The sequence below is a fragment of the Sphingobium sp. KCTC 72723 genome, assembly GCF_014280435.1.
In the GTDB taxonomy this organism is placed as follows: domain Bacteria; phylum Pseudomonadota; class Alphaproteobacteria; order Sphingomonadales; family Sphingomonadaceae; genus Sphingobium.
In genome coordinates, this window is record NZ_CP060388.1 from 1,635,228 (window position 1) to 1,692,898 (window position 57,671).

Genomic DNA, 57,671 nt, shown 5'->3' on the forward strand with positions numbered 1-57,671 from the left:
CTTGCGCTAAAGGAACCGCCCGCCACGCTCGATAGGGCGTTTGACGTAGGGTTGCCCGCCGCCCCGCTGCTATCGTCAATTCAGGGATCGTTCGCAGGATTCCCTATGTCGTCGCAGGTAAAGATAAACGGCCTTCCCATGGCACCTGCGAAAGGCCCGGATTCTCGACGCAGGATCCGGGCCTTTTGATGGCAGGCTACGTCAATCGCCCCATTTGCCACGCGGGTCCGCCTGGCCTAGCCTGCCACGCATGGGAACGGGCTTTCGGGGGAACGGCATTGAGCATCAAACGCATGGCGCTGGGCGCGCTGCTGGCCGCGACGGTCATATCCTCCGCCGCCGTGATCGCGCAGGGCGACAAGCCGACGATTCCCGCCGCGCTGGAAGCCAAGATCAAATCCCTGCCCAAGGCGAAGCGCGACTTTCTCACTTCCGACCCGGCCGAAATGTTCGCCGGTTCCTTCGACAAGCTGTTCGAACGGTTGGCGACCAAATCGCCGCAGGAAATCGACGCCTATATCGAAGCGATGATGGATGCGGTCGAAGCGTCCAAATATAACGCGAAAACAGACATGGCGGCGATCCCGCTCGACACCGGGAACGAAAATTTCAACGGCTGGAAACTGCGCCGCCCCGACGGGCTGGACCCCAAGCGCGAACCCGGTCCCTTTTCGCTCAGCTATTACGCCCATGCCACCGCAGGCGGCGGCGTCTATGGCGGTGGCATCGCGACTTTCGCCGGTGCGCCCGTCGCGGTTTTCCCCGAAGATCTGGTCGCAGGCAAGGTGGATGTGGCCATCGTCGGCGCGCCGCTCGACATGGGGTCGGGCTATCGCGGGGCAAAGGGCGGCCCGTCGGCCATGCGCACCCAATATGGCGCGGGCGGCATCGACATGTATACGATGGTCGACCCGTCGAAGGAACTCAAGATCGTCGATTATGGCGACATCGCCGTCGACAATATGTCCACCGAACGCACCGTCGCCCATGTGCGCGAACGGGTCGCCGAAATCGCCCGCACCGGGGCCATCCCCTTCATCGTCGGCGGCGACCACAGCCTGGAATATAGCGACGTCGCCGGGATTGCCGATGTCCATGGCAAGGGCAGCTTTGGCGTCGTCCATTTCGATTCCCACTATGACGCGGGCAAGGGCGGCGTCCATTTCATCACCCATGGCGCGCCGGTCTATCGCGCGGTGAAGGAAGGCCATGTGCTGGGGAAAAACTACATCCAGGTCGGCCTGCGCGGACCATGGCCGGAAAAGGAAGGCTTTGAATGGATGCGCGACAATGGCGTGCGCTATCATGCCATGCCGGAGATCGAGAAAAGCGGCTGGGCCGCAACGATGGAACGGGCGCTAAAGGAAGCGCGCGAAAGCGGCAAGAAACTCTATGTCTCCTTCGATGTCGACGTTCTGGACCCCGCCTTCATCCCTGGCACCGGCACCCCCGTTCCCGGCGGCCTGACCATGCGCGAAGCCATCCCCATCGTGCGCCGTCTATGCGCGGAAAATGAGCTGGTCGGCTTCGAAATCGTCGAACTCGCCCCCGTGCTGGACCCGACCTACCGCAGCGCATTGAACGCCAACTTCATCATGCACGCCTGCCTGACCGGCGTCGCCATGCGCAAGAAGGGGATCAAACAAGCGGGCTTCCTCTCCGACCTCACCACCGAACATGGCCAGCCCTTTTACGGCGAAAAGGCAGCGAAGGACGGCAAGGCGGAAAAGGTCGATCCCGGCTTTGCACGCGGCGGGAACAGTCGGGGCAGCGGCCGCCCGGCGACCTGATCGTCAATCCATCCGCACCTTGCCGCGTCCCTGCTTCACCGTGGCGCGCTTGACCTTGCCTTCGACTCTACGCTTTTGCGACGCTTTGGTCGGCTTGGTCGGGCGGCGTTTCTTGGGAACGATCGTGGCTTCGCGGATCAGCGCCAGCAGGCGTTCGCGCACTTCCTGCCGGTTCAGCAATTGCGACCGCGCGCCTTCGCTGCGCAAAATCAGCACGCCGTCGCGCGTCAGCCTGGACCCGGCCAGTTCCGCCAGCCGATATTTCACGGCTTCGGGCAAGCCAGGCGAATTGGCCACGTCGAAACGCAACAGCACCGCGCTGTCCGTCGTGTTGACATGCTGCCCGCCCGGTCCCGACGCGCGCGTATAGCTTTCGACGATTTCGTCGCTGTCTATCGCAATGGACCGGGTGATGGGGATAGCAGTCATGGCGCGCTGATAACCTACCCCCCCTGCCCGATCAAAGGCCGGCGTCGGCCAGTATCTCTTCGCCAAAACCGGCAGCGGCAAAGGTCGCGGGCAACGGCGCCGTCGCCTCTGCGGCGGGCTTGTCCCCGCGCGCGATGCTCAGGAAACGACTGTGCAACAGCATCTTGCCTTCCCCATCGCCATAGACCGGATCGCCCACGATGCCAAAGCCCAGCCCATGCAGCGCATGGACGCGAATCTGGTGGGTGCGCCCGGTCTGCGGCGTGAAGAAGATCAGTGAACGCCCGTCCTTTTCCGCCAGCTTGCGCCAATGCGTCACCGCGACCTTCCCCGCCTTGGCCGGGATCATGCGCCAGCCTTCGCTCGCGCTGCTGATCTTTTTCAGCGACAATTCGATGATGCCCTCATCATCGGCCGGCACGCCTTCCACCACCGCGACATAGCGCTTGGCCACCGTCCCGGCCTCGAACGCGGCGGCAAAGCGCTTGTGCGCCTTGGGATTGCGGGCCAGCAGCAGGCAACCGCTGGTGTCGCGGTCCAGCCGATGGACCGGCAAAGGCCAGCGCGCAAAGCCGAAGGTCAGCGATTGCAGATGATTTTCCAGCGCGATCGACCCGTCGCGCGGAGCATCGACCGGCAGGCCAGCAGGCTTGTCGAGGATAATGGCCTCGCCATCGATGAAAAGAACAAGGTCGGTAAGCAGGGCCAAGGGATAGGGTCCGATCGGGAAACAGGGAAATGGGCGACGATTGACGCGCGCGCGCCTTCCTATAGGGCGTGGCGGCGATGGGGAACAGGGGGCAAACCGAAACAGGCGCAGACGCGCGACTAAACTGGGTCGATGTCGCGCGCGGCATCGGCATCCTCGCCGTCGTCATCGGCCATGTGTGGACGCGCGGTCCCTTGCGCGACGCCATGTATAGTTTCCACATGCCGCTATTCTTCCTGCTGTCGGGCCTGCTCTCCCGCCCGCAGCCGGTGGCCCGCTTCACCGCCCGCCAGATCGCCGGGCAGATGCGCCCCTATGCCGCCTTCCTGCTGCTGCTGATCCTGGCCGACCAGATCATCGAACCGTTAAAGGGCGGCCGGCCGATCTTTCATGTCTGGCCCGATGATCTGCTGCCGATACTATTGGGCGGTTACTGGCTGCGCGGTCCCTATACTATTTTCTGGTTCGTGCCGTGCCTCATGCTCGCCCGGATCGCCTTCAACGCCCTGCTGGTGCGCTGGCCCGATCCGTTCGACCGGCGCTGGTTCATGCTGGTGCCGCCAGTGCTGGCGCTGGCCTATGCGGCGGGATGGGCAACGCCCGCATCGCCGCTGGGGCTGGTCGCCGTGCCGATGGCGTTCCTGTTGCTATGGGCGGGATCCGCATGGGCGCGCGTCCGCTGGCGCAACGGCATGGCCGTGCCGCTGGCCCTGTTCTCGATCGCCGGGCTGGCGGGCCTGCTGCCCACGCTCAACATGAAAGTCGGCGATTATGGCTGGCCGATAGTGTCGATCGTATCGGCTGTCGCATCGTCCCTGCTCATCATGCGCCTGTCCGCCCGCATTACGCCCTTCGCAACCCCGCTCGCCGCTCTGGGCCGGGCGTCACTGGTCATCATGTATCTGCATGTCGCCATGATCCACTATCTCTCGCCCTATCTGGGCAAGCCATGGCTGCTGGCCATCGCCCTGACCGCGCCCTTCGCAATCGACCGACTGATCCGCCGCTCCCGCCGCGCCAGCGCGCTGTTGCTCTAGAGTTGAAGCGACCAGCTTTGCACAGTTACTGATCCTCCCCTTAAAGGGGAGGAACCGTCGATCATGCGCAGTCTTGATCGGCTTTGACTCTAACCGTCAAATATCCTGTGCGATCCGCCCGTAAAGATCAGGCCGCCGGTCGCGGAAGAAGCCCATGCCCGCGCGGTGCGTCCGCGCCTGCGCCAGGTCGAGCGTGGCGACCAGCGCGCCATGGTCCCTGGCGTCCGCTTCGGCGGCGAAATCGCCCCATTGATCGGTGATGAAGCTGTGGCCGTAGAATAGCTGCCCGTCTTCATCGCCGATGCGGTTGGCGGCGATCACCGGCATACAATTGCTGACCGCATGGCCGATCATCGCGCGCCGCCACATCCGGCTGGTGTCGAGTTCCGCATCATAGGGTTCGGAACCGATGGCGGTGGGATAGAACAGCATTTCCGCCCCCATCAACGCCATGCAGCGCGCGGTTTCAGGATACCATTGGTCCCAGCAGATACCGACGCCAATGGTGCCATATTTCGTCGGCCACACCTTGAAACCCGTATTGCCGGGGCGGAAATAATATTTCTCCTCATATCCCGGCCCGTCGGGGATATGGCTCTTGCGATACACGCCCATCACCTCGCCCTGATCGTCGATCATGGCCAGCGAGTTATAATGATGCTGCCCGTCCCGCTCGAAGAAACTGGTGGGGATATAGACGCCCAGATCCTTGGCCAGCTTGCGCATTTCCTGCACGGCGGGATGCACATCGACCGGCTGTGCCTGCGCGAACAGCGCCTCATCCTCCACGCGGCAGAAATATGGCCCCTCGAACAATTCGGGCGGCAGGATGATCTTGGCCCCGCGCATGGCGGCCTTGGTCACATGGGTTGCGACCTTGGCGATATTCTCGGCCATGTCGTCGGTAAAGCTCAGCTGCAATGCGGCAACGGTAACCTTGGTCATTCCTCACTCCACGCGCGCTTGTCTGCCGCGTCCTATAGCGATGTCCGACCCGCTTGCCACCGGGCTGGCAACCAAAATCTGCTGCGCCCAAGAGTCTGTCTCGAAATGCGCCTTTGACGCATCCGCACCGGCCCACACCCCCACCCGACCGCCCATTCAGGATACACTCTGTGGGCGGTCGGGTGGGGGTGCGGGCCGGTGCGGAACGCTTACAACAACGTCGTCGCGTGGCGCAGCACCATGTCGCACAGCCTGGTCTTGACCTTGCCCTTCAGGCTGGCGATCGGCAACGCACCCTGATCGCTTTTCAGCGTGCCGGTCTGGCCCAGTTGAAACCCGGTCGAATCCTTGACGCCCGGCTTTCCGGTCAGCTTGCCCAGCACCGACGACGCGCTGGTCGCGTTGACCAGCTTGTTCTTGACGCAATAGCTCAGCACGCCCGCCGCATTGCCCGCACCCGCCGACGCCATATTGGGCAGCGCGCCGCCCAACATCCCGCCAATGTCGCCTAGTTGTGCGACTGAAGCCGTGGAACTCAACAGCGCCATCGTGGCGATCATGATGCGGATCATGGACATTCTCCTGACTTGGCTACCGACTCCGGCGCGCCTTGGGCGACAGACTGGCCGCTTCCCGCGCCCCTTGCAACGTTACAGCGAGGGCATCTGCTGGCTGCAACAATGGAAACTGCCCCCGCCCGACAATATCGCGTCGCTGCGCAGCCCCACTATCTCCCGCCCCGGAAAGAAGGGCGCGAACGCATCCAGCGCCGCCTGATCATTGGGCTGGCCATAGATCGGCACGATGACGGCAGCATTGCCGACATAGAAATTCATGTAGCTGGCCGGAATCGCTTCGCCGTCCACCATCACCAGACCGGGCGATGGAATGTCCGTCACCGCCACCCCCTGCGCCGTCGCCCGCGCCCGCGCATCGGCATAGATCGCCGCGTTGGGATCGTCCGGCGTCGTCGCGATCGGCAAAGCCAGCAGGCCCGGCGCGACGAACCGCGCCAGATTGTCGACATGCCCATCGGTATGATCGTTCAACAACCCGTCGCCCAGCCACAGCATGTCGGACAGGCCCAGGCTCCCGGCCAGCAACGTCTCTATCTTGCCCCGGTCCAGGTCCGGGTTGCGATTGGGGTTGAGCAGGCATTGTTCGGTCGTCACGAACAGGCCAGTGCCGTCCGTATCAATCGCGCCCCCTTCAAACACCCAGTTCTGCGTCGATACCAGCATCCCCGTGGTCGCGGCCAGCCGCGCGCCAATATCCTCGTCGCCCGGCATCTGATATTTACCGCCCCAGCCATTGAAGCCGAAATCGACCAGCGCCCGTCCATATTCTTTGGCGCCCGCACCGTTCAGCACCGCAATCGGCGCCGTGTCGCGCAACCATATGTCGCCAAGCCGCTGCACGATGATAGACACGCCCGGATCGACCAGCCCGCGCGCCACCTGCGCGTCCGCCTCCGTCGCAACGACCAGCCTGACCTCCTCGCCACGCCCGCCCGCATGGAGCGCACTGGCAAAGGCGGCGATCTGCGCCCGCGCATCGTCGAACGCGCCGGGCCATTCGGCAGGGTTGGTCGGAAAGCCGATCCAAGTCCAGTCGTGCGGCGCCCATTCGGCAGGCATATGATATGTCATGATGTCGTCCTTGCTCGGCGGCGATGGTCGGCATCGGGGCCGATCCATGATAAGGCTTGGGTCGGCCCGCTCCATAGCGGCACGCGCCCGGTCTGGACAGGGGGAGAGTGGCATGATGCGCAGGATTTTCACCAGCCTGGCGATGGCGCTGGCGGTTCCATTGACGGCGCAGGCCGGCGAACTGCCCGGCTGGATCGCGGGCGCATGGGTCGAACGTAATGGCGACAGCTGGTCGGAGGAATATTGGTCCGGTCCACGCGGCGGCATCCTGCTCGGCGCGGCGCGCACGGGCAAAGGCAGCACGCTGGAATTTTGGGAACAGACCCGGATACAGATCGACCCGGACGGCAGCATCGCTTTCTATGCCTCGCCCAAGGGCGCACCCGCATCGCGTTTCCCCATGGTTTCGCAAAGCGCGACCGAAATCGTCTTTGCCAATGCCGCCCATGATTATCCCCAGCATATCCGCTACTGGCGCGACGGCAAATTCCTCCGCGCGGCAATAGCGAAGATCGACGGCAGCGCCGCGCGTGGCTGGACCTATGCGCCGATGGGGCAATAGGGAAGGGATCGGGATAGCCCCGCTTCCGCCCCATACGTCATATACCCCATATCCCGACCCGCATCGCAACCGCACATGTCGATCATGACCGCGCACGGCGCCATACCCCTCCCTCCCCGCTCCCGGCATCAGCGCGTCGATGGCCGCGCCATGGTCGCCTTCGGCCCGCGCGGCATCCGCGACATGATGCAGGTCGCGCCTGCGCGCCTGCTGTTCCCCGACGGGCGCGAAGGCGACTTTCCCCTGTGCGTCACGGTGACGACCAGCGGCGGGCTGACCGGGGGGGACCGGCTGGCGCTCGACATCATCGTCGATCCCGGCGTCGCCGCGACCATCGTGCCGCAGGCCGCCGAAAAACTCTATCGCGCGCTGGATGAGGACGAACCCACCCGCATCGACACCCGCATCGCCATCGGCGCGGGCGCGACCTGCGAATGGCTGGCGCAGGAAGCCATCCTGTTCGACCGCAGCAAAATGCGCCGCACGCTGGAGGCGGACATGGCCCCCGACGCGCGGATGCTGGCAATGGAAATGCTGGTGTTGGGGCGCAGCGCGATGGGCGAAACCTATCAGAGCGGCCTCATCCACGACAGTTGGCGCATCCGCCGGGGCGGGCGGCTGGTCTGGGCCGATGCGCTGCATGTCGAAGGCGACTTTGCGACGCAGGGCCGCGCCCCCTTCGGCTTCGGCGATGCGAGCGCCATCGCCACCCTCGTCTATGCCGGGCCGGACGCTGCCGACTATCTCGACCTTGCCCGCACGCTGGTAGACGCGCCCACCGGCGGCGCGACCAGCTTCGATGGCCTCCTCATCCTGCGCCTGACTCGCAACGACGCGCAGGCGCTGCGCAAGGATGTGATGCGCGCGGCGGGCGTTTTGCGTGCCGCGATATTCGGACTGTCGCCCTCCATGCCTACAATCTGCTACTGCTGATTCCATGAACCTGACGGGACGCGAAAAAGACAAATTGCTGGTGGCGATGGCCGCCATGGTCGCGCGGCAAAGGCTGGCGCGCGGGGTCAAACTCAACCATCCCGAAGCGATCGCGCTGATCACCGACCATGTCGTCGAAGGCGCGCGCGACGGCCAGTCGGTCGCCACCCTGATGGCCAGCGGCGGCCACGTCCTGACCCGCGATCAGGTGATGGACGGCATCGCCGACATGATCCACGACATTCAGGTCGAAGCCACCTTCCCCGACGGCACCAAACTCGTCACCGTGCATCGGCCGATCCGGTGAGGGGCTTGGCGACTCATACCTCCGTATTCCCGCGCAGGCGGGAACCCAGCCCCACCCTCTCGACTGGATTCCCGCCTGCGCGGGAACACGGCGTGTCGGGGACAGCCCCATGATCCCCGGCGAAATCATCCCCGCCCCCGGCGACATCATCCTGAACGCAGGGCGTGCGCCCATCACGCTCACTATCGCCAACAGCGGCGACCGCCCGATTCAGGTCGGCAGCCATTATCATTTCGCCGAAACCAACCCCGCTTTGATCTTCGACCGAAAAGCCGCGCGCGGCCATCGCCTCGACATCCCGTCCGGCACCGCCGTCCGCTTCGAACCGGGCCAGACGCGCGACGTGCAACTCATCCCCTATGCCGGGGACCGTATCGTCATCGGCTTTCGCGGCGATGTGATGGGAACGCTATGACATGCCCATAACCATCCCCCGTCGCGCCTATGCCAGCATGTTCGGTCCCACCACCGGCGACCGCGTGCGGCTGGGCGACAGTTCGCTCCTCATCCGGGTCGAGGATGACCTGACGGTCTATGGCGAGGAAGTGAAATTCGGCGGGGGCAAAGTGATCCGCGACGGCATGGGGCAAAGCCAGATGTCCCGCGCGGACGGCGCGCCCGACACCGTCATCACCAATGCGCTCATTCTCGATCATTGGGGCATCATCAAGGCGGACGTGTCGATCCGCGACGGCCATATCGCCGCCATCGGCAAGGCAGGCAACCCGGACGTCCAGCCCGGCGTCACTATCCCCATCGGCCCCGGCACCGAAATCATCGCAGGCGAAGGCCGCATCCTGACCGCAGGCGGCATCGACGCACATATCCATTTCATCTGCCCGCAGCAGGTGGAGGAAGCCTTGAACGCGGGCATCACCACCATGCTGGGCGGCGGCACCGGCCCCGCGCACGGCACGCTGGCCACGACCTGCACGCCCGGCGCATGGCATATCGGGCGCATGTTGCAGGCGCTGGAAACCATGCCAATGAACTTCGGCCTGATGGGCAAGGGCAATGCCAGCCAGCCCGCCGCTCTCATTGAAATGATTCGCGCGGGTGCCTGCGGCCTCAAACTCCACGAAGATTGGGGGACCACGCCTGCCGCCATCGACTGCTGCCTGTCGGTCGCCGACGAATATGATATTCAGGTCGCGATCCACACCGATACGCTCAACGAAGCGGGCTTCGTCGAAAGCACGATCGGCGCGTTCAGGGACCGCACCATCCACGCCTTCCATACCGAGGGCGCAGGCGGCGGCCATGCGCCCGACATCATCAAGCTGGCGGGCCTGCCCAACGTCCTGCCCTCCTCCACCAACCCGACCCGGCCCTACACCGTCAACACGATCGAGGAACATCTCGACATGCTGATGGTGTGCCACCATCTCGACCCCCGCATTGCCGAGGATGTCGCCTTCGCCGACAGCCGCATCCGCAAGGAAACCATCGCGGCGGAGGATATTCTCCACGACATCGGCGCTTTCTCGATGATGTCGTCGGACAGTCAGGCGATGGGGCGCGTGGGGGAAACCATCATCCGCTGCTGGCAGAGTGCCGACAAGATGAAGCAGCAGCGCGGCAGCCTTGGCACCGACGATGCCGACAGCGACAATTTCCGCGCCAAACGCTATATCGCCAAATATACGATCAACCCGGCGATCGCCCATGGTATCAGCCATATCGTCGGCTCCATCGCGGTGGGCAAACTGGCCGATCTGGTGCTGTGGTCCCCCGCTTTTTTCGCGGCAAAGCCCGACATGGTGATCAAGGGCGGCAGCATCGCCGTTGCCCCCATGGGCGACCCGAACGCCAGCATCCCTACGCCCCAGCCGGTCCATTACCGCCCGATGTTCGGCGGCATCGGCCGCGCGGGCGCGCTGTCGTCACTCCATTTCGTATCGGCGGCCAGCATCGCGGACGGCATCGCCGAACGGCTCCACCTCGCCCGCCCGCTCGAAGCCGTGCGCAACACGCGCGGCGGCATCGGCAAGGCGTCGATGATCCTGAACGACGCGATGCCCGACATTCAGGTCGACCCCGAAACCTACGAAGTCCGCGCCGACGGCGAACTCCTCACGTGCGAACCGGCCAGCGTGCTGCCGTTTGCGCAGCGCTATTTCCTGTTCTGATGGGTGCCGCGCCAACCCGATACAGCAACGTGCTCCCGCGCAGGCGGGAGCCCAGCTCAACCGTCCCGACTGGGCTCCCGCCTGCGCGGGAGCACTTTATAGTCAATTTCGGAGCATCTCCATGCTGACCGCCCACACCGTCCTCCCCCACGGCCACTGGTCCGGCCCCGCCGCCGACCATATCATGCTGGATCATGACGCGCGCCACCGCCGCCGCTGGGTCTATACCGCCGATCATGGCACGCTGTTCCTGCTCGATCTGGCGCGCGCCACGGTGCTGAACCATGGCGACGCGGTGCAACTGTCCGACGGTCGCCTCATTGAAATCCTCGCCGCGCCCGAAGCGCTGGTCGAAGTGACCGCCACGGACCCATCCGCGATGATCCGCCTCGCCTGGCATATCGGCAACCGGCATCTGCCCGCCGAACTGCACCCCCACGCCATCCGCCTGCGCGACGATCATGTCATCAACGCCATGCTGTTGGGGCTGGGCGCGACCGTCACCAAAATCCACGCCCCGTTCACGCCCGAAGGCGGTGCCTATTCCGGCGGCGGCCACGATCATGGCCATCATCATCACGGCCACGACCATAACCACGATCACCACCATCACGACCATGCTGGCTGACGCCGCGCTCCACCGCCTGCTGGCCTGGACCTCCCCTTCCTATCCGGTGGGCAGCTTCACCTACAGCCACGGCCTGGAAACAGCGGTCGAGGATGGCCGCATCACTACGGCCGCCCATGTCACTGCCTATGTCGAAGCCGTGCTGGCGCGCGGTGGCGGCTGGATCGACGCTGTGCTGTTCGTCCACGCCCACCGCGCCGCGCAGGACGATGCCGCCTTCGACGCCCTCTCCGAACTCGCCGCCGCCTTCCGGGGCAGCAGCGAAACCGCGCTCGAAAGTCGGCAGCAGGGCGGCTCCTTCCTCTCGGTCACGCGCAAAGCCTGGCCCCACCCCGCGCTGGACGCTTTCGCCGCGCGCAATGGCGATCACCCGATCGCCCACGCCACCGTCATGGCGCTCGCCTGCGCCGTCCACGCCATCCCGCTCGAACCCGCGCTGCACGGCTGGCTTCACGCCACTGCCGCCAATCTCGTCTCGGCGGGCGTGCGGCTTGTGCCACTGGGCCAGACCGATGGCCAGTTGGCGCTGGCCGCGCTATCCCACGCCATTCCCGCCATTGCCGCAAAAGCGCTCGCCACCCCGCTCGACGACCTCGGCACCGCCGCCCCGGACCTCGAACTTGCCAGCCTGTCCCACGAAACACTCTATACAAGGTTGTTCCGCTCATGAATCCGGTTCTTTCTGGCAACAACGGTCCCCTTCGCGTCGGCATCGGCGGCCCGGTCGGCTCCGGCAAGACCGCGCTGACCGACCGCCTGTGCAAGGCGATGCGCGACCATTATAACATCGCCGCCATCACCAACGACATCTACACCCGCGAAGATGCCGAATTTCTCACCCGCTCCGGCGCGCTGGTGCCTGAACGGATCATGGGCGTGGAAACCGGCGGCTGCCCGCACACCGCGATCCGTGAGGATGCCAGCATCAACCTGGCCGCCGTGGATACGATGAGCCGCAAATTCCCCGGCCTCGAACTCATCTTCATCGAAAGCGGCGGCGACAATCTGGCCGCCACCTTCTCGCCCGAACTGGCCGACATCACCATCTACGTCATCGACGTATCGGCGGGCGACAAGATCCCGCGCAAAGGCGGCCCCGGCATCACCCGCTCCGACCTGCTCCTCATCAACAAGATCGATCTCGCCCCCTTCGTCGGCGCGGACCTCAATGTCATGGACCGGGACGCAAAGAAGATGCGCGGGCAGCGCCCCTTCCTCTTCACCAACCTGAAAGACAATATCGGGCTACCCGCCGTCATCGACTTCATCGTTGCGACCGGCGGCCTGCGCCCCTTCCCCGCCGCGATCTGATGGACCGCGCCGCCTATGTCCTGCGCGAAAAGCGGCTCTACAATAAGTGGGTCGCCAGCCAGACATTGGAGGATTATGCCCTGCGCTACACTGCCGACAGCGCCCGGCGCTGGTCGGCGGGGCAGGTCGCCAATACCGCGATCGGCGCGACCGCCTTCCTCGCCTGCGAAGCGATCGGCGCGTCGATCACCCTGACCTACGGCTTTGCCAACAGCGTCGCGGCCATCGCCGCCGCCGTCGCCCTGATGTTCGTCATCGGGCTGCCCATCGCCTATCACGCCGCCAAACATGGGCTGGACATCGACCTGCTCACTCGTGGCGCAGGGTTCGGCTATCTTGGCTCCACCCTCACTTCGCTCATCTACGCCAGCTTCACCTTCCTGCTCTTTTCGGTCGAAGCGACCATCATGGCCGTCGCGCTCACCGCGATGACCGGGATGCCCATGAGCATCGCCTATCTGGTCAGCGCGCTGGTCGTCATCCCCATCGCCCTGTACGGCATGAGCGCCATCACCCGGTTTCAGAATGCGACGCAAGGGCTATGGATCGCGCTGCAAATCGCCCCCATCGCCTATATACTCTGGTCCGGTCCGGCCGCCCTTTCCCAATGGTCGCGCTTCACTGGCCAGCTTGGCGCACCCGACGGCAGCGTCAGCCTGCTCTATTTCGGCTTCGCCCTCTCCACGCTCCTCTCCCTTTTGCCGCAAATCGGCGAGCAGGCGGATTATCTCCGCTTCCTGCCCAGCGCGCAAAAGATCGGTAAAGGCAAATGGTGGGCCGCCATGCTCGCTGGCGGCCCCGGCTGGACGCTCATCGGGGGGCTAAAGCTGCTGCTTGGCTCCTGGCTCGCCCATTATCTGATCGGCAGCGCCGCATCGGCCAGCGATGCCGCCAGCCCGACCGTCATGTTCCAGACCATCTTTACCGCCATGTCGGGCCATGCCGGGCTGTCGCTGGTGCTGACTGGCCTGTTCGTCATCATCTGCCAGCTCAAGATTAACGTCACCAACGCCTATGCAGGCTCCATCGCCTGGTCCAATTTCTTCGCCCGCCTGACCCACAGCCACCCCGGCCGCGTCGTGTGGCTGCTGTTCAACGTCCTCCTCGCGCTGCTGCTGATGGAAGTCGGCATTTTCGACGCGATCGAAGCGATCCTGATCCTCTACGCCACGGTGGCTGCGGGCTGGATCGGCGCGCTCGCGGCCGACCTCATGATCTCCAAGCCGCTGCGCCTCTCGCCCGCCGGAATCGAATTCAAACGCGCCCATCTCTACGACATAAACCCCGTCGGCATCGGCGCGATGCTCCTGTCCATCCTGATGTCGGGCAGCGCGCATCTGGGCCTGCTTGGGCAACTGGCGCAGGCATTCGCCCCGGTGATCGGCATGGCGGTCGCGTTCACCGCCGCGCCGGTGATCGCGCTCATCACCCATGGCCGCTACTATATCGCCCGCCGCTCCCACTGGGCCGACGGCGCGGAAACCAAGACCTGCATCATCTGCGAAAACGCCTTTCAGCCTGTCGATATGGCGCATTGCCCGATGTATGCCGCGCCGATCTGCTCGCTCTGCTGCACGCTGGAGGCGCGCTGCCACGACCGCTGCAAATCCGACAGCCGCGCCACGCAACAAGCGGCGCGCTGGCTCGAACGCCTCCTGCCCGGCGGCATAGCGCGCCACGTCCATACGCCCGTGGGCCATTTCATTGCGGTCATGACGCTCATCACGCTCGCCAATGCCGGGATCATGAGCGGCGTCGCCTGGCAATTCGCCCGCCGCGCACCTGCCGCCGCGACTCAGATCAACAGCCTGATGCTCGGCCTGTTCCTCCTCTTCTCGCTCATCGGCGGCGTGATCGCCTGGATGATCGTGCTGGCGCATCAAAGCCGCCGCACCGCGATGCAGGAAAGCGAACATCATGTGCAAAAGCTGATGGAGGAGGTGATCGCCCACGACATCACCGGCGCGGAACTGCAAAAGGCAAAGGAAGCCGCCGAATCCGCCAACGCCGCCAAAAGCCGCTATCTGGTCAGCGTCAGCCACGAAATCCGCTCGCCGCTCAACTCCATATACGGCTATGCGCAACTGATGGAGCGCGGCCACGACATCGCGCCCGTGGAAGCCGCCAAGATCATTCGCCGCAGCGCCGAACATCTGACCAATCTGGTCGAAGGACTGCTGGACATATCGCAGGTCGAAAGCGGCGTGTTGCGCATCAGCAGCGAAACCGTGCGCCTTGCCCCTTTCGTCGATCAGATCGCCAACATGTTCCGCCCGCAGGCGCAGGCAAAGGGCATCGACTTTCTGTTCGAACGCCCCGACCAACTGCCCGATTTCGTCCGCACCGACCAGAAACGCCTGCGCCAGATCCTCATCAACCTGCTGTCCAACGCGATCAAGTTCACCCGCTCCGGCGCAGTCACCTTTCGCGTCGCCTATCGCAGCCAGATGGCGACGTTCGACATCATCGACACCGGCCTTGGCATCGCCCCCGATGACCTGAAGCGCGTGTTCGACCCCTTCGAACGCGGCAGCAACCCCGACGCGCAACGGCAAAAGGGCATCGGCCTTGGCCTGTCGATCACCCAGGCGCTGGTCCAGATATTGGGCGGCGACCTGTCCGTCGTCAGCGAAGCGGGGCGCGGAACCCAATTCACCGTCCGCCTGATGCTCGGCCATGTCGCCAACCCGGTGGAGGATGCGCCGCCGGTGGACCGGATATCCGGCTATGTCGGCGACCGCCGCAAAGTGCTGCTGATCGACGATGATCCCGCCCAGGTCGCGGTGCTGCGCGGCCTGCTCGAACCGCTCGACTTCACCGTGATGGAGGCATTGAGCGGGCGTGCGGGGCTGGAAATAGCCGCGCACGAAGCGCCCGACATCGTCCTGCTCGACATTTCCATGCCCGGCGAATCCGGCTGGGACATCAGCCGGGCATTGCGCGAAACATTGGGCGGCGCGGTGCGCATCATCATGGTGTCGGCCAATGCGCATGAATATCATCGCGGCGGCGACGGGCAGGCGGCACATGACATGTTCCTGATGAAGCCGGTCGATCTCGACGCGCTGCTGGACGCGATCGCCGATCAGCTTCATATCCGCTGGACCGGCGACGCGCCGCTGCCACCCGTCCCTGCGCCGGACGACCTGACCCTGCCCGACCTGCCGGAGGACGCGCTGCCGATTCTGGCCGACATCGAACATAAAGCCATCATCGGTCATGTGCGCGGCATCGAATCGAGCATCCGCGCGCTGGAGGAAGCCGTGCCGCACGCCCGGCCGCTCGCCGCCCGGATGCTCGCCCATCTCGACCGTTTCGACCTCAAGGGGCTGATAAAAATCATAAGGGCCGTAAAATGACCACCCCTACCCCTCACAGCGATACCGTTCTCGTCGTGGACGACACGCCCGAATCGCTGCGCTTTCTGACCGACACGCTGGAGGCGGCGAACATCTCCGTCCTCATCGCTACCAGCGGCGAAGCCGCGCTCGAACTGCTCGCCCATGTGACTCCCGACCTCATCCTCATGGATGCGGTCATGCCCGGCCTCGACGGCTTCGAAACCACCCGCGCTATCAAACAGACGCCACGCGGCGCCCCGGTGCCGATCATCTTCATGACCGGCCTGACCGAAAGCGAACATGTCGTCCATGCGCTGGAGGCTGGCGGCGTCGATTATGTGCGCAAACCCATCGTGGTCGAGGAACTGCTCGCCCGCGTCCGCGTCCATATGGCCAATGCGCGCCAGACGCAGGGCGGCCATTATGCGCTGGACGCCACTGGCCGCAACCTGATCGCCGTTGGTGCGGATGGCGTGCTGTCCTGGCGCACGCCGGGCGCGGACCGGTTGATGGAAGCGCTTGAACCCGGCTGGTCACGCACCGACGCCACACTCCCCACCATGTTGCGCGCACCCGTCGCCCGCCTCCTGCCGCAGGATCTGCCCGCCGGCACCACGATCAAGACCGAAAGCCCCGGCGGCGACACCGTCGAACTCATCATCGTCGGCCGCCCCCGCCGCGACGAAACCCTCGTCCGCCTCAACCATCTCGACCCGCAAGCCGACATCGCCCGCTTGCAAAGCCATTTCGGCCTGACCCAGCGCGAAGCCGAAGTGCTGCTCTGGATCAGCTACGGCAAGCCCAACCGCGTCATCAGCGAAATCCTGGTCATCAGCCCGCGCACCGTGAACAAGCATCTGGAACAGATTTTCGAAAAACTGGGCGTGGAAACACGGGCAGCGGCGGCAGCCTTCGCTGTAAGAGTGATCGCGCATTAAGGGAGCGATGGGCAGCGCGGAATAACCCTCACTACGGCGGCGACGGCGGCTGCACGCAAAAACTGACGATCAACTCGCTCATCGTCGCGATCGTCGTCGGCAATGCTTCGATGATCGCGCGCCGCCCATCCTGTTCATGGCCGCGCCGCCTGACCAGTCCACTGGTTTCCAGCCTGTTCAAATGCCGCAACGCCGTCGTCATTGGCGCTCCGCTGGCATAGCATAGTGACGTCACGCTCGAAGGCCGTGCTTCGCTCGTATCAGCGATCAGCGCGAGCAGCATGTTCCAGCCGGGATCGGCAACTGGCTGCCCTATCACTTCGCCGCGCCGCAGGGATGATCGGTGAAATTGTTTGGCAATCGCGCCGACATCGGCAATCGCGACGGGAATATCTGCCTGTTGCTCGAAATCGGGATCGACCTGCGCATTGGCCCGGATGAGTTCGATCAGAGCATCAAGCACGACAGGCCCAATTCCCAATTTCACCATATGATGCCTGATTTCGCGCAGCCGGTTTGGCATCGCATTCCCTCTTTCCCATATAGACAGGCGCAACCTGTCTTTAGGGGAATGATGCTGAACCTACTTTCGTTACGCAAATGAAATTTCACGCAATTACAAACTATTATCAAAACATATGTTAAACAAAGCCGCTGATCGACATGGGTTCAGGGTGACGATACCCTATCGTCTGAAACCAGAATTTCGCGCGACGCAGGAGGTTAATTCCCCTCCAACCCCGCCAGCATCTCGCTGCTCACCGGCACCCCCTCACGCATCGCCCTTTCGCGCGCGGCAAAGCGCCGGTCGCCCGGCATCCGCGCCTGCCCCGCCTCGCCCAGCGCCTCGACCAACTGCTCCACCCGCGCCGCAAAGCCCGCGCCGGAACCCCCGCGCGCCGGGTCGATCAGGATCACGCATTCCCCGGTGCAGGGCGTCTGCGCGCCGGGATGCGCCGACCAGTCGACCTCATGCGAAAACAGCCCGCCGGTCAGCGCAGCGGCCATGATCTCGATCATCATTGCGATCGACGCACCCTTATGCCCACCAAAGGCCAGCAACGCCCCGCCGTTCAACACCGCGTGCGGATCGGTCGTCGCCACGCCTGCCGCATCCACGCCAACACCGGGCGGCAGCGCCCGCCCCTCCCGCGCCGCAATCTGCACATCGCCATGCGCCATCACGCTGACGGCCTGATCGAACACCACGATCTTGCCGTCCCCACGCGGCGCAGCGAAAGCCAGCGGGTTAGTGCCATAGACGGGTCGCTGCGCCCCTTCCGGCACGACCACTGCCATACTGTCCACCATCGCCAGCGCCACCAGACCAGCCTCCGCAAACGGCTCCACATCGGGCCATAGCGCGCCGAAATGATGCGACCGCCGGATCGCGATCACGCACGCCCCGGTTTCTCGCGCCCGCTCCATCGCCAGCGGGGCCGCCGCCGCCAGTGCAGGCTGGGCAAAGCCATTGGCCGCATCGACCCGCAGGAAGGACGCGCCTGCATCCTCCACCACCGGCACCGCCGCGCCATCCACCCACCCGCTGCGCAGCGTCGCTACATAGCCTGCCATGCGAAACAGCCCATGGCTCGCCGCCCCGTCCCGCTCCGCCCCGGCACAGTTGCGCGCCAATATCGCCGCATTGGCCCGCGACACGCCATGCGCCACGAACACCCGCTCCAGCAGCGCGACCAGCGCCTCGAAATCCATATGCGTCATGCCGTCATCCCCGCCCCGTTCACCCACGCCCGCCATACGCCATTTGCCCTATTGCACCGCCCTTCTCGCCGCCCAGACTGCCGCCCATGGCCAACGACCCTCTCGATCTCGACGCCCTGCGCCGCCTCTATGCCGGCACCGGCGGCGCGGACATTCACGATCCCCATTTCCGCGACGTCGCCGGGCTGCAATTCAAAAATGGTGACAAGCGCCGCTGGCCCTTCGCCCAGCCCTCCACTTTGCTCGACGCCCCCTATATCGCGGGCGGCCTGACGCGCGAAACGCTCGATGCGCTGGACGTCGCGCTCATCGGCGTGCCGATGGACCTTGGCGTCACCAACCGCCCCGGCGCGCGTTACGGCCCGCGCGCCGTCCGCGCGGTCGACCGCATCGGTCCCTACGAACATGCGCTGCGCATTGCGCCCATGAACCACCTCAACGTCGCCGATGTCGGCGACGTGCCGATGCAGAGCCGCTATGACCTGTCGCTGTGCCACGCCGACATAGAGGAATGTTACGCCATGATCGGCGCGACAAAGGCCATCCCCCTCTCGGTCGGGGGCGATCACAGCATCACCGGATCGATCATGAAGGGGCTGGCCGCCGCACGCGGGCCGATGGGCATGGTCCATTTCGATGCGCATTGCGACACCGGCGGCATCTATGAAGGCTCCAAATTCCACCATGGCGCGCCCTTCCGCGAAGCCGTGCTGGCAGGCGTGCTGGACCCCAGACGCTGCATCCAGATCGGCATCAGGGGCGGGGCGGAATATCTGTGGGAATTTTCCTACGCCAGCGGCATGACCGTCATCCATGCCGAAGAATGCGCGCGCGTCGGCATGGACGCCGTGGTCGCAAAAGCCCGCGAAACCGTCGGCACCGGACCCACCTATGTCACTTTCGACATAGACGGCCTCGACCCCGTATACGCTCCCGGCACCGGCACCCCGGAAGTCGGCGGACTTTCGACGCGCGAAGCGCTGACCCTGCTGCGCGGTCTAGCGGGCATCGACATCATCGGCGGCGACGTGGTGGAGGTCGCACCCGAATATGACCCCACGACCCTGACTGCGCAGGCCGCCGCGCAAATGCTGTTCCAGTTGCTCTGCCTCGTCCAACTCCGCGCATGACCGTCACCACCGCGCCCGAACCAGCCTTGCGCCGGGGCGTCACCGGACCCGGCTTCTTCGCGCTCGCTTTCGGTACGATCGTCGGGTCGGCATGGATGGTGCTGATGGGCGAATGGGTCAGTCCCGCCGGGCCGGGCGGCGCAGTCCTTGCCTTCATGGGCATGACCCTGCTGATGGTCCCCATCGCCGCCGCCTATGCCGAACTGGTCGCCCGCGTGCCGCGCGCGGGCGCGGAATTCGTGTTCGTCGAACGCGCCTTCGGCCGCTGGCCCGGCTTCGTCACCGGCTGGTTCCTCACCCTCTATTTCATCGGCATCGCCGCATTCGAAGGGCTGGCGCTTTCCTGGTTCCTCGAAAATCTCTTTCCCGCGCTCGCCGGGCAAACCCCGCTCTACACATTGCTGGGCAAGCCGGTCAGCGCGATGGATCTGGGCGTGGGCCTGACCGGCGCGATCGTCATGACATGGCTCAATGCGTCGGGCGCGACCGTGGCGGTGGGGTTTCAGAAAGTCGTGACCTTCGCCTTCCTCGCCGCCTCCGCCCTGCTGGTCGTGATCGGCTTTGCACAGGGCGACCCGGCCAACTGGCACCCCCTGTTCGAATCGGCGCAGGGACGCAGTTTTGGCGGCGGCATGTTCGTGATGCTGGGCGTCGCGGGCATGTGGCTCGCCGGGTTCCAGACCGCAGCCTCAGCGGTGGAGGAACGCGCGCCCGGCACCAGCTTCACCACCGTCGCCCGCGCAATGATGGGCGCAGTCGCCGTCGCGGCAATCTTCTACAGCCTCATCATCCTCGCCTCCGCCTCGCTCATCCCCTGGCATGATCTGAACAGCGGCGCGCTGCCTGTCGCCGCCGCTTTCGACCATGCGCTGGCGGGCGGCGTCGCGACGAAGGGCATCCTGCTCGTCGCCATGGCCTCCCTGCTCAAGACATGGAACGCCATGCACCTGTCGGCCACCCGCGTCATCCTGGCGCAGGCGCGGGCGGGCATCCTGCCCGCCACTCTTGCCCATATCGACGCCCGCACCGGCGCACCCCGCCGCGCCGCGCTGCTGGTCGGTCTTTGCACCTGCCTTGGCGTGCTGGCCGGGCGCGGCGCGATCGGCCCGATCATCTCGATGGGGACCATGTGTACCACCGCCATCGCCGCGCTCGCCCTGTTCGCGCTGATGCGCCTGCGCGCCACCGACAGCAGCGGCGAAAAACCCGCCTTCCTCCTCCCCGGCGGCAAGCCCCTGCTGGCCACCATCGCCATCGGTGCAACCATCGTCGCCACCGCCGCCATCGCCACCCCCTTTGGAATAAGCGCGGGGATGCCCGTGGAAATCTGGCTGATGCTCGGCTGGCTGGCCGTGGGTGTCGCGCTGGTAACGGGTCGCCACGTCATGACCCGCCCCCAAAATCCTCCCCCACAGGGGGAGGATGTGCCGTGACCGCCCGACCAAAACTGTCGTCCAACCCGCTTTTACCGCAATAAAATATTTCCCTCCGGCCCCCAAGCGCCTAAAGGCACCAGACTATCGCTTGAAGGACGCCTCCCATGCCTGCCTATCGTTCCAGAACCACCACCCACGGCCGCAACATGGCGGGCGCGCGCGGATTGTGGCGCGCGACGGGCATGAAGGATGAGGATTTCGGCAAACCGATCATCGCCGTCGTCAACAGCTTCACGCAGTTCGTCCCCGGCCATGTCCACCTCAAAGACCTCGGCCAACTGGTCGCGCGCGAAATCGAGGCGGCGGGCGGCGTCGCCAAGGAATTTAACACCATCGCGGTCGATGACGGCATCGCCATGGGCCATGGCGGGATGCTCTATTCGCTCCCCAGCCGGGATCTTATCGCCGACAGCGTCGAATATATGGTCAACGCCCATTGCGCCGACGCCATGGTCTGCATCTCCAATTGCGACAAGATCACGCCCGGCATGTTGATGGCCGCCATGCGCCTCAACATCCCCGCCGTGTTCGTCTCCGGCGGGCCGATGGAAGCGGGCAAGGTCGTCATGCGCGGCAAGGAAGTCGCGCTCGATCTGGTCGATGCCATGGTCGTCGCCGCCGACGAAAGCTATACCGACGAAGAAGTCGCGACCATCGAACGCTCCGCCTGCCCCACCTGCGGCAGTTGCTCCGGCATGTTCACCGCCAATTCGATGAACTGCCTGACCGAAGCGCTTGGCCTCTCGCTCCCCGGCAACGGTTCGACATTGGCCACCCATTCGGACCGCGAACGGCTGTTCCGCGAAGCGGGCCATGTCATCGTCGACATTACCAAACGCTATTATGAACAGGACGACGCCAGAGCCCTGCCGCGCAACATCGCCAGCTTCAAGGCGTTCGAAAACGCCATGAGCCTGGACATTGCGATGGGCGGATCGACCAACACCGTCCTGCATCTACTCGCCGCCGCGCATGAAGGCGGCGTCGATTTCACCATGGCCGACATCGACCGCCTGTCCCGCCGCGTCCCCTGCCTGTGCAAGGTCGCACCGGCAAAGCAGGATGTGCATATGGAGGATGTCCACCGCGCCGGTGGCATCATGGCGATATTGGGCGAACTGGAACGTGCGGGCCTGATCGACACCTCGCTGCCCACCGTCCACAGCCGCACCATGGCCGACGCGCTGGCCCGCTGGGACATTGGCCGCACCAACAGCGAAGAAGTCCGCAGCTTCTACCGCGCGGCCCCCGGCGGCGTGCCGACCCAGACCGCCTTCAGCCAGTCCGCCCGCTGGGAAGAACTGGACATCGACCGGGAAAATGGCGTCATCCGCTCGGCCGAACATGCCTTCTCGCAGGATGGCGGCATCGCCGTCCTCTACGGCAACCTCGCGCCCGAAGGCTGCATCGTCAAGACGGCGGGCGTGGACGACTCCATCCTCATATTCCACGGCACCGCGCGCGTCTATGAAAGCCAGGACGCTGCCGTCGCGGGCATTTTGGGCAATGAAGTCAAGGCGAACGATGTCGTCGTCATCCGCTATGAAGGGCCAAAGGGTGGCCCCGGTATGCAGGAAATGCTGTATCCCACCAGCTATCTGAAATCGAAAGGTCTGGGCAAGGCCTGCGCGCTCATCACCGACGGACGCTTTTCCGGCGGCACGTCGGGCCTCTCGATCGGCCATGTCTCGCCTGAAGCTGCCGAAGGCGGCCTGATCGCCCTCGTTCAGACCGGTGACCCGATCGTCATCGACATTCCCGCCCGCGTCATCAAGGTCGATCTGGACGACGCCCTGCTGGCCGAACGCCGCGCCGAAATGGAAAAGATGGGTGCCAAGGCGTGGAAACCCTTCGGCCGCAAACGCGCCGTCTCCCCCGCCCTGCGCGCCTACGCCGCCATGACCACCAACGCCGCCAGAGGCGCGGTGCGGGATGTAAGCCAGATCGAGAAATAATCAGTAAAAGTCCCTCCCCTTCAGGGGAGGGGTTGGGGTGGGGGCTATCCGCATGACTCAACGCCTGAGGCACACCCCCACCCCCGGCCCCTCCCCTAAAGGTGAGGGGTGAAGAATTATGCCACCCCCAACCTTACCCCATGCCAGCGCAAATGCGCCTCCATGAACGTAGCGATGAAATAATAGCTATGATCATAGCCCTCGCGCATATTCAGCGTCAGGTCGATCCCCGCCGCCGCACACGCCGCGCGCAGTAACTCCGGCCGCAATTCCTTTTCCAGAAACCCGTCCGCCGCCCCCTGATCGACCAGCAGAGCGTCGACCCGCGCCCCATCCTCGATCAGCGCGACCGCATCATGCTTGCGCCACGCCGCGACATCCTCGCCCAGATAGCCCCCCATCGCCTTTTGCCCCCACGGCACCTGTCCCGGCGCAACGATCGGCGCGAATGCCGACACCGCCCGGAACCGCTCAGGAAAAGTCAGCCCGATGGTCAACGCCCCATGCCCGCCCATCGAATGGCCCATGATCGACTGCCGCCCCATATCGGCGGGAAACTGCGCCGCGATCAACGCAGGCAATTCCTCCGTCACATAGGACCACATCCGATAATGGGTCGCGAACGGCGCCTGCGTCGCATCGACATAAAATCCCGCGCCCAGCCCAAAATCCCACGCGCCGTCCGGGTCATCGGCCACCCCATCCCCACGCGGTGACGTATCGGGCGCAACGAAGATCAGTCCCAGCTCCGCGCACACCCGGCGATACTCGCCCTTGTCGGTCACATTGGCATGGGTGCAGGTCAGCCCCGACAGATACCACACCACCGGCAATTTCGCGCCGGGCGCGTGCGGCGGCACGAACACGGAAAAGCGCATGTCCGTCCCCGTCACGGCGGACGCATGGCTATAAACTCCCTGCACCCCGCCGAACGCGCGCGCTTCCGACACCGTCTCCATCGTCAAAACACGACGACCGAACGGATGCTCTCACCTGCGTGCATCAGGTCGAACCCCTTGTTGATCTCATCCAGCGTCAAAACATGGGTGATCATCGGGTCGATCTCGATCTTGCCGTTCATATACCAATCGACGATTTTCGGCACATCCGTCCGCCCCTTCGCCCCGCCAAAGGCCGTCCCGCGCCAGTTGCGCCCGGTGACGAGCTGGAACGGCCGGGTGGAAATTTCCTTGCCCGCTTCGGCCACGCCAATGACGATGCTGGTCCCCCACCCGCGATGGCACGCTTCCAGCGCCTGCCGCATCACTGTCGTATTGCCGGTGCAATCGAACGTATAGTCCGCCCCGCCATCGGTCAGCGCGACCAGATGCGCCACGATGTCGCCGTCCACATCCTTGGGATTGACGAAATGGGTCATGCCGAACTTGCGGCCCCATTCTTCCCGGTCCGGGTTGATGTCGACGCCGACGATCATGTTCGCGCCCGCCATCCGCGCGCCCTGCAACACGTTCAGGCCAATGCCGCCCAGCCCGAACACGATCACATTGTCGCCCACCTGCACCTTGGCCGTGTTCACCACCGCGCCGACGCCCGTGGTCACGCCACAACCGATATAGCAGCTCGTCTTAAACGGCGCGTCCTCACGAATCTTCGCCAGCGCGATTTCGGGCAACACCGTGAAGTTGGAGAATGTCGAACAGCCCATATAATGAAAGATCGGCTGCCCCTTATAGCTGAACCGGGTCGTGCCATCGGGCATCAATCCCTTGCCCTGCGTCGCGCGAATGGCGGTGCACAGGTTGGTCTTGCCCGACAGGCACGACTTACACTGGCGACATTCGGGCGTATAAAGCGGAATGACATGATCGCCCGGCTTCACCGACGTCACCCCGGCACCGACTTCGCGCACGATCCCCGCGCCCTCATGCCCCAGGATCGACGGGAAAATCCCCTCGCTGTCCAGCCCGTCCAGCGTATAGGCGTCGGTGTGGCAAATCCCCGTCGCCATAATCTCCACCAACACCTCGCCCGCCTTTGGCCCTTCCAGATCCAGCTCGACGATTTCCAGCGGCTTCTTCGCCTCGAAAGCAACGGCGGCGCGGGTTTTCATGGGGACACTCCTTGGCACAACAATGACAGGCCCAACCCCTAGCAATATCCCGATGCTGCGATAAGTCGGCTTTTGGGCAATATATTGTGCCAGTGCAGGGATAATGATGGCCGCCTGCTAAGGATAACCCGCTTCCTTCCGATGCCGCACGGCCAACAGCACCACGACATCCTGCTCGACGCGATACAACACGACATAACCGCTATTCCCGAAATCAATCGGCTTTTCTCGATATTCCGGGTCCATATCCTCTACCGGGCGACCGATGCGCGGTTGCTGCGCCAATATTCTGACCCCCGCCCTGATCGCCCCAACTGCGCGCTTCGCAGCCTCTGCATCCTTGGGCAACAACCAGCGATAGAGCCGCTGAACATCGGCCAGCGCCTCCGCCGTCCAGATCAGTCGTGACACGGCGGCAGGTCCGCATCCTCACCGGCTTCCAGCCTGGCCAGCCAGCTATCGGCCTCATCGACGCTCAAATGCAGACCTGTCTGCTGATACCCCTCCCACGCCTGCATGGCATCCTGCTTCAACGCCTCGCGCTTTTCCTCACGCTCGACATATTGCGCAATCGCCTCCCGCATGATCCAGTGGGAACTGCGACGACGCGCCTCTGCCAGATGCTGCACGCGGCCCTTCATATCCTCGTCCAGCTTGATCGATGTTGCCGTCACCATGTCGCCCGCTCCGCAGCAAAAGGTAATACCTGTCGCTACATTAGACTATTTGACTCAGGCCGTCTATCGCAAGCCCCCCTCAAAACGCCCCCGCCTCCAACGCCATCATCGCCCCCGCGCCCGCCTGCACCTGCGCGGCCAGTCCATGCGCCTGCGGCAACACCCGCGCGGCATAATAGTCGGCCAGTTGCCGCTTGCTCTGATGCAGCGCACTGTCGCCCGGTGCCGCCGCCATCCGCGCCCACATCCAGCCGAAGGATACCAGCGCGAACAGCCGTAGATAATCGACCGCCGCCGCGCCCGTTTCCTCCACACCCGCACCGCGCAGCCCCGCCGTCACGTCGCGCAACAAAGCCAGCGCCACCCGCGTCTGCGCCACCACCGCACCGGCATCGCCCGCCGCGTCCAGATCGGCGTCGATCAGCGCGAAGAAGCCCTCGACCACAGCCCCCCCGCCCAGCGGCAGCTTGCGCCCCACCAGATCCATCGCCTGCACCCCATTGGTGCCTTCGTAAATCTGCGCGATCCGGGCGTCGCGCACATATTGCTCCATCCCCCATTCGCGAATGTAGCCATGCCCGCCCAGCACCTGCTGCGCCTGCACCGCGCTCTCAAACCCGAAATCGGTGAAGGCCGCCTTCACCACCGGGGTCAGCAGCGCCACCATCGCGTCCGCCTTCGCCCGCTCCCCCGCGTCGCTATGATGCTTTGCTCGGTCCAACTGCAACGCCGTCCACCCGGCCAGCGCCCGCCCGGCCTCCACGAACACCCGGATGTTCAACAACATCCGCCGCACATCGGCATGGTCGATGATTGCCACCGGCCCGGTCGCGCCATCGGCGCTGCGCCCCTGCAAACGATCCTTGGCATAGGCCGCCGCCTGCCCATAGGCCGCGCCCGCAATGCCCAGCCCCTGTATGCCGACCATCAACCTCTCAGCGTTCATCATCGTGAACATCGCCGCCAGCCCGCGATTCGGCTCGCCCACGATCCACCCGACAGCGCCGTCATAATGCATCACGCAGGTCGGCTGCGCATGGATGCCCATCTTCTTTTCCAGCGCGCCGACCGACAGTGTGTTGCGCGCGCCATCGGGCAGGATTTTCGGCACCAGAAACAGGCTGATCCCCTTCACCCCCGGCGGCGCATCGGGCAGGCGCGCCAGCACCAGATGGACGATATTGTCGGCCATGTCATGGTCGCCGGAAGAGATGAAAATCTTTTGCCCCGTCACCGCAAAACTGCCGTCGCCCAACGGTTCGGCCTTGGTCTTGAGCAGCGCCAGATCGGTCCCCGCGCTGCTTTCGGTCAACGCCATCGCGCCGGTCCATTGCCCCGTCACCAGCGGCTCCAGATAGGTCGCCTTCAATGCATCGCTGCCATGCGCCGCAATCGCTTCCGCCGCGCCGCGCGTCAGGCCGGGAAACAGCCCGAAGGACAGGTTCGCCGCCGACAGCATTTCATCCAGCCACAGTTGCAGCAGGAACGGCAATCCCTGCCCGCCATGGGCGGGATCCCCCGCCAGTGCGGGCCATCCCGCTGCCACGAATTCGCGATACGCATCGGCAAAGCCCAGCGGCGTCACCACCACGCCATCGACCAGCCGGCTGCCCTGCTCGTCACCTTCGCGATTGAGCGGCGCCAGCCTCTCCGCGCACAGCTTCCCCGCTTCCTCCAGCACCGCCGACGCCAGGTCCGCATCGACCTCCAGCCCCAATTCCGCCATCGCCGCGTCGAAACCCAGCACCTCGCGCATCAGGAAGCCATAATCCTCGATCGGGGGGGAATAAGTCTGCATCGCCGGTCAGCCTCTCTGTCGTTCCACCACGCCTATACCAAACACTTGTTACAGTTTCAACAAGCGCGACTCTATGTCCATCTTGCTGTCGCCGATGGCCTTATTTCGCCGTGCCGCCCTCATGCCGGAACAGCCGCGCCACCTGCCGCGCCACATCCTGAACGCCCAGCCTTCCGGGCCGATACCAGTCCGCCACCGCGTTCAGTTGCGACAGCAACAGGTTGCGATAGATCGACCTGTCGACATCGTCGGGCAGCGGCAGCCCCTCGACGATCAGGCGGAAAACATCCTCGAAATCGTCGCGCCGCGCCACCAGCTGCGCCCGCACCGCATCCGGCACTTCGCGGAAATCATTCATCATCGGCATCGTGATCGAATCGGGGTCCAGTTGCACCTCCAGCAATGCAACGCACGCCGCCTCCAGCCGGTCCCACGGGTCGTCCAGCGGCGCGACTGCCGCCACGATCCGCGCTTCCGCTCCGTCCAGCGCCATATTGTGCAATTCCACGAACAACCCGTCCTTGGACTTGATATGGTGATAGAGCGACCCGCCCCGCACCCCCGCCGCATCGCCAATGTCGCGCATCGACGTGCCGCGATAGCCCTTGCGCGCGAACAGTTGCGCGGCCACCGCCAATATCTCGCCACGCCGCCCGCGCAGCCCTTCGTCGCTCACGTCATTCTCCCCCGTCTTGGCCCGGATGCAGCCGATACCCTATGCCCAGTTCATTGCCGATGATCCGGGGCCGCTGCGGGTCCGCCTCCAGCTTCTGGCGCAACGACCGCACCAGCACCCGCAGATATTCGACATGATGCTCATGCTCGTTTGGCCACACATGGTCCATGATCGCCCGGTGCGTAATCACCCGCCCCGGAAAGCGCGCCAGCAATTCCAGCACGCCATATTCCTTGGGCGTCAGATGCACTTCCACCCCGTCCCGCGTCACGATCCGCGCCGTCAGGTCGATCGTCACCGCGCCTGCGCTCACCGCCGTCACGCCGCCGCCGCGCGTCATCCGGTTGCGCAACGCCACTCTGACCCGCGCCAGCAATTCGTCGGTGTCGAACGGCTTGGTCAGATAATCGTCCGCGCCCAGATCCAGCGCTGCCACCTTCTCGTCCGTCGCATCGCGCGCCGACACGATGATCAGCGTCGTGTCCGATTCCCGCTTGATCAACGGCACCAGTTCCAGCCCGTCCCGGTCCGGCAGCCCCAGGTCCAGCAGGCTGATGTCGGGCCGTTCCCGCCGCAGCATCTCCAGCGCTTGCCTGCCCGTTCCCGCCTCAACCGTCGCATAGTCCGCCCGCGCCAGCGCCACCTGAATCAACCGGCGGATCGCGGGTTCATCATCAATGATCAGCACCTTGTGGCGATGGCTCATGGCATGTCCTTTTGCGCAACATCGGCGACGATCAGGCTGTCGGGCAGGTGCAGCGTGAACAGCGCCCCGGCCGGAGCCTGCGCATTGCCTGCCTCTACCTGCATCTCCATCGCCTGCGCAAATCCCTTGACGATGGCAAGCCCCAGCCCCGTGCCATGCCGCACCCGGTCGGACCCCTCCAGCCGGGTGAACGTATCGAAAATCCGCGTCTCCGCCCCCGCCGCTATCCCCGGTCCCTCGTCCCGCACCGACAGCGCGATGGCATCGCTCGTCCGCGCCGCCGCGATCGTCACCGGCGTATCGGGGTCGCCATAGCGCCCGGCATTTTCCAGCAGGTTGATAAGAATATGGTGCAGCAAAACCGGGTCCACCCGCACCAGCGGAATGTCCGGCGCGATGTCCACCTGCACCGCGCGCCCGGTCAGCGCCTGTCGGCAATCCTGCACTGCGCCAGCCACGGCGTCGAACAGGTCGGTCGGCTCGACCTTCATCGGCAAAGCGCCTGCCTCCACCCGCGCCATGTCCAGCAGGTTGGCAACGAAGCGGTTGAGCCGCAACGCTTCCCCCTCCACCGTATCGACCAGCACGCCGGGATGCTCGCGCCGCAATTCATGCACCGCCGACAATATCGTCGTCAGCGGCGTGCGCAGGTCATGCCCGACCGACGAAAGCAGCGCCGAGCGCAGCCGGTCCCGCTCGCTAATGTGCCGCGCATCCAGCATCTGTTCCTCCAGCGCCATCCGGTCCAGCGCCACCGCCGCCTGATCCAGCAGGCTCATCAGCAACGGCACCTGATCGCTGCGCAACGGCTCGCCCGCATCGTCGCGCGCCAGCCCCAGCACGCCCAGCACCCCGCGCTGCGTCCGCAACGGATGAAACAGCCAGTCGGACGCGGTCAGCGTGGACGATCCCCGCCCGGCGGGCTGCGCATTGTCCATCGCCCATTGCGCCGCCGCTTTCTCGATCTGGTCCATCCGGTCCTCCGGCGGGTAAGCCGCGTGCAATTGCGGCCCGTCGGCCGATGGCAGCAACAACACGGTCCGCACCCCCAGCAACCGCGCGACCTCCGCGCAGATGCCCTGCATCAGTTCGTCCTGACTGGCCGCCGCCATCAACTGGCGCGAAAACCCGGCCAGCGCCGCATTCTGCCGCGCGCTCGCCTGCGCCAGCATCGCCTGCGCCCGCACCCCGGCAGCAAACTGGCTGGTGACGATCGCCACGCCCAGCAGCACGAGGATGGAGATGACATTTTCCGGGTTGCTCACCGTCAACGTGCCGGTCGGCGGCAGGAAGAAGAAATTATAGGCCAGACTCGACGCCAGCCCCGCAAACAGGCCCGCACGCAAGCCAAAGCTGGCCGCCGCAAACATCACCGGCACCAGATAGAGCAGCGCGATATTGCCCAGCGCAATTCCCTGCACCAGCAATCGGCCAATCACCGTCATCGCCGCCACGCTCAGCACCGACCACAGATAATCGCTCGGCCTGCCCCAACCGCCCGCCGCCCGCCGTCCCCGCGACCGCACCGGCGCTTCGCCATCGCCCGGCAACACATGCACCGCCACCTGGCCGATGTCGCGGACCAGCCGGTCGACCACTGACCCATGCCGCCGCTCGAACCACCAGGACCGGGCAGACTTGCCGATCACGATCTGGGTGGCATGGGCGTCCACCGCGAAACTCTGCAACCCCTCGACAATGCCTTGCGCCGGAATCGTCGCCGTCGCCCCGCCCAGCCGCGACGCCAGCGCCAGCGTATCGGCCAGCGCCTGCCGCTCCTGCGCGCTGAACCCCGCGCTGCGCCGCGTCTCGATATGCACTGCCGTCCATGGCGCGCGCAACGCATCGGCCAGCCTTTTGCCCGCGCGCACCAGCCCCGGCCCGCCCGGCTGTTCACTGACCGCCACGACCACGCGCTCGCCCACGGCAAAGCTGCCCGCCAGCGCATGGGCGCGGACATAATCCAGCATCTGCGCGTCGATCGCCTGCGCCGCCCGCCGCAACGCCAGTTCGCGCAGCGCCGTCAGGTTCGACTTGGAAAAGAAATGATGCAGCGCCCGGCTGGCTTCGGCGGGGATATAGACTTTCCCCTCCTTCAACCGCTCGATCAGTTCGTCGGGCGGCAGGTCCACGACCACGATCTCCGCGCTTTCCAGCACGGAGTCCGGCACAGTCTCGCGCACCCGCACCCGCGTAAAGGACGCCACCACATCGTTCAGGCTCTCGATATGCTGGATGTTCAGCGTGCTATGCACGTCGATCCCCGCGTCCAGCAATTCCTCGACATCCTGATACCGCTTGGGGTGGCGGCTGCCCGGCGCATTGCTGTGCGCCAGTTCGTCGACCAGCACCAGCCCCGGCCGCCGCTCCAATATGGCGTCCAGATCCATCTCGCTAAGGCCGTGGCCCTGATGCTCGACCCGGCGGCGCGGCACGATCTCATGCCCCTCGACCAGCGCCTGCGTCTCCGCCCGGCCATGCGTCTCAACCACGCCGATCACGACATCGACTCCGCTTTTGCGCAGCCGCGCCGCATCGGTCAGCATCTCATAGGTTTTGCCGACCCCCGGCGCCGCGCCCAGCAATATCTTCAACCGCCCGCGCCCTTCCTGCGCCGCCTGACGCAGGAAGGCTTCGGGGGCCGGGCGATGTTCCTGCTTGCTCACCGTGCAGGCGTATCGCCAATCGCGTCCAGTTGTCGATTAAGTTCCAGCACATTGACGCGCGGCGCACCGATAAATCCGGCAATAGGCGTTTCGACCGCTCCCTCGACCAGCGCCCGCACCCGCGCCACGGGAAGCTGCCGGGCAGCGGCCACGCGCCCGACCTGATAGAAAGCCGCCTCCGGGGAGATATGGGGGTCAAGCCCGGAAGCGGAGGCCGTCACCAGATCGCCAGGAACCCAATCAGGCGGAACAGGGAAATCTGGTGCCGTATCTTTCAACCGCGCAACATCGCCCTTCACTCGGTCCACCAGCGCCTGCGACGTGGGACCAAGGTTGGAGCCGGACGATGCCATCGCGTCATAACCCGCCCCCGCCGCCGAAGGCCGCCCGGTAAAGTAGCGCGGATCGGCAAAAGCCTGCCCGATCAGCGATGACCCGATGACCCGGCCCTTCGCCTCGATCAGGCTGCCATTGGCTTGCCGGGGAAAGACCATCTGCCCCACCCCGGTCATCGCCAGCGGATAGGCGATCCCCAGCAGCAGCGCGAACAACAGGGTCAGCACCAATGCTGGCCGCAACGACGTGACTATATCCTTGCCCATGGCTGATCCTTTCAGGCCAGACCCAGGCCGCTGACGGCCAGGTCGATCAATTTGATGCCGACAAACGGCGACAGCAGCCCGCCCAGCCCATAAATGGCCAGGTTCCGCGCCAGCAGCGGTCCCGCGCCAATGGGGCGATAGGTCACGCCTTTCAGCGCCAGCGGCACCAGCAACGGAATGATGATCGCGTTGAAGACGATGGCAGACAGGATCGCGCTCTGCGGACTGTTCAGCCCCATCACGTTCAACAGGCCCAGCCCCGGATACAGCACCACGAACATGGCCGGGATGATCGCGAAATATTTCGCCACGTCATTGGCGACTGAAAAGGTCGTCAGCGCCCCGCGCGTCATCAACAATTGCTTGCCGATGCCGACCACCTCGATCAGCTTGGTCGGGTCACTGTCGAGGTCGACCATATTGCCCGCCTCACGCGCCGCCTGCGTGCCGGTGTTCATCGCCACGCCGACATCCGCCTGCGCCAGTGCGGGCGCATCATTGGTGCCATCGCCGCACATCGCGACCAGCCGCCCGCCCTCCTGCTCCTTGCGGATCAGCGCCAGCTTGTCCTCAGGCGTCGCCTGAGCGAGGAAATCGTCGACCCCCGCTTCCGCCGCAATCGCCGCAGCGGTCAGCGGATTGTCGCCGGTGATCATCACCGTGCGAATACCCATCGCCCGCAATTCGCCGAACCGTTCGCGAATACCCGCCTTCACCACATCCTTCAGGAATATCGCGCCCAGTAATCGTCCGTCCTGCGCCACGGCCAGCGGCGTGCCGCCCGCGCGCGCAATCTCGTCGGTGATCCGCCGCAATTCCGCGTCATCGCGGGTCGGCGTCCCCAGCGCCTTCAGCACCGAATCCACGGCCCCCTTGATGATCCGCTTGTCGCCGATCTGCACCCCGGAAATCCGGGTCTGCGCGGTAAAGGGAATGACCTGCGCCCCGTCGGGCAAGGCCTGCGCCGACTGGCCGAACTGCTCGCGCGCCAGCACCACGATAGACCGGCCCTCCGGCGTTTCATCGGCCAGACTGGCAAGCAAGGCCGCCTCCGCCAGCGTCGCTGCACTCACGCCACCCACGGCCCGAAACGCACTCGCCTGCCGGTCGCCCACCGTGATAGTCCCGGTCTTGTCGAGCAGCAGCACGTCGATATCGCCCGCCGCTTCCACCGCCCGGCCCGACTTGGCCAGCACGTTGAACCGCACCAGCCGGTCCATGCCCGCAATACCAATCGCCGACAGCAACGCCGCGATGGTCGTAGGGATCAGCGTGATGAACAACGCCGCCAGCATCGACACGGGGATGGTCCCGCCCGCATAGGTCGCAAAGCTGGGGATCGTCGCCACCGCGATCAGGAAGATGATGGTCAACCCCACCAGCAGCAGCGTCAGCGCAATTTCGTTGGGCGTCTTCTGCCGCTCCGCCCCCTCGACCAGCGCGATCATCCGGTCGAGGAAACCCTGCCCCGGATTAACCGTCACCCGCACCCGGATTGCGTCCGACAGCACCCGTGTTCCCGCCGTCACCGCCGACCTGTCGCCGCCCGCCTCACGAATCACCGGCGCGGATTCGCCGGTAATCGCCGCTTCGTTGACCGAAGCCACCCCCGCTATCACTTCGCCATCGGCGGGGATCAGGTCGCCCGCCTCCACCAGCACGATATCGCCCATCCGCAACGCGCTGGCCGGCACGCTCTCGCTCTCCCGCCCGTCGCCTTTCAGACGCCGTGCCGTCAGTTCCGCCTTGGCCGCGCGCAACGACGCGGCCTGCGCCTTGCCCCGCCCCTCGGCAATCGCTTCGGCAAAGGTGCCGAACAACACCGTCAGCCACAGCCAGATGACCAGTTGCAGCTTGAACCCTGTTCCCAGTTCGTCGCTGCCCACGACCAGCAAGATCGTCAGCAGCACCGCGACGATCGCGGTCGTGAACATCACCGGATTGCGGATGAGTTGCCGGGGCGACAATTTTCGAAACGCTTCGCCGATCGCAGGCAGGATCAGGTCAGCGGTAAAGAGCGATTTGGACGCTGTGCGTGCCATGTCGTGTCTCCGTTCAGAAGGTTTGGCCACGGATCATCGCGAGATGATCGGCAACCGGGCCAAGGGCGATGCTGGGCAGGAAGGTCAGGCCACCCACGACCAGCACGATGCCGATCAGCAGGCCCGTCCACAGCGGCCCGGTCGTCGGAAAAGACCCCGCCGTCTGCGCCACAGGCGTCTTGGCCGCCAGCCCGCCGGCAATGGCCAGCATCGGCACGATGACGAAGAAGCGCCCGATCCACATCGCCACACCCAGCATCCCGTTATAAAAGGGCGTGTTGGCGCTCAGCCCGGCAAAGGCCGACCCGTTATTCCCCGTCGCACTGGTGAAGGCGTAGAGGATTTCGGAAAAGCCATGCGGTCCCTTGTTCAACGGCCCGGCCAGCCCCGCCTGCGTCACGCTGGCAATGGCGGTAAAGCCCAGGATGATGAGCGGCAGCACCGCAATCGCCAGCACCGCCAGCTTCACTTCGCGCGCCTCTATCTTCTTGCCGACATATTCGGGCGTCCGCCCGACCATCAGCCCCGCAACGAACACGGCCAATATGGCGAACAGCAGGAAGCCGTAAATGCCCGCCCCCACCCCGCCGACGACGACTTCGCCCAGTTGGATATTGAACAGCGGCACCATCCCGCCCAGCGCAGTAAAGCTGTCATGCATCGCATTGACCGCCCCGCACGACGCTGCCGTGGTCACGACCGAAAACAGGGCGGACGCCGCGATGCCGAACCGCACCTCCTTGCCCTCCATATTGCCGCCAGCCACGCCAAGGCCATGCAGCATTGGATTGCCCGCCGCTTCCTGCGCATAAACTATGGTGACGCCGATCAGGAATATGGTCAGCATAGCCGCCAATATCGCCCAGCCCTGCCGCGTGTTGCCCACCGCCTTGCCGAACGTCCATGTCAGGCCGAACCCAATGACGAAGATCGACAGCATCTGCACGAAATTGGTGATGGCGTTCGGATTTTCGAACGGATGCGCGCTATTGGCGTTGAAGAAGCCGCCACCATTGGTGCCTAGCATCTTGATCGCTTCCTGGCTGGCGACCGGACCCAGCGCAATGACCTGTTTCGCGCCTTCCAGCGTCGTCGCCTCCACCGATCCGCTCAGCGTCTGCGGCACCCCGCTGCCGATCAGGAACAGCGCATAGACGATCGAAACCGGCAGCAGCAGATACAGCGTCACCCGCGTCACATCGGCCCAGAAATTGCCGATTCCCCTGGCGTTCTTCCGCGCAAAGCCGCGAAACAGCGCGAACGCCAGCGCGATGCCGGTCGCCGCCGACAGGAAATTATGGATGGTCAGGCCCAGCATCTGCGACAGGTTCGACATGGTCGATTCCCCGCCATAGCTTTGCCAGTTGGTGTTGGTCGCAAAACTGACCGCCGTATTGAACGACAGGTCCGCGCTCAAACCCGGATACCCCAGCGGATTGAGCGGCAACCCGCCCTGCAACCGCAAGATTGCATAGGTGAAGAACAACAGCACCGCGTTGAAGATCAGCATATGCACGGCATAGCGCCGCCAGCTTTGCTCCGCCGTCGGATCAATCCCCGCCAGCCTGTAAAAGCCGCGCTCGATTGGTCCCAACACGCCATGCAACGGCGTGCGCCGCCCCTCATAAAGCGCAAACAGCCACATCCCCACCGGCTTGGTCAGCGCCAGCAGCACGGCGACGAAGGCCAGGATCAAGGCCCATCCCTGCAATGTCATGACAGCCCTCCCCCCTAAAAGCGTTCGGGCCGCGCCAGCGCAGCGACGAGATAGGCAAGAAGGCCCAGCGCGGTAACCGCCGCCAGCCACAGGTCGATGGTCATGATGCCGTCCCTCCCTTGTCGCACAGCGCGGCATAGCCAAGACTGGCCGACAACAGCATGAGGGTGAGGCCGATCCAGAGGATGTCCTGCATGAAAAACGCTCCCGCACCATGCGGCCGCAACAGGCGGCACGAACCATGTGCAGTCAGGCAAGTAGGACAGGCGCGCGTTGGAATACGAGACGCAAGGCCGCGCCATCGCATAGTATTTGCATATGATTGGGCAATGGACCGACGCACCGTCGCCCTGCGCGAACCTGCCGGTTCAGCTGGTCAGGTCGTCAGCCTCGTAAAAGGGCCGGATTTCGATTTCGCTGGGTCCGGGCATCGGATTGGGGCAGCGCTTTACCCACGCCACGGCCTCGTCCATGTCCTTGACCTCCCACAGCCAGAAGCCCGCGACCAGCTCGCCAGTGGCGGCGAACGGTCCGTCGATGACGGTCCGCTCGGCTCCGTCGAACGCCACTCGCTTGCCGGACGAGGATGGCTTCAGGCCATCGGCAAAGCGCAATATGCCCGCCGCGCGCAGTTCGTCGTTGAACCGTCCCATCGCCGCCATGGCATCGGGCGTGGCAACGAAGCCGCGTTCGCTATCCACGGTCGCCTTGACCAGCACCATCACTTGCATCGCCCGCCTCCGGTTGCCCTGCCCGTTGGCTATTGTGCCACTCAGTGCGGCTTCGACGCAAACCAGATGTGATGGAAATCATCCTGGCTACCGGCAAAGGCAGGAACGCGCCGTTCCTCGACATCGAACCCGGCCTCGGCCAGCCGCGCGTCGAAATCCGCAGCCGGATAGGCCGACCATATCGCCAGCACACCGCCAACGGTCAGCGCGGCATAGGCCGACCGCAATCCCCATGGGCAATAAAGCCGCTCATTTTCCGCCTGGATCAACCCGTCCGGGCCATTGTCGACGTCCAGCAGGATCGCGTCATACCTGTCCGTCGCCCCCGCAATCACATCATGCACATCCGCCACTTCGATGGTCAGGCGGGGATCGGACAGATGATCGCGGAAAATATGCGCCAGCGGCCCTTTGGCCCAGGTCACGATCTTGGGGACCAGCTCCGCCACGGTAATGGCCGACCGGGGCGACCATGCGGATAACGCCGCGCCCAGCGTAAACCCCATGCCCAGCCCGCCGATCAGCACCTGTCCATGCCCATCGGCCAGCCGATCGCAGGTCAGCGTCGCCAATGCTTCTTCCGAAACATGGTCGCAACTGCCCATCAGTTCTTCCGAACCATATTGAATCGAAAAATCATTTCCCGATTTCAACAGGCGCAATTGTCCACCGCCCGGAATGTCCGCAATGTCGATAATCTCTACAGGATCAGAAACGTCCGTTTGATATGCATCTGCATCGGCGGATAAGGGTCGAACATGGTCGGCGCGATTTATCTGCCCATCGGCACTATGTATCTGGTCCAGAAATCATCCTTCATATGCGGTCATGCCGACAATCGACATTCTATCGAAATGGCAATCCGTGCAGAACGCCCGGCATAGCGCCTTATTTGCGCGCCTTGCGTGCGGCATAGCGCGCGTCACGCGCTGCCTTGCGCTCGGCCTCGGTCATGACGACCGGCGCGGACGCAGCCTTTGCCGCCTCGTCTGCCGCAGCAGCCTGCTCGGCTTCCGCCCGGCGCGCTGCCGCAGCGGCTTCGCGTTCGCGCAATGTCGCTTCGCGCCGCTCACGCGCCGCTGCTTCCTTGGCAAGCCGGTTGGCCAGCCGCTGCGCCTGCTCGGCTTCGTCCACAGGAGGTTTGTCGCGCAACCGCTCCAGCGCCTTTTGCTTGGCGTCCTTGGCTGCTGCGACCCGGTCCTGAAATCCGGGTTCCTTATATCCTCGCATAAATCCGCATCATTCCTTCTTAGTTGGTCCAAAGCCAGACTGGCGATATCGAACCACCCGGCGCGTCAAATCCTGCTGCGACATCCCTCTGGCCTTGGCCCATCGCAAATCCCGATAGCAGTGCATCAGGCACCCCAGCCGAACCCGAATGTACGCGCTGCCAGAGAGAATATTCGACTGTCAAAGCCAAATGACTGGTGCCGCTTACAGCACTCAAGCCTGTGATCTTCGCATTACAAAGGCCATGCTGACACGCCGAAGTTGACGGCCCTGTGCGTGGCTTCGCACATAAAAGCAAGGAAAAACCGGCGCTGACCCTGCCTCTGGTCAGATCAGCAGGATATCTTCCGGTGCCAACAAGGGTTTGTCGGTAAAGGCTGCGATAATGACTGCGGCCTGTCCGCCGGCGCCATCGGCGTCGTACAGCAAATGCCCCTTGGACTGATTATAGATCAAATGCTGCCCCGCAGCCGTCGCCTTGGCACCATAGGTCAGCTCGCCCAGGTCGAGGATGCCCAGTCCATAAACGCCAAGCGATGCGAACGCTTCGACCGAGATTTCAATCCGGTCTTCGCCTTTGACAAACCCCTTCACGCGATCATGCAAAGTGCCGCCGACGGAAAAGCGGAAAGTGTCGAAGCCTGCGCCACCCACCAGCGTATCCTGCCCGGCGCCGCCATCCAGAATATCGTCGCCGATGCCCCCGGACAGGGTGTCCGACCCGGCACCGCCATATAGCGTGTCATTGCCCGTCTGCCCGCCGATGCTGTCATCGCCATCGCCGCCATATAACGTGTCGTTGCCGCCCCAGCCGAACAGTTGATCGTCATCGCCCAGTCCATAGACGAAGTCGGCATTATCCCCGCCGGCCAGAATGTCCGCATCGTCCGTCCCGATGATCGGCAATGTCGCGAAAAGGTCCGTCACGGCGCGGTCGCCATCGGCGAACCGGAATGTTTCGACGTCCGACACAGTATCGGTGCCATCACTGTCCGGCCCTGCCCGCAAGTCGGCGATCGTCAGCAAATCGCCCGACTGGCTGATCGCATAGTCGGCAAAATCCCCGCTGAAAATCGCGATGTCGGTGCCTTGGCCACCAAAGAGAACGTCGTCGCCGATGCCGCCCTGAAGCACGTCATCCCCATCGGTAAAATCGGATATGAAGGCAATATCGCTGATGAAGGCCAGTTGCTGGCTGCCAAGGCCATTGCTGTAGGCAATGCGGATCATATGTGCCGGTCCCTGCACCTCGACCAGGACCGATCCGTTTTGCGTGGCCGACGATTCATCGGAAGCCGGACCGGCAGTCACAGTCTGGCCAGTGACGATGTCATCGCCCGCAGCGGTCAGCTTCACAGCAACGGACAGCCCCGCCGCATCGAACGCTTCCACCGACACTATGTCCTGCCAACTTGCGCTGTCGATGTCGTTCAGCCGGAAACTGATGCCCGAAACATCGGCGTCATCGCCGCTCGCCGCCAATGAAAAGGCCAGGCTGACATCGGCCACATTGGGCGCTCCGCCGGTCAGCATCAGCGCGGACGTCTGACCGAAGGGTTCGCCTGATACCGTATATTGCTGATAATCGACGATGATAGCCGACACCAGAGCGCCCCGGTTCTCCACTGTGCCGCTGACCGTGATCCCGTTCGTGGTGCCGCTGAATGTTGGCCCTACGGCAGATTCCGGTGCGCCTATCTCGATCCAGCGAAAACCGTCATACTCGACTGCCCCGCCCGGCAGGCCGCCGCCATAGAGCATGTCATTGCCAGCGCCACCGAACAGATCGTCGTCATTGGCCCCGCCCATCAGCACGTCATTGCCCGCATCGCCGTGCAGCATGTCGTCGCCGCCCGCGCCCTGAAGATCGTCGGCACCGGCATCGCCATGCAACAGATCGTCGCCCAGACGACCGATGACCAGGTCATTTCCATCCCCGCCGTAAAGCGCGTCATTGCCCTCACCGCCATAAAGGCTGTCGGCACCGCCCCCGCCTTCGATCATATCGTCCCCACCGATGCCCGCGATGGAATCGATGAAATCGGAACCGATGATGTCGTCAGCGCCACTCGTACCGAACAATGTTGCAAAGGTGACATCGACCGCCAGCGTGCGCACTATCGCCGTTCCATCGGTTACGCCATTGTCACGAATGGTCACGGTCAAGGTGATAAGCGGCTCGCTCTCGAAATCTATCGCAGCCCCGGCGCGCAGATAAATCTCCGTGCCGCTAATATAAAATCGGTCGGCGCCCGGCCCGTCCAACAGGATTTCATGGCCTTCGTTCAGCAAATCCTCGTCAACAATCTGCACATTGGCGACAAGAATATCGGTCAAGCGGTTGCTATGTTCCGCGACACTTTGCGGGCCAGTGATATCGACGAACACGGGCAGTTCAGGCACATCATCGGCAACAAAATAGAGCAGGTCGCCCAGCGCGTTGCCTTCGGGGTCGACATAGTCGACATAGACGTAAAATTCCTTGTAGAATTCATAGCTGGACTGCTCGGCAATCACCAATTGCCCCATGTCGTTCACGGCAAACAGGTCGTTCCTGATCTGATATTGGAATGCATCGTCGCCATAATAGGCATAGACGGTAATGTCCGTGATGTCCGGCAAGGCGCCGTCCGCGCTGCGCATCCCCAATTGGCCCACGACCGTCCCAACGACCATGTTTTCCGGCAGATAGGCGTCGATCGACAGGTTGCGACCGTCCAGCGTCAATCCGGTCGCGCCAGTCGATGCCAGTTCCGTGATAGAATAGCCGCCATCGGCGAAGATCGCATATTGCGGATTGAGGATCAGGTCGGTGCCATCCGGTCCGCCGGGCCTAAGGTCCGTGATCTGGACCTGCGCGGGCGTGGATTCCCCGCCATAACCGCCATATCCCCCGGACGACGCGGGCGTATAGACGATGCTGTAATCGCTGCGATTGCCGGAATAGGCGACCGTACCCCGATCGTAACTGTCGTCGCCTGCCGTCGCGACAAAGATATCCTGCACGCCATCTGTGGCGACCGCTATGTCATCGCCATCGGTGCCATCGGTTCGCACCGCATAATTGGGCGCATCCGTAACCCCGATCAGGACGGGCGTATCCACGCTGTTACCATCCAAATCCGTCACGCGGATCGTCACGCTATAGGCGCCACCGGGAACATTGGCGTCCAGCACGGCACCCTGGGTCAGGCGCAGGCCATCGCCGGATATGAAAAACCGCCCGTCCGCATCGTCCAGCAAGGTATAGGTGAACATGTCCCCGGCATCGGCATCCGTCGCACTCAGGCGGGCGACGCGCAATCCGGAACGGGCGTCTTCGGACACGAATATCTGAGCCACGGACCCGTCAACGGTCAAGCTGTTTACAAGAAGATCGGTAGGTGCGGGCATGGAACGACTCCGGGACAGAGGCTGTCAAGCGATCGGCGCGACCCGGATTTTGTTGCCGAAGCGATACAGAATGTCCGCCCGTTAAGCAAACGCCAAAGCGCTATATTATCCTGCGCGCAGGAGCGACTGTCCCAAATCGACAATCGCGGTAGCGGGATCTTTGGAAAGGCGCGCACGAAAGGATGGCGCAGCGACGCGACACCGCTGCTGCATCGCACCGTCGCTGGCTGCATCGATCAGGATAGATGCCAACGCTTCGGGCTGGCAACGGTCAGCCTCGCTTATGCCCACCATGATGCCCAACCCCCGTTGCGCCACCGCGCGGGCCGTCAGCCGCTTTTCGGCATCGTGCGGTAACAGGGCGATGGGCAGCCCGGCCGCCAGCGCAGAGGAAACCAGGCCGATCCCCCCCGCCGTCACGACCAGCCCTGCCAGACTGGCAATCTCAGCCGGTCGTAACGGCGCCTTTGCCAGCTCCACCCCGGCACGGCCCAGCGCCTGTGCGCCAGTCGCAGACATGCCCGGCATATAGGCAACGACTCGCCGCCCCCGCCCCGCGACGATTGCCAGCGCAGCTTCCAACGCATCGCTCCGCCCGCCCGCCCCGGCCGGATGATAGACGAAGATCGCCTCCCCCCCTTTGGCCTGTCCCGTCGGGCCGGACAGCATTGGTGCCAGCACGGGCGCAACCCGGTCATCGGCATAGGGGTCAAGTTCTGCGAACACGCATGGGCAAAGCGCCTCTGCCTGCGCAATATCGCCCAGTCGTTGCAAGGGTGACCGCCCCAATCGGGCGATGGCATGGTTGACGATGGCCAGCAGCGCCGCTTCCTCCACCACGGTCCTGTGGCCGGGGTCGAAAGCAGGAAAGCCCGGCAGGTGGGATGGCGGCACGGAAAATCCGGTGCCAACAGCGATGCGGGGAATTCGGCCCGCCGCCGCCAGTAGCGCGGCCGGGGCAAATTCGGCGATCAGCAAATCCGGCGCGACATCGGAAAACAGCCCCTCCCATGCGCGCAACAGATATTCCAACACCCCGGAATCAGCCATGCCGACCGCTGCCAATATATCGCCATAGCTATTTTGCACCGGCAAATGGGGCAGATCGCGCGTCAGCGTCAGCAGGCCGGGCCAAATGGGTGCCTGCCGCACGCGACCGGCTTCAGCCACGTCCCGTATCGCCCGCAAAGCGTCCGGCCGCTGGACCGCGAAGATCAGGTCATGACCATTGGCGACCAATGCCCGGCCAATGGCACCCAATTTGGTCACATGGCCCAGGTTGCCGCCCAGTTCGGATGCCAATATTATCCGCGCCATGATGCCATTAAGCTGGTTTCCCCATTTCCCCGTGCAAGACCATGGTGCCTATCCCGACGGGACAGCACAAGTCGTATGACAATATGGCACAGGTCGGGCCGCCTTGGCCGATTGCAGGAGCGTCGTGCCGCCCCCGCAATCATGACTTCCATTCAGAGCAGGAAATTTTCGGCAGAAAGGCTGCCGACATTCCCGACATTGATCAGGAAATCGGTAAAGCCATCGCCTCCCACATCGCCAGCGACATAGATGTCGCCGCCGTCGACGAAATAGCGCAATTCACCGGCAGTCCCACTATAGCGGCCATTGCGGATGAAGGTGAACGCGTCATCGCCTCCGCCCAAAATGGCGTCGATCCCGCTCAGGTCGATCATATCCTCGCCTGCCACGAAATCGGTGATCATATCGGTTTTCGTCTTGCCAGCGCTCAAATGATCCAGCGTCGCAAAGACGAACATGTCACTGCCCGCATTGCCGGTCAGTATGTCCGCGCCGCGTCCACCGACAAGCCTGTCATTGCCTGCGCCACCGATCAACGTATCGCGACCCTCACCGCCGTTCAGCACATCGTCGCCCGCACCGCCATCAATGATGTTGACGCCCTTGTCGCCGGTCAGCATGTCATCGAAACGCGACCCCACCAGATTTTCGATGCTGCGATATTTGTCGCCTGCCGCTTCCCCAGCATTGATGCCGATCAGGAAGTTGGCGGTCACGCCGCTCGCGGCATCGGCATAGCTGGCCGTGTCGCTACCAGCATCGCCGAACATGATGTCGGCGCCTTGTCCGCCGTTCAGCACGTCGTCGCCCGCACCGCCACGCATCAGGTCATTGCCAGAACCGCCGGACAGGATGTTGTTGCGGACATCGCCGGACAGGCTGTTGTCGCCATCGTCGCCCCGCACGACCGAAACGGCAATGGCCCCCGGAGAACCCGTTTCGCTATTGCCTTGCACATTGGCGATGGTGAAAGCGCCATCGACATTCTGGGCTGCCAGATTGCTCAGCAGGACATTGTTCAAACCCTCTGCATTGTCGAAAGTGGCAAGTGTCGGGGTCGGCGTTGCTGCCCCGAACGTCACGTTCGCCATGACGGTGCCAGCGGCATCGAACAGAATGACGGCGTCGCCACCCCCGCTAAGGCCAATGCCCGATCCGGTGTAGCTGCCGAACCGTACACCGGCAGGCATCGTGCCGTCGAACCAGTTGGCCAGGAATGCGGCGCTGGTCGAAGCCAGGTTGTTGGTTTGGAGGAAGATGATGGACTCGCCCGCCGCAACGGTGGTGACACCGTTCAGAGTGACCGAACTGCCAAAATTGCTGGAGTCATCGTCGACGCGCCAGCCGGAAATGGTCACTGCGTCATCGCTGAAGTTGGTGATTTCGAACCAGTCCACGCCGACCGGGCTGTCGCCGCTCGACCATGGTGCCACTTCGGTGATGCGAATGGCCGGACCAGTGCCTTCATTGACGATGTTGTTGACCGCCAGCAGATAATCGACGCTGGCATCCGGCGTCGTGCCGACCGTAGGATCATCGACGGTGACGGAAACCGCGTAGCTGGCCTTGCTCTCGAAATCGAGGGCCGTGCCAGCCTTCAGGTAAAGGCCCATAGCGTCCACTTCGAAGAAAGCGGCATCCGTCCCGGTCAGGCCAAATGCGTTGGTGCCAAGGCCATCGTCGGCAACGGCGACATCGGCAACCTTGATCCGCGCCAGCGTGCTGCTGTTTTCATCAATTGCCGCGACGACATTGTCCAGGGCGATGGCAGTCGGTGCGGCATTGTCATCATTGATGATGGTGACGATGGTGCCGGGCGATCCCGTCTCGGTCGTGCCAAGTAGGGTCGCGACCTGAAAGGCACCGTTGACGCCCGGACTGCTCAACATTGTAACCCCGGCATTGTTGATGCCCTGGCTATTGTCGAACGTCGCCAGCGCAGGCGGCGTGCTGGCCGAACCGAAGGAGATGTTCGCGCGCAGCATGTTGGTGGCGTCGTAGAGGTTGACCTGATCCCCGCCGGTACTCAGGCCAATGCCCGAACCGTCATAAGTGCCGATCTGTAGGCCAGTCGGCAAAGTCCCGCCGAACCAGGTGTCGACGAAGGCGGCGACGTCGGACGCATCGCCGTTGATGAAGATGACGGATTCGCCCGCACCGATGCTGCCGATGCCGTTCAGTGCGACGGCCGCGACGGGCGACTGCGAATTGTCATCGACCTTCCATCCGGCGACGTCGATCGCAAGGCCTGTGCTATTGGTGACTTCGAACCAGTCGGCACCTACCGGGCTGTCGCCACTGGCCCAGGGCGCGACTTCCGATACGAACAATTTGCCGACCGTGCCGGGCGAACCGATTTCCACCGTCGCCTGCGTCGTGGTGATCGCAAAGGCGCCGTTGGTGCCGCTTTCGCTCATCGTTATGATCGCGCCATTGTTGATGGCACCGGCATTGTTGAATGTCGCGAACGGGCTGGCCGTCGGGGATGCGCCGAAACTGACACTGGCCTGCACTTCGCCTGCGGCGTTGAACAGGTTGACCTGGTCGCCGCCGGTGCTGAGGCCGATACCGCTGCCGGTATAGCTGCCGAACTGCACACCGACAGGGGTCACGCCACCGAACCAGCTGTTGATGAACGCCGTCTTGGCAGCTTCCAGATTGCTGGTTTCAAAGAAGATCACGGATTCGCGCGCACCGATGCTGGTGATCCCGTTGAGCGCGCGCGCATTGCTGAATGCGGCGGAGTCATCGTCCACTTTCCAACCCGTGATGTCGACCGCAGCCGCACCATTATTGGTGACTTCGAACCAGTCGAAGCCGATCGGGCTGTTGCCGCTGGACCAGGGGGCGACTTCGGAAATGAACAGCGTCGGCGCGCTGCTTTCGTTCGCAATATCGGACACGGTCAGCAGATAGTCGGCCGTGGCGTCGGGGCTGGTGCCGACATTGGCGTCGTCTACCGCGACGGTGACGGCATAGCTGGTTTTCGTCTCGAAATCGAGGACGGTTCCGGCCTTCAGGTAAAGGCCCGTGCTGTCGATTTCGAAGATAGCCGCGTCGGCCCCGGACAGGCTCAACGCATTGACGCCGATGCCGTCGTCGGTGACGAGTATGTCGGCGACTTTGAAGCGCTGCGCCGTGCCGGTATTTTCCTCAACGATGGTCAGCGCATTGCCCAGCGCGATCGCACTCGGTGCTGCATTGGGGAAATCGGCCGGGGCATAGACCCACAGTTGCGGATGGTCGGCATCACCGCCGCCATTTTCATTGACCACATAGATGAAGCCGTTGCTATCGACCGTAATGCCTTCATGCTGCTGATCGCTGACGCCCAGCGGATTGCCTGCGTCCGTCTGGATGACCAACTGACTCAGGATATTTCCGGCGCGATCGACCTCTATGATCTTGCCTTCTTCCTGGCTGATGATCAGCAAGTTCGCGGCATCCGCCCCGCTGGCTTCCGACGCCAGGTTGGACAATGCGAATATGTCGGCCACGTCCGACAGACCCAGCAGCGCGGGATCGAACAGATTGACCGCGTTTTCCGTGCTGGCCGATCCATTGCTCGCAATGTTGTTGGCGAAATCCAGCGTCGTCTGGAACACGCCGATCGGACTGGCTTCCTTGACGAAGATGAAGCCGCCGGTCAGCGGATCATAGGTCAGCCCTTCAAGCCCGATATTGGGCGAAAAAGTGCCAAGATTGACGACCTGCGCGTCATCCCGATCCTTGGTAGCGCCTGCCTCATAGGTTATCAGGACGGCATTGCGGTCGCGTTCCTCGGTAAAGACGAACTGGCCACCCCCGATATAGGTAATGCCTTCCGGATCGTAGAAAGCCGTGCCTTGCGGGCTGCTGCCTGCCCCCAGCGTCATCGTGCTGATCAACTGGCCGGTCTTGCTGACTTCCGTGATCGAACGCCCGCCATCGCCAATGAGGAACAGGGTGCCGCTATCCCAATTATAGGCCACACCGGACGCTTCCTGCCCCAGCAAGTTGCCGGTCGACGCCGTCGTGCGGGTGGGTTCAGGCAGGTCATAGCGACCGACGCGGACGTAATTCGAAAGATCCATGGAAAACTCCGAAGCATTGCGGTGGCATGTTATTCGGAGAATCGGCATGAAATACCCAATTCCACTTTACATCTTTGGAACTGAGAATCTGGTTATTTCCCCGTTAATCCCATCATCTAGGCAATCAAAATGACGCTTAGAGGCTGACTCATAAAGAAGCGTTTTGATTACAGTCGCGTGCGATTCTGCGGGTGATTTGGTTGACGGATGCGATGAAAAGCCAGGTGGTGGCGCTTTCGATGGTTCGCTCGAAGTCCTTGGCGAGGCGGCGGTTGCGGTTCAGCCATGCGATTGTCCGCTCGACTACCCAGCGGCGTGGCAGAAGCTTGAAGCCCTTGGCGGCGTCGGAGCGCTTAATTATGTCCAAGGTCCATGTGCCGATTTTGGTGAGCGCGGTGCGCAGTTTGTCCCCGGCATATCCCCCATCGGCGAAGACGTGACGCAACCACGGGAAGGTTTGGCGGATGCTGGCAAGGACGTCAGGCGCACCGTCGCGATCCTGGATATCGGCGGTGTGAACGATGGCACCGACCAGCAGGCCCTGCGTGTCTGTGACGATGTGCCGTTTGCGACCCTTGATCTTCTTGCCCGCGTCAAAGCCCCGTGGGCCGCCACTTTCTGTCGTTTTCACACTTTGGCTATCGATGACACCCGCGCTGGGAGAAGCTTCCCGACCCATCGCTTCACGTGCCATTAGCAGCAGGGCGTGGTTGATCGATTTCCACACACCCATTGCGCTCCATCGGTAGAAATAATGCTGTACAGTGGTCATGGGCGGAAATAGCCCTGGCGGCAGCATCCGCCACGGCAGGCCGCCCCGAAGCAGATAAAGGATCGCCTCGACAATCTGCCGGTAATCCCAAACTGGCGGACGACCGAGCTTCGAACGCGGTGGGAGCAGCGGTTCCAAAATCGCCCATTCCGCGTCAGTCAGATCACTTGGCAAAAGCAGTTCGGCTCTGGCATACTGCCGCCGGGTGGTGTCGGTCCACATGTGTCACTCCGTCGTCGTTTCGCAACTCCGACTGAATCACATCTCGCTGATATCACCCAACTTCTTTTTCGGTCAGCCTCTTAGATGACAATCGCTATGCAGCAGCGTGAAACTGGGACGGGCGATCGCATCCGGCACGCGGACAGGGTCGCAAGCTCATGGCATGATCGGCCACAATCCTCGGCGCGACCCCCTCCCCTGCGCAATCCAGCATGGCTGCATATTTTGCTCGGTGGTGCAGGGCGCGATTAGAACATATAGTGAACATATGTCCGATTCGTCCCCTGCCCTCCTGTTGTTGAAAGAAAGCCTGCAAAAGCTCGAACCGCGTCGATCCACTTCGCCTTCCGCGCTCTTTTTGCTGGGCCACGATCATATCGACGCACTGCTGGGCGGGGGGCTGGCGCGTGGGCGGCTGCATGAACTGTTCGCCGATGAAGGGGATGCAAGCAGCGGCGCAGGTGTGGCTGCATTGTTGAGCCTGCTCGCAGGGGAAGGGCGACCTTTTCTGTGGTTGCGGACCGAAGCGATGCAGAAACGCGCGGGACAAATTCATGCAGGCGGGCTTGTGGAACTGGGCATCGACCCGGCCAGACTACTGCTGGTGCTGGTCCCAGACGAAGCCACGCTGCTCCACGCCGCAGCGGAGGCGGCGCGCTGTTCAGGGCTGGGCGCGCTGCTGGTCGAGGGATGGGGTGCGATGCGCGGGCTGAACCTGACCGCCAGCCGTCGCCTCATGCTGGCTGCCGAAGCATCCGGCGTCACCCTGTTCCTGCTGCGAATAGCCGCCGATCCTGCACCCGGCGCCGCCGACACGCGCTGGCGGGTGAGTGCTGCGCCCTCGGTCGCATTAGAGGCCAATGCGCCGGGTATGGCGCTGTTTCAAATCGAATTGTTGCGCCGCCGCGCCGGTCCTCCTGCCGGTCCATGGCGTATGGAGTGGGACCGTGACCGACTATGTTTCAGACATCCCGCCGATGGCCGAGTCATGGGAGGGAGAGAGCATGACGATAGCGATACCGATCGCTCGCAATCGCCGCTATCTCGCCCTGTTCTTCCCTTGGCTCCCGGCGGAACGGCTGCGGCTGACCCGCCGCCCTATGTCCGCCGCGCAGGATGATCGCCCGCGCGCTTTCGTCGAGAAGCAGCATGGCGCACTGCGACTGGTGGCCGTGGATGAGGCAGCGGCGGCGTTGGGCCTGTCGCCCGGCCTGTCGATGGCAGACGCCCGTGCTCGCGTGCCTGACATCGACCTGTTCGATCATGCACCCCATGATGATCAGGACTGGCTGGAACGACTGGCTGACGGTTGCGCCCGCTATACGCCCACGGTTGCGCTCAATCCCCCCGATGGGCTGATACTCGACACCACTGGCTGTGATCATCTGTTTGGTGGGGAAGCGGGACTGTCCAGCGATCTGGAACGACGCCTGACCCGGTTGGGCGTCACCGCGCGCCATGCCTATGCCGCCACGCCAGAGGGTGCGCGTGCATTGGCCCGGCATGTCGCAGGACCAGCCTGCGACGAGGACAGCGCCATCCGCCGCCTGCCTGTCGCCGCGCTGGAACTGGAGGAGGAAGCCACACTGGCATTACGCCGGGCGGGCCTAAAGACCATCGGTGACGTTGCCCGTCGGCCGATGTCATCCATCGCTGCCCGTTTCGGCGCGCACGCTGTCATGGCGATCCGCCGGATATTGGGAGAAGCCGACAGCGCACTGGCACCCCGGCGGGTCGTTCCGCCGCTGGGCGTGGAACGGCGCTTCGCCGAACCTGTGGCTCGTACTGAGACTATACTGACTATCTTGGCGGAACTGGCGGGGGAAGCGGCCCTTTTGCTGAAGGAAAAAGGCCATGGCGGTCGGCATTTCGAGGCACTGTTTTTCCGCACCGATGGCCTTGTCCGCCGTCTTGCCGTGGAAACCGGCGCGCCTATGCGCGATGTGCCTGCTTTGATGCGGTTGATGCGGGAGCGGATCGACAGCCTGAACGATCCCATTGATCCCGGCTTCGGTTTCGACCTGCTAAGGTTGAATGTGCCGTTGAGCGAACCGCTGGGCGCATCGCAGCTCCGGCTGGAAGGTGGCGCGACCGGCGAGGCAGCCGTAACCGCACTGGTCGAACGGCTGAGCGCCCGGCTGGGCCGTGCGCGGATCCGCCGCTTTGACGCGCGCGACAGCCATATACCCGAACAGGCCGAACTTACCCTGCCCGCGCTTGATCCGCCCCCATCCCACCCTTGGCCATCGCCGCAGCAGGGCGAACCGCCTCTGCGCCCCATTCACCTGTTCGATCCGCCCCAGTCGATAGATGTGCTGGGCGCGGAAGTCCCCGATGGCCCGCCACGCCGTTTCCGTTGGCGGCGCGCCCTGCATGAAGTCGCCCGTTTCGAGGGGCCGGAACGGATCGCCGGGGAATGGTGGCGTCGGCGGCCCGGCTCCATATTGCTGACTGACGACAAGGGCGATGAGCATGTCCGCTATCTTCTTGGCGACGCATCCAGCCATGTGCGGGATTATTACCGGGTGGAGGACCGGCGCGGTCGCCGCTTCTGGATTTTCCGGCTAGGTTTTTTCGAAGCGGACAAGCCCATGCCGCACTGGTATTTGCACGGCCTGTTCGCATGAGCCGGGGACGTGATCCGGGGCCGGAGGAAGCTGCAAACCAGCCTGTTACGCTCGATGTTGCGCTGCGCACGCGATCAGCCGGACCGATATCGCCTGAACCCGGCTTTATGGAACTGGTGGCCGCGACCAATTACAGCTTCCTGCGTGGCGCATCCCATCCTGCCGACATGGTGGCGCAAGCGTTGGCGTTTGGCCATGCGGGCATCGGCATTGCCGATCGCAACAGTGTGGCGGGGGTGGTGCGGGCATGGAGCGCACTTAAATCGGTGCGCCGGATGCTGGCGGAAGATGCCGGCGACCAGAATATCCGCCCCAGCGAAACAGCGGATCAGGCTCAGGAGCGTCGTCATCGCGCAGAACAAGCGTTGCCGCTGGCGGATGCCTTCCGCCTCGTCACCGGCGCGCGCCTCTGTTTTGCCGATGGCACGCCGGACATTATTGCCTATCCCATGAACCGTCATGGCTGGGGCCGACTGACACGCCTGCTCAGCCATGGTAATTTGAAAGACGGTGTGCAGAAGGGCAATTGCATCCTGCACCTGTCCGACCTGATCGACCATGCGCAGGACATGGTGCTGATCGCCATGGCGGGGGAAAAGGACGCGCAATTGCTCGCTACGCTGGCGCGGGCGGTGCCGGGTGCGTTGTCGATCGGCGTCACGATGCCGCGCGCAGGATCGGATCGGCGTCGCCTGGCCCGGATGGCATTGATGGCGCAGCGGCTGGGCCTGCCGCTGCTGGCCACTTGCGATGCGCTTTATGCCATGCCGCAGGATCGCCCGCTGCATGACGTAGTGACATGTATCCGGGAAGGCACGACCCTGCGCGAAGCAGGGCGACGGCTGGAGGCCAATGCGGAACGGCACTTGAAACCCGCACGCGAAATGGCGCGCCTGTTCCGCGATTGGCCAGCGGCAGTGACCGCCTGGCGCGACGTGCTGGACCGGATCACCTTCGATCTGAGACAATTGACCTACGAATATCCCCATGAGCCGGTGCCGGATGGATGGGAGGCACAGGACTGGCTGGAACATGAAGTGTTACGGCTGGCGGGAAATGCTTTCCCCGATGGCATACCGGCCAGGGTCCACGCCATGCTGGATGAGGAGTTCGCCCTGATCCGCAGCCGCAACTATGCCTGCTATTTCCTGACCGTTTACGACGCGGTAAAGTTTGCCCGCAGCCTTGATCCGCCGATCCTGTGTCAGGGGCGCGGGTCGGCAGCCAATTCAGCAGTCTGCTATTATCTGGGCATTACCTCGGTCGATCCGACGCAGCACAACCTGCTCTTTTCCCGCTTCATTTCTGAGGACCGCGACGAACCGCCCGACATTGACGTGGATTTCGAGCATGAACGGCGCGAGGAAGTGATCCAGCATATCTATGCCCGTTATGGCCGCGAACGCGCTGCAATCGCCGCGACCGTCATCCACTATCGCCCGCGCAGCACGGTGCGGGAAGTCGGCAAGGTATTGGGCTTGTCGGAGGATGTCACTGCGCGGATCGGCAGCACTGTCTGGGGCAGCCACGCCAGCGGCATGGAGGAAAGACGGTTCCGCGACGCGGGATTGGACGTCGCCAACCCTATCGTCATGCAATTGAAGGAACTGGTCGATCGCCTGCTCACCTTCCCGCGTCACCTGTCCCAGCATGTCGGCGGCTTCGTACTGACGCAGGATCGGCTGGATGAAACCGTGCCGATCCATCATGCCGCAATGGAAAATCGCACCTTCATCGAATGGGACAAGGATGACATCGACGCGCTGGGGCTGATGAAGGTCGATGTCCTGGCGCTGGGAATGCTCAGTTGCATCCGCAAAGGATTCGCTTTGATGGATCGTCACGGGCTTGGCACCATGACGCTGGCGTCCGTGCCGGGAGAGGCCGGTCCAGTCTATGACATGTTGTGTCGCGGTGACAGCGTTGGTGTGTTCCAGGTTGAAAGTCGCGCGCAAATCAACATGCTGCCCCGCCTGCGCCCGCGCACCTTTTACGATCTGGCCGTGCAAGTGGCGATCGTCCGTCCCGGCCCGATCGAGGGCGATATGGTCCACCCTTATCTTCAACGCCGCGCGGAAGCGCGCGATGGCAAGCCGCCATCCTGGCGCTTTCCTTCCCCCGCGCCGCCGCATCCTGCCGATGAATTGCATGGCGTCCTGGGCGATACTTATGGCGTCCCGCTATTTCAGGAACAGGCGATGAAGCTGGCCATTACCGCTGCCGAATTCACATCCGGCGAAGCAAACAAGCTGCGCCGCGCCATGGCAACCTTTCGCAATATCGGCACGATCGGCGAATTTGAGGAGAAGATGGTCAAGGGCATGATCGCGCGGGGGTATGATCGCGCCTTTGCCCAACGCTGCTACGACCAGATCAAGGGCTTTGGCAGCTATGGTTTCCCCGAAAGCCATGCCATCTCCTTTGCCCGGCTGGTCTATGTATCGGCATGGCTCAAATGCTATCAGCCTGCGGTATTTGCCGCCGCTCTGCTCAATGCCCAACCGATGGGCTTCTACGCTCCGGCCCAGATCGTGCGAGACGCGATCGAACATGGCGTCATGGTGCGCGACATCGACATCAATGCCAGCGACTGGGACAATGGGCTGGAACCAATCGAACCCAGCGATCCTCAGGCAGCCAAACGCTGGACCCCGGCCAATCCACGCTGGGGGGACATCGTCTCGCGTCACCGACAGGACGGCGCGTTTGCGATGCGGCTGGGCTTTCGTCAGATCGACGGCTTTCGGGAACTTTGGGGAAAAGCCATCACTGCCGAGCGAATGGCAGGCGGCCCTTTCACCACTATGGAGGAACTGGGCCGACGGGTGCGATTGCCTGTGCGTGCGCTGCACTTGCTGGCCGATGCCGATGCGTGCCGTTCGACCGGACAAGATCGGCGGGATGCGGCTTGGGACGTGCGCCGAATGCCATCGGGGGAACTGCCCCTCTTCGCTGCTGCCCGCGCCCGCGAATTGGGAGAGGAAAAGGACGCGGCGCTACCGCCCATGCCCCTGTCCGAAGCCGTGGCGGCTGACTATCAATTGACGCGCCTGTCGCTCAAGCAGCATCCGATGGCCTTCCTGCGCCCCGTCTTTCGCGACGAAGGCCTGTTATCCTGCCACCAGATTGGCGAGGTGAAAAATGGCACGCGCGCAAAGGTCGTGGGCGTGGTGCTGGTGCGTCAGCGGCCTGGCAAGGGCAATGCGATATTCGCCACTCTGGAGGATGAAACGGGTATTGTGAACATCCTGCTCTGGGCCAGAATGCTGGAACGCTATCGCCTGCCACTCATGGCAGCGCGTGTCATGGAAGCGCATGGCGTGGTCCAGCGATCACGCGAAGGGCCGGTCGATGTTGTGCATTTGATGGCAGATCGCATCGTTGATCGCACGGCGGAACTCAGCCGCCTCTCACAGGACCATATTACGTCTATCGAGGCTGGATCGGGCGATAAAGCCGTACATCCAGTCATGTCGCGCAGTCGCGCTCACAGCCATCCACGCGACGTACGTGTCCTTCCCGGCTCAAGGGATTTTCATTAATCTCATCAATGCAGTCATGCTGTCATGCAAAGGGTTGAAGAACGGGCATCATGATCGACCAAAAGCAGGTGGCAAGTCGCAGTCCTGAAATTCCGACCGGCTCACCATGTCCATCAAATCACAATTTTATCCCCGAAATTACCTATCATAACAGGGGTGATTTATGATCAAAGGCAGCTATATGTACGATACCAATTAAAAGGATCGCACATGACTGACCTGGCCGATAATAATTTAAACGAACTGCTTATTACGCTAACCACGGATATCGTCGCGTCGCATGTCGCTAATAACAGCGTTGCAGTAGGTGATGTGGCTAATCTGATAGCCAATGTTCATAGTGCGCTTGCAGGCCTGAATAAGGCACCCGAACCTGTCGATGAGAAGCCCAAGGGCGCTGTTTCCATTCGGGCATCGATTAAGCCGGACCATCTTATTTCGATGCTGGACGGCAAACCCTATAAAATGCTCAAACGCCATATTCAGCAAAATGGCTACACACCGGACAGCTACCGCGAAACATTCGGTCTGCCAAAAGATTACCCCCTCACCGCGCCGGCTTATTCCGCAACGCGCAAGGCGCTTGCCGTCAAGATCGGCTTGGGCCGCAAAGCCGGAACCAAGGTGAAGGCAGCGACTGCCGCACCCAAGGGCCGCGCGAAAAAGGCTGCGGAACCGGCAGCTACCGAATAATTGAACAAGAAAGCATGTCGCCTGGGGAGCTACTACAATGCTCCTTAGGCGGCATGACGTGCCCCGATAAAAGAAGCAATGATTGAGAGAGCAATGATAAGGGTGACTGCCGATGCCTCCGGTAAGGGCTAGGCATCTCTACAACATTAGCGTGATAAGCCGATAAAATAGCCCAATGGCCTGTGAAATCTACCGCTGCGACGCCATCCCCAATTCCGAATATGCCTGTCGCATTCCGTGAGCCGATAAATTCCCATTCCGCGCCGACAAATTGCGACGGTCAAAACTGCTCAACAACGATCAATTTCGAACCATAACCACATTCGCCTTGGCGCGCCTTTGCAAATGCGGCATAAAATTATCGACCTGCAATATGCCATTCTTGACAGGATGGATCATGTTGTATCATTATTTATATTATTATTACTGTTAAGAGGGCTTCTCTTATGCCTGAATTGACTGTTTTAAAAAATAGCAGGCAGAGCAATCCCCGGCCCAAATGGGGCCTTCACATATTAAGGCCACTGCGTAACATATTTGTTCGAACCCGACGAATTTACTTAACGAAATTTTTGGGCATGGATATCGATCCATCTGCCCAGTTTTCCCTAAGTACCAAATTTGACCATAACAATCCTATGGGCATACATATAGGCGCACAGACCTATATCGCATTTCATGCTTTGATATTGGCCTATGATTTTACACGGGAATTATATTACGATACTTTTATCGGCAAGCGCTGCTTTATTGGTGCGCGCAGCATAATATTACCCGGTGTGACCATCGGGGACGATGTAATTGCTCACGTGGTTGGCAGAAAAGTATTGCGCGGAGGTCGATTGGCTGATTCACCCTACGGATGTCACCGCCGCCGCTTCATGTGCTGACCGAAGCCGAGAAGAACGAGTTGCTGCTCGCGCAGCACGAGATGATCGAGCGACTGGTAGCGCGGATTTCTGAGTTGGAATCCCTGGTCGGCACGCCGCGCAAGACATCCAGGAATTCGCATATTCCGCCATCGAAGGACGACTTTGGCAAGCGCGGTGGCAAAGGCGGTAAGCCCAAGGCTGGCAAGCGCCCGCGTAATTGCTCACGGGGTCGGCAATTGGTGGGCTGATCAGGCGACCACGAATCTGCCGTCGACGAGTTCGCGGATGGCTACGAGGGCCGATTTTCCGCTGAGACGAGCGGTTCCGGTGACGGATCGATATCCAGCGTGGATCTGGGCGCCCCAGTCGGAGCGGAAGCCGTTGGTGACCTTGCGGAACACGACCGAGGGGCGGATCTCGCGCTCTGATATATTGTTGGTCGCAGGGACGTCGCGGTTGGTGAGGAAGACGAAGAACTTGCCCCGCCAGGCCTTGATTTGTTTGAGCAGAACGCGTCCCGCCGGGTGCGCGACAGGCATCTGTACCAGGCGGGTCAGCAGATTGTCGGCCTTCGCGGCGTAGGCGGCCAGCGTCGTGTCCTTCAGGCTGCTTCGTCGCTTGCCGATCCGGATCGCCCAGCGCAGGTGGTCGCGGACTTTGGGAGCGAAGGCGGTATCCCCGCAGTCGATGGCATACTGAACATCGCGCAGGACATGCGCGAGGCAGACCTGATGCTCCTTGCCCAGTTCCTGCTGTCCAGCGTAGCGATCGGAGACCCACACATCAGGTTGGTGGCCGCCCAACACCTCCTCAGCAACACTGCGCGCCCGGCGCGGGGCGATCTTGTGCAGAACCGCGTCTTTCGAGAGGAAGACCCATTGCCAATGGGCAATGCCGTTGGTGCGCGTGGACGTCTCATCGGACGCGATAATCTTTGCCGTGAGCAACTTGTCGGTGATCGCCTTCGTGGCTGCTGTCATTCCGGCCTCCATACGCCTGAACGCGTTGGCGATCGCCCCTTGGGAGATCGTGAGGCCAAACAGCTCCGCAGCAATGCGCGAAAGTCGCTCGAAGCTGACATGGTGGCTGTGATGCAGATAGGCCAGCAGCGAGCGGATGCCGGGGCCAAACGGCGTGCCCGGCTCCATGCCCGCCGGTGCTGCGGCACGGTAGCGACGGCCACATCCCCCGCAGCGCGCACCAAACAATTCGATGCGGGTCACAATCGGACGGATCGGCGGCAGGTCGATATGATCGTAGCGGTGGCGGCAATGCTGGGCCTGCGAGGATATATCGGTCCCGCAATGGCAGCAGCTTGCCGCCATGATGCGTTCGGTTTTGTCCGGCGTCTCGGTCAATGGGCGGTGCTTGCCTTCGCGCGGCGGGCGCTTGCCAGCCTTGGGCTTACCGCCTTTGCCACCGCGCTTGCCAAAGTCGTCCTTCGATGGCGGAATATGCGAATTCCTGGATGTCTTGCGCGGCGTGCCGACCAGGGATTCCAACTCAGAAATCCGCGCTACCAGTCGCTCGATCATCTCGTGCTGCGCGAGCAGCAACTCGTTCTTCTCGGCTTCGGTCAGCACATGAAGCGGCGGCGGTGACATCCGTAGGGTGAATCAGCCAATCGACCTCCGCGCAATACTTTTCTGCCAACCACGTGAGCAATTACGCGCCCGCCGCGCGAAGGCAAGCACCGCCCATTGACCGAGACGCCGGACAAAACCGAACGCATCATGGCGGCAAGCTGCTGCCATTGCGGGACCGATATATCCTCGCAGGCCCAGCATTGCCGCCACCGCTACGATCATATCGACCTGCCGCCGATCCGTCCGATTGTGACCCGCATCGAATTGTTTGGTGCGCGCTGCGGGGGATGTGGCCGTCGCTACCGTGCCGCAGCACCGGCGGGCATGGAGCCGGGCACGCCGTTTGGCCCCGGCATCCGCTCGCTGCTGGCCTATCTGCATCACAGCCACCATGTCAGCTTCGAGCGACTTTCGCGCATTGCTGCGGAGCTGTTTGGCCTCACGATCTCCCAAGGGGCGATCGCCAACGCGTTCAGGCGTATGGAGGCCGGAATGACAGCAGCCACGAAGGCGATCACCGACAAGTTGCTCACGGCAAAGATTATCGCGTCCGATGAGACGTCCACGCGCACCAACGGCATTGCCCATTGGCAATGGGTCTTCCTCTCGAAAGACGCGGTTCTGCACAAGATCGCCCCGCGCCGGGCGCGCAGTGTTGCTGAGGAGGTGTTGGGCGGCCACCAACCTGATGTGTGGGTCTCCGATCG

At 63.3% G+C, this 57,671-nt stretch carries 48 protein-coding genes and 1 pseudogene (1 of these 49 only partly in view); 22 read left to right on the forward strand and 27 right to left on the reverse strand.

The genetic code is table 11. From position 1 onward, the window contains the following. Nucleotides 1–278 precede the first annotated feature (278 nt). Nucleotides 279–1,790, forward strand: a complete 1,512-nt coding sequence (locus SPBM01_RS08210; protein WP_262504363.1) for an agmatinase family protein — start codon at nt 279–281, stop codon at nt 1,788–1,790. A 3-nt stretch (nt 1,791–1,793) separates the two neighbouring features. Here SPBM01_RS08210 and arfB read toward each other — a convergent pair whose 3' ends face one another. Both arfB and SPBM01_RS08220 read right to left on the reverse strand, forming a co-directional pair. Next, nucleotides 1,794–2,219: an alternative ribosome rescue aminoacyl-tRNA hydrolase ArfB gene (arfB, locus tag SPBM01_RS08215; RefSeq protein WP_188064971.1), complete on the reverse strand. Its 426-nt coding sequence runs from the start codon at nt 2,217–2,219 to the stop codon at nt 1,794–1,796. A gap of 31 nt (nt 2,220–2,250) precedes the next feature. Further along, nucleotides 2,251–2,928 (reverse strand): RluA family pseudouridine synthase, encoded by a 678-nt coding sequence (locus SPBM01_RS08220; protein ID WP_188064973.1) that lies wholly within the window; start codon nt 2,926–2,928, stop codon nt 2,251–2,253. Between the two features lie 77 nt (nt 2,929–3,005). Here SPBM01_RS08220 and SPBM01_RS08225 point away from each other — a divergent pair, with 77 nt between their 5' ends. After that, nucleotides 3,006–3,965, forward strand: a complete 960-nt coding sequence (locus SPBM01_RS08225) for an acyltransferase family protein (protein WP_188064976.1) — start codon at nt 3,006–3,008, stop codon at nt 3,963–3,965. Between the two features lie 96 nt (nt 3,966–4,061). On the opposite strand, the gene aguB is transcribed toward SPBM01_RS08225, so the two are convergent. From aguB to SPBM01_RS08240, 3 genes are all read right to left on the reverse strand, one after another. Next, a complete protein-coding gene (gene aguB, locus SPBM01_RS08230) occupies nt 4,062–4,910 on the reverse strand; it encodes an N-carbamoylputrescine amidase (RefSeq protein WP_188064978.1) in 849 nt (282 codons plus the stop codon). Between the two features lie 209 nt (nt 4,911–5,119). After that, on the reverse strand, nt 5,120–5,482 hold the full coding sequence (locus SPBM01_RS08235; protein ID WP_188064980.1) for a DUF2501 domain-containing protein: 363 nt from the start codon (nt 5,480–5,482) through the stop codon (nt 5,120–5,122). A 78-nt stretch (nt 5,483–5,560) separates the two neighbouring features. Next, nucleotides 5,561–6,559 (reverse strand): agmatine deiminase family protein, encoded by a 999-nt coding sequence (locus tag SPBM01_RS08240; RefSeq protein ID WP_188064982.1) that lies wholly within the window; start codon nt 6,557–6,559, stop codon nt 5,561–5,563. Between the two features lie 112 nt (nt 6,560–6,671). Here SPBM01_RS08240 and SPBM01_RS08245 point away from each other — a divergent pair, with 112 nt between their 5' ends. From SPBM01_RS08245 to SPBM01_RS08290, 10 genes are all read left to right on the forward strand, one after another. Then, a complete protein-coding gene (locus SPBM01_RS08245) occupies nt 6,672–7,121 on the forward strand; it encodes a DUF6265 family protein (protein WP_262504364.1) in 450 nt (149 codons plus the stop codon). A gap of 75 nt (nt 7,122–7,196) precedes the next feature. Next, a complete protein-coding gene (locus SPBM01_RS08250) occupies nt 7,197–8,054 on the forward strand; it encodes an urease accessory protein UreD (RefSeq protein ID WP_188064984.1) in 858 nt (285 codons plus the stop codon). Nucleotides 8,055–8,058: 4 nt separating this feature from the next. Next, entirely contained in the window at nt 8,059–8,361 is a 303-nt protein-coding gene (locus SPBM01_RS08255; RefSeq protein ID WP_188064986.1) for an urease subunit gamma, read from the forward strand. 109 nt (nt 8,362–8,470) lie between these two features. After that, complete coding sequence (locus SPBM01_RS08260; RefSeq protein WP_188064988.1) at nt 8,471–8,776, forward strand: urease subunit beta; 306 nt, start codon at nt 8,471–8,473, stop codon at nt 8,774–8,776. 1 nt (nt 8,777) lies between these two features. Next, nucleotides 8,778–10,490, forward strand: a complete 1,713-nt coding sequence (gene ureC, locus SPBM01_RS08265; protein WP_188064991.1) for an urease subunit alpha — start codon at nt 8,778–8,780, stop codon at nt 10,488–10,490. Between the two features lie 121 nt (nt 10,491–10,611). Continuing rightward, a complete protein-coding gene (gene ureE, locus SPBM01_RS08270; RefSeq protein ID WP_188064992.1) occupies nt 10,612–11,118 on the forward strand; it encodes an urease accessory protein UreE in 507 nt (168 codons plus the stop codon). Continuing rightward, nucleotides 11,054–11,788, forward strand: a complete 735-nt coding sequence (locus SPBM01_RS08275) for an urease accessory protein UreF (protein WP_262504365.1) — start codon at nt 11,054–11,056, stop codon at nt 11,786–11,788. The genes ureE and SPBM01_RS08275 overlap by 65 nt, the downstream gene beginning before the upstream one ends. Then, complete coding sequence (ureG, locus tag SPBM01_RS08280; protein WP_188064994.1) at nt 11,785–12,429, forward strand: urease accessory protein UreG; 645 nt, start codon at nt 11,785–11,787, stop codon at nt 12,427–12,429. The genes SPBM01_RS08275 and ureG overlap by 4 nt, the downstream gene beginning before the upstream one ends. Continuing rightward, a complete protein-coding gene (locus tag SPBM01_RS08285; protein ID WP_188064995.1) occupies nt 12,429–15,788 on the forward strand; it encodes an ATP-binding protein in 3,360 nt (1,119 codons plus the stop codon). The genes ureG and SPBM01_RS08285 overlap by 1 nt, the downstream gene beginning before the upstream one ends. Next, a complete protein-coding gene (locus tag SPBM01_RS08290; RefSeq protein ID WP_188064996.1) occupies nt 15,785–16,708 on the forward strand; it encodes a DNA-binding response regulator in 924 nt (307 codons plus the stop codon). The genes SPBM01_RS08285 and SPBM01_RS08290 overlap by 4 nt, the downstream gene beginning before the upstream one ends. Before the next feature lie 31 nt (nt 16,709–16,739). On the opposite strand, the gene SPBM01_RS08295 is transcribed toward SPBM01_RS08290, so the two are convergent. Together SPBM01_RS08295 and SPBM01_RS08300 are read right to left on the reverse strand one after the other, a co-directional pair. Next, nucleotides 16,740–17,171: a hypothetical protein gene (locus tag SPBM01_RS08295; protein ID WP_188064997.1), complete on the reverse strand. Its 432-nt coding sequence runs from the start codon at nt 17,169–17,171 to the stop codon at nt 16,740–16,742. Between the two features lie 260 nt (nt 17,172–17,431). Next, the gene (locus tag SPBM01_RS08300) at nt 17,432–18,466 is read right to left on the reverse strand and encodes an Ldh family oxidoreductase (RefSeq protein WP_262504366.1); all 1,035 of its coding nucleotides are present in this window, start codon (nt 18,464–18,466) and stop codon (nt 17,432–17,434) included. A 50-nt stretch (nt 18,467–18,516) separates the two neighbouring features. Between SPBM01_RS08300 and speB the strand changes: the two genes are divergently transcribed. The 3 genes from speB to ilvD all read left to right on the forward strand — a co-directional run bounded on the left by speB (nt 18,517) and on the right by ilvD (nt 22,951). After that, nucleotides 18,517–19,560 (forward strand): agmatinase, encoded by a 1,044-nt coding sequence (speB, locus tag SPBM01_RS08305; RefSeq protein ID WP_188064998.1) that lies wholly within the window; start codon nt 18,517–18,519, stop codon nt 19,558–19,560. Beyond that, a complete protein-coding gene (locus SPBM01_RS08310) occupies nt 19,557–20,993 on the forward strand; it encodes an APC family permease (protein WP_188064999.1) in 1,437 nt (478 codons plus the stop codon). The genes speB and SPBM01_RS08310 overlap by 4 nt, the downstream gene beginning before the upstream one ends. A 107-nt stretch (nt 20,994–21,100) precedes the next feature. Beyond that, nucleotides 21,101–22,951, forward strand: coding sequence for a dihydroxy-acid dehydratase (gene ilvD / locus SPBM01_RS08315; protein ID WP_188065000.1), 1,851 nt, complete (start codon nt 21,101–21,103; stop codon nt 22,949–22,951). 116 nt (nt 22,952–23,067) lie between these two features. Here ilvD and fghA read toward each other — a convergent pair whose 3' ends face one another. The 19 genes from fghA to SPBM01_RS08410 all read right to left on the reverse strand — a co-directional run bounded on the left by fghA (nt 23,068) and on the right by SPBM01_RS08410 (nt 47,644). Beyond that, nucleotides 23,068–23,910 carry an S-formylglutathione hydrolase gene (gene fghA / locus SPBM01_RS08320; RefSeq protein WP_188065620.1) on the reverse strand — a complete coding sequence of 281 codons (843 nt, stop codon included), beginning with the start codon at nt 23,908–23,910 and terminating at the stop codon, nt 23,068–23,070. A gap of 2 nt (nt 23,911–23,912) precedes the next feature. Beyond that, entirely contained in the window at nt 23,913–25,022 is a 1,110-nt protein-coding gene (locus SPBM01_RS08325) for an S-(hydroxymethyl)glutathione dehydrogenase/class III alcohol dehydrogenase (RefSeq protein WP_188065001.1), read from the reverse strand. A 117-nt stretch (nt 25,023–25,139) separates the two neighbouring features. Next, on the reverse strand, nt 25,140–25,433 hold the full coding sequence (locus SPBM01_RS08330) for a type II toxin-antitoxin system RelE/ParE family toxin (protein WP_188065003.1): 294 nt from the start codon (nt 25,431–25,433) through the stop codon (nt 25,140–25,142). Then, nucleotides 25,421–25,699, reverse strand: coding sequence for a CopG family ribbon-helix-helix protein (locus SPBM01_RS08335; protein ID WP_188065005.1), 279 nt, complete (start codon nt 25,697–25,699; stop codon nt 25,421–25,423). The genes SPBM01_RS08330 and SPBM01_RS08335 overlap by 13 nt, the downstream gene beginning before the upstream one ends. A gap of 79 nt (nt 25,700–25,778) precedes the next feature. Continuing rightward, nucleotides 25,779–27,497, reverse strand: coding sequence for an acyl-CoA dehydrogenase (locus tag SPBM01_RS08340; protein WP_188065007.1), 1,719 nt, complete (start codon nt 27,495–27,497; stop codon nt 25,779–25,781). Between the two features lie 100 nt (nt 27,498–27,597). Continuing rightward, entirely contained in the window at nt 27,598–28,173 is a 576-nt protein-coding gene (locus SPBM01_RS08345) for a TetR/AcrR family transcriptional regulator (RefSeq protein ID WP_262504367.1), read from the reverse strand. A 1-nt stretch (nt 28,174) separates the two neighbouring features. After that, nucleotides 28,175–28,879 (reverse strand): response regulator transcription factor, encoded by a 705-nt coding sequence (locus SPBM01_RS08350; protein WP_188065009.1) that lies wholly within the window; start codon nt 28,877–28,879, stop codon nt 28,175–28,177. Beyond that, complete coding sequence (locus tag SPBM01_RS08355) at nt 28,876–31,545, reverse strand: sensor histidine kinase (protein ID WP_188065011.1); 2,670 nt, start codon at nt 31,543–31,545, stop codon at nt 28,876–28,878. The genes SPBM01_RS08350 and SPBM01_RS08355 overlap by 4 nt, the downstream gene beginning before the upstream one ends. Then, on the reverse strand, nt 31,542–32,147 hold the full coding sequence (gene kdpC, locus SPBM01_RS08360; RefSeq protein ID WP_188065013.1) for a potassium-transporting ATPase subunit KdpC: 606 nt from the start codon (nt 32,145–32,147) through the stop codon (nt 31,542–31,544). Before kdpC ends, SPBM01_RS08355 begins: the two co-directional genes overlap by 4 nt. An 11-nt stretch (nt 32,148–32,158) precedes the next feature. Then, nucleotides 32,159–34,189: a potassium-transporting ATPase subunit KdpB gene (gene kdpB, locus SPBM01_RS08365; RefSeq protein WP_188065014.1), complete on the reverse strand. Its 2,031-nt coding sequence runs from the start codon at nt 34,187–34,189 to the stop codon at nt 32,159–32,161. Between the two features lie 13 nt (nt 34,190–34,202). Continuing rightward, entirely contained in the window at nt 34,203–35,906 is a 1,704-nt protein-coding gene (gene kdpA, locus SPBM01_RS08370; protein ID WP_188065016.1) for a potassium-transporting ATPase subunit KdpA, read from the reverse strand. 14 nt (nt 35,907–35,920) lie between these two features. Further along, complete coding sequence (kdpF, locus tag SPBM01_RS08375) at nt 35,921–36,010, reverse strand: K(+)-transporting ATPase subunit F (RefSeq protein ID WP_188065018.1); 90 nt, start codon at nt 36,008–36,010, stop codon at nt 35,921–35,923. Between the two features lie 264 nt (nt 36,011–36,274). Then, on the reverse strand, nt 36,275–36,637 hold the full coding sequence (locus SPBM01_RS08380; protein WP_188065020.1) for a YciI family protein: 363 nt from the start codon (nt 36,635–36,637) through the stop codon (nt 36,275–36,277). A gap of 41 nt (nt 36,638–36,678) precedes the next feature. Continuing rightward, a complete protein-coding gene (locus SPBM01_RS08385) occupies nt 36,679–37,290 on the reverse strand; it encodes a spermidine synthase (RefSeq protein ID WP_262504368.1) in 612 nt (203 codons plus the stop codon). Nucleotides 37,291–37,525: 235 nt separating this feature from the next. Continuing rightward, nucleotides 37,526–37,867 (reverse strand): DUF6481 family protein, encoded by a 342-nt coding sequence (locus SPBM01_RS08390; RefSeq protein ID WP_188065022.1) that lies wholly within the window; start codon nt 37,865–37,867, stop codon nt 37,526–37,528. Between the two features lie 327 nt (nt 37,868–38,194). Further along, entirely contained in the window at nt 38,195–41,260 is a 3,066-nt protein-coding gene (locus SPBM01_RS08395) for a cadherin domain-containing protein (protein WP_188065024.1), read from the reverse strand. Nucleotides 41,261–41,365: 105 nt separating this feature from the next. Beyond that, the gene (locus tag SPBM01_RS08400) at nt 41,366–42,562 is read right to left on the reverse strand and encodes a glycosyltransferase (RefSeq protein ID WP_223177803.1); all 1,197 of its coding nucleotides are present in this window, start codon (nt 42,560–42,562) and stop codon (nt 41,366–41,368) included. Nucleotides 42,563–42,729: 167 nt separating this feature from the next. Beyond that, nucleotides 42,730–46,650: a lamin tail domain-containing protein gene (locus SPBM01_RS08405; RefSeq protein ID WP_188065027.1), complete on the reverse strand. Its 3,921-nt coding sequence runs from the start codon at nt 46,648–46,650 to the stop codon at nt 42,730–42,732. 148 nt (nt 46,651–46,798) lie between these two features. Then, complete coding sequence (locus SPBM01_RS08410) at nt 46,799–47,644, reverse strand: IS5 family transposase (protein WP_188062258.1); 846 nt, start codon at nt 47,642–47,644, stop codon at nt 46,799–46,801. Nucleotides 47,645–47,912: 268 nt separating this feature from the next. On the opposite strand from SPBM01_RS08410, the gene SPBM01_RS08415 reads away from it, so the two are divergent. The 6 genes from SPBM01_RS08415 (at nt 47,913) to SPBM01_RS08440 (ending at nt 55,626) form a co-directional block, all read left to right on the forward strand. Beyond that, entirely contained in the window at nt 47,913–48,764 is an 852-nt protein-coding gene (locus tag SPBM01_RS08415; protein WP_188065029.1) for an ImuA family protein, read from the forward strand. Then, nucleotides 48,649–50,271 carry a Y-family DNA polymerase gene (locus SPBM01_RS08420; protein WP_262504369.1) on the forward strand — a complete coding sequence of 541 codons (1,623 nt, stop codon included), beginning with the start codon at nt 48,649–48,651 and terminating at the stop codon, nt 50,269–50,271. Before SPBM01_RS08415 ends, SPBM01_RS08420 begins: the two co-directional genes overlap by 116 nt. Continuing rightward, nucleotides 50,268–53,813 (forward strand): error-prone DNA polymerase, encoded by a 3,546-nt coding sequence (locus SPBM01_RS08425; RefSeq protein ID WP_188065031.1) that lies wholly within the window; start codon nt 50,268–50,270, stop codon nt 53,811–53,813. Before SPBM01_RS08420 ends, SPBM01_RS08425 begins: the two co-directional genes overlap by 4 nt. A 210-nt stretch (nt 53,814–54,023) precedes the next feature. Further along, nucleotides 54,024–54,506: a MucR family transcriptional regulator gene (locus SPBM01_RS08430; RefSeq protein ID WP_188065033.1), complete on the forward strand. Its 483-nt coding sequence runs from the start codon at nt 54,024–54,026 to the stop codon at nt 54,504–54,506. Nucleotides 54,507–55,084: 578 nt separating this feature from the next. Then, entirely contained in the window at nt 55,085–55,396 is a 312-nt protein-coding gene (locus SPBM01_RS08435; protein ID WP_223177804.1) for an acyltransferase, read from the forward strand. Beyond that, entirely contained in the window at nt 55,390–55,626 is a 237-nt protein-coding gene (locus tag SPBM01_RS08440; RefSeq protein WP_410483030.1) for a DUF6444 domain-containing protein, read from the forward strand. The genes SPBM01_RS08435 and SPBM01_RS08440 overlap by 7 nt, the downstream gene beginning before the upstream one ends. On the opposite strand, the gene tnpC (SPBM01_RS08445) is transcribed toward SPBM01_RS08440, so the two are convergent. Then, nucleotides 55,627–56,982: an IS66 family transposase gene (gene tnpC / locus SPBM01_RS08445; RefSeq protein ID WP_188062681.1), complete on the reverse strand. Its 1,356-nt coding sequence runs from the start codon at nt 56,980–56,982 to the stop codon at nt 55,627–55,629. Nucleotides 56,983–57,048: 66 nt separating this feature from the next. Between tnpC (SPBM01_RS08445) and tnpC (SPBM01_RS08450) the strand changes: the two are divergent. Further along, a pseudogene (tnpC, locus tag SPBM01_RS08450) lies at nt 57,049–57,671 on the forward strand (IS66 family transposase) (its annotated part continues 517 nt past the right edge of the window); the annotation flags it as partial.

What these genes read in the sequence shown, in the direction of transcription:
- speB (WP_188064998.1), top strand. Translation starts at nt 18,517, where the DNA reads ATGGCCAACGACCCTCTCGATCTCGACGCCCTGCGCCGCCTCTATGCC.
- SPBM01_RS08390 (WP_188065022.1), bottom strand. Translation starts at nt 37,867, where the DNA reads ATGCGAGGATATAAGGAACCCGGATTTCAGGACCGGGTCGCAGCAGCC.
- ureE (WP_188064992.1), top strand. Translation starts at nt 10,612, where the DNA reads ATGCTGACCGCCCACACCGTCCTCCCCCACGGCCACTGGTCCGGCCCC.
- SPBM01_RS08235 (WP_188064980.1), bottom strand. Translation starts at nt 5,482, where the DNA reads ATGATCCGCATCATGATCGCCACGATGGCGCTGTTGAGTTCCACGGCT.
- SPBM01_RS08285 (WP_188064995.1), top strand. Translation starts at nt 12,429, where the DNA reads ATGGACCGCGCCGCCTATGTCCTGCGCGAAAAGCGGCTCTACAATAAG.
- SPBM01_RS08415 (WP_188065029.1), top strand. Translation starts at nt 47,913, where the DNA reads ATGTCCGATTCGTCCCCTGCCCTCCTGTTGTTGAAAGAAAGCCTGCAA.
- aguB (WP_188064978.1), bottom strand. Translation starts at nt 4,910, where the DNA reads ATGACCAAGGTTACCGTTGCCGCATTGCAGCTGAGCTTTACCGACGAC.
- SPBM01_RS08275 (WP_262504365.1), top strand. Translation starts at nt 11,054, where the DNA reads ATGGCCATCATCATCACGGCCACGACCATAACCACGATCACCACCATC.
- SPBM01_RS08290 (WP_188064996.1), top strand. Translation starts at nt 15,785, where the DNA reads ATGACCACCCCTACCCCTCACAGCGATACCGTTCTCGTCGTGGACGAC.
- SPBM01_RS08250 (WP_188064984.1), top strand. Translation starts at nt 7,197, where the DNA reads ATGTCGATCATGACCGCGCACGGCGCCATACCCCTCCCTCCCCGCTCC.
- SPBM01_RS08380 (WP_188065020.1), bottom strand. Translation starts at nt 36,637, where the DNA reads ATGCAAGTGATGGTGCTGGTCAAGGCGACCGTGGATAGCGAACGCGGC.
- arfB (WP_188064971.1), bottom strand. Translation starts at nt 2,219, where the DNA reads ATGACTGCTATCCCCATCACCCGGTCCATTGCGATAGACAGCGACGAA.
- SPBM01_RS08350 (WP_188065009.1), bottom strand. Translation starts at nt 28,879, where the DNA reads ATGAGCCATCGCCACAAGGTGCTGATCATTGATGATGAACCCGCGATC.
- kdpB (WP_188065014.1), bottom strand. Translation starts at nt 34,189, where the DNA reads ATGGCACGCACAGCGTCCAAATCGCTCTTTACCGCTGACCTGATCCTG.
- tnpC (WP_188062681.1), bottom strand. Translation starts at nt 56,982, where the DNA reads ATGTCACCGCCGCCGCTTCATGTGCTGACCGAAGCCGAGAAGAACGAG.
- SPBM01_RS08255 (WP_188064986.1), top strand. Translation starts at nt 8,059, where the DNA reads ATGAACCTGACGGGACGCGAAAAAGACAAATTGCTGGTGGCGATGGCC.
- ureG (WP_188064994.1), top strand. Translation starts at nt 11,785, where the DNA reads ATGAATCCGGTTCTTTCTGGCAACAACGGTCCCCTTCGCGTCGGCATC.
- SPBM01_RS08420 (WP_262504369.1), top strand. Translation starts at nt 48,649, where the DNA reads ATGACGATAGCGATACCGATCGCTCGCAATCGCCGCTATCTCGCCCTG.
- SPBM01_RS08340 (WP_188065007.1), bottom strand. Translation starts at nt 27,497, where the DNA reads ATGCAGACTTATTCCCCCCCGATCGAGGATTATGGCTTCCTGATGCGC.
- kdpA (WP_188065016.1), bottom strand. Translation starts at nt 35,906, where the DNA reads ATGACATTGCAGGGATGGGCCTTGATCCTGGCCTTCGTCGCCGTGCTG.
- SPBM01_RS08260 (WP_188064988.1), top strand. Translation starts at nt 8,471, where the DNA reads ATGATCCCCGGCGAAATCATCCCCGCCCCCGGCGACATCATCCTGAAC.
- SPBM01_RS08325 (WP_188065001.1), bottom strand. Translation starts at nt 25,022, where the DNA reads ATGAAAACCCGCGCCGCCGTTGCTTTCGAGGCGAAGAAGCCGCTGGAA.
- SPBM01_RS08410 (WP_188062258.1), bottom strand. Translation starts at nt 47,644, where the DNA reads ATGTGGACCGACACCACCCGGCGGCAGTATGCCAGAGCCGAACTGCTT.
- SPBM01_RS08395 (WP_188065024.1), bottom strand. Translation starts at nt 41,260, where the DNA reads ATGCCCGCACCTACCGATCTTCTTGTAAACAGCTTGACCGTTGACGGG.
- fghA (WP_188065620.1), bottom strand. Translation starts at nt 23,910, where the DNA reads ATGGAGACGGTGTCGGAAGCGCGCGCGTTCGGCGGGGTGCAGGGAGTT.
- SPBM01_RS08430 (WP_188065033.1), top strand. Translation starts at nt 54,024, where the DNA reads ATGACTGACCTGGCCGATAATAATTTAAACGAACTGCTTATTACGCTA.
- SPBM01_RS08310 (WP_188064999.1), top strand. Translation starts at nt 19,557, where the DNA reads ATGACCGTCACCACCGCGCCCGAACCAGCCTTGCGCCGGGGCGTCACC.
- SPBM01_RS08225 (WP_188064976.1), top strand. Translation starts at nt 3,006, where the DNA reads ATGGGGAACAGGGGGCAAACCGAAACAGGCGCAGACGCGCGACTAAAC.
- SPBM01_RS08405 (WP_188065027.1), bottom strand. Translation starts at nt 46,650, where the DNA reads ATGGATCTTTCGAATTACGTCCGCGTCGGTCGCTATGACCTGCCTGAA.
- SPBM01_RS08245 (WP_262504364.1), top strand. Translation starts at nt 6,672, where the DNA reads ATGATGCGCAGGATTTTCACCAGCCTGGCGATGGCGCTGGCGGTTCCA.
- kdpF (WP_188065018.1), bottom strand. Translation starts at nt 36,010, where the DNA reads ATGACCATCGACCTGTGGCTGGCGGCGGTTACCGCGCTGGGCCTTCTT.
- ilvD (WP_188065000.1), top strand. Translation starts at nt 21,101, where the DNA reads ATGCCTGCCTATCGTTCCAGAACCACCACCCACGGCCGCAACATGGCG.
- SPBM01_RS08435 (WP_223177804.1), top strand. Translation starts at nt 55,085, where the DNA reads ATGGATATCGATCCATCTGCCCAGTTTTCCCTAAGTACCAAATTTGAC.
- SPBM01_RS08335 (WP_188065005.1), bottom strand. Translation starts at nt 25,699, where the DNA reads ATGGTGACGGCAACATCGATCAAGCTGGACGAGGATATGAAGGGCCGC.
- ureC (WP_188064991.1), top strand. Translation starts at nt 8,778, where the DNA reads ATGCCCATAACCATCCCCCGTCGCGCCTATGCCAGCATGTTCGGTCCC.
- SPBM01_RS08300 (WP_262504366.1), bottom strand. Translation starts at nt 18,466, where the DNA reads ATGGCGGGCGTGGGTGAACGGGGCGGGGATGACGGCATGACGCATATG.
- SPBM01_RS08240 (WP_188064982.1), bottom strand. Translation starts at nt 6,559, where the DNA reads ATGACATATCATATGCCTGCCGAATGGGCGCCGCACGACTGGACTTGG.
- SPBM01_RS08425 (WP_188065031.1), top strand. Translation starts at nt 50,268, where the DNA reads ATGAGCCGGGGACGTGATCCGGGGCCGGAGGAAGCTGCAAACCAGCCT.
- kdpC (WP_188065013.1), bottom strand. Translation starts at nt 32,147, where the DNA reads ATGGGCAAGGATATAGTCACGTCGTTGCGGCCAGCATTGGTGCTGACC.